The sequence below is a fragment of the Curtobacterium flaccumfaciens genome (assembly GCF_018598405.1).
In the GTDB taxonomy this organism is placed as follows: Bacteria; Actinomycetota; Actinomycetes; order Actinomycetales; family Microbacteriaceae; genus Curtobacterium; species Curtobacterium aurantiacum.
The window spans coordinates 57,672-115,342 of sequence record NZ_JAHEWS010000003.1 but is presented as its reverse complement, the minus strand read 5'-3'; the positions used below and the strand labels follow the sequence as shown (position 1 = coordinate 115,342).

Annotated in this window: 50 protein-coding genes and 1 tRNA gene (1 of these 51 only partly in view); 33 read left to right on the top strand and 18 right to left on the bottom strand. The window is 71.5% G+C overall.

Annotated features, from left to right (window positions below; translation table 11 throughout):
* The 4 genes in view from ileS to ndk are tightly spaced (at most 35 nt apart) and all read left to right on the top strand, a layout consistent with a single transcriptional unit that may run on beyond the window.
* Positions 1-483 carry the final stretch of an isoleucine--tRNA ligase gene (ileS, locus tag KK097_RS03090; protein ID WP_214543654.1) on the top strand. Its footprint begins 2,775 nt before the window's first position, so 483 of the gene's 3,258 nt are visible here — the last part of the coding sequence; the start codon falls outside the window, past its left edge; the stop codon is at positions 481-483.
* The gene (locus KK097_RS03085; protein ID WP_214543653.1) at positions 480-1,973 is read left to right on the top strand and encodes a bifunctional folylpolyglutamate synthase/dihydrofolate synthase; all 1,494 of its coding nucleotides are present in this window, start codon (positions 480-482) and stop codon (positions 1,971-1,973) included. The genes ileS and KK097_RS03085 overlap by 4 nt, the downstream gene beginning before the upstream one ends.
* Entirely contained in the window at positions 1,970-2,386 is a 417-nt protein-coding gene (locus tag KK097_RS03080) for a DUF4233 domain-containing protein (RefSeq protein WP_214530450.1), read from the top strand. The genes KK097_RS03085 and KK097_RS03080 overlap by 4 nt, the downstream gene beginning before the upstream one ends.
* A 35-nt stretch (positions 2,387-2,421) precedes the next feature.
* Positions 2,422-2,841 (top strand): nucleoside-diphosphate kinase, encoded by a 420-nt coding sequence (gene ndk, locus KK097_RS03075; RefSeq protein ID WP_017885984.1) that lies wholly within the window; start codon positions 2,422-2,424, stop codon positions 2,839-2,841.
* A 420-nt stretch (positions 2,842-3,261) separates the two neighbouring features.
* Here the strand turns inward: ndk and KK097_RS03070 are convergent, their stop codons facing one another.
* From KK097_RS03070 to KK097_RS03055, 4 genes are all read right to left on the bottom strand, one after another.
* Positions 3,262-3,567, bottom strand: coding sequence for a hypothetical protein (locus tag KK097_RS03070; protein ID WP_214543652.1), 306 nt, complete (start codon positions 3,565-3,567; stop codon positions 3,262-3,264).
* 117 nt (positions 3,568-3,684) lie between these two features.
* Positions 3,685-4,548 carry a DsbA family protein gene (locus tag KK097_RS17865; protein ID WP_214543651.1) on the bottom strand — a complete coding sequence of 288 codons (864 nt, stop codon included), beginning with the start codon at positions 4,546-4,548 and terminating at the stop codon, positions 3,685-3,687.
* 167 nt (positions 4,549-4,715) lie between these two features.
* The gene (locus tag KK097_RS03060) at positions 4,716-5,567 is read right to left on the bottom strand and encodes a DsbA family protein (protein ID WP_214543650.1); all 852 of its coding nucleotides are present in this window, start codon (positions 5,565-5,567) and stop codon (positions 4,716-4,718) included.
* A gap of 120 nt (positions 5,568-5,687) precedes the next feature.
* Positions 5,688-6,290: a vitamin K epoxide reductase family protein gene (locus tag KK097_RS03055; RefSeq protein ID WP_307858326.1), complete on the bottom strand. Its 603-nt coding sequence runs from the start codon at positions 6,288-6,290 to the stop codon at positions 5,688-5,690.
* Positions 6,291-6,637: 347 nt separating this feature from the next.
* Here KK097_RS03055 and KK097_RS03050 point away from each other — a divergent pair, with 347 nt between their 5' ends.
* Together KK097_RS03050 and KK097_RS03045 are read left to right on the top strand one after the other, a co-directional pair.
* Positions 6,638-9,643: an Rne/Rng family ribonuclease gene (locus KK097_RS03050; RefSeq protein WP_214543649.1), complete on the top strand. Its 3,006-nt coding sequence runs from the start codon at positions 6,638-6,640 to the stop codon at positions 9,641-9,643.
* Between the two features lie 2 nt (positions 9,644-9,645).
* Complete coding sequence (locus KK097_RS03045) at positions 9,646-10,458, top strand: hypothetical protein (RefSeq protein WP_214543648.1); 813 nt, start codon at positions 9,646-9,648, stop codon at positions 10,456-10,458.
* A 196-nt stretch (positions 10,459-10,654) separates the two neighbouring features.
* On the opposite strand, the gene KK097_RS03040 is transcribed toward KK097_RS03045, so the two are convergent.
* Positions 10,655-10,927 carry a DUF4031 domain-containing protein gene (locus KK097_RS03040; RefSeq protein ID WP_071405560.1) on the bottom strand — a complete coding sequence of 91 codons (273 nt, stop codon included), beginning with the start codon at positions 10,925-10,927 and terminating at the stop codon, positions 10,655-10,657.
* Between the two features lie 179 nt (positions 10,928-11,106).
* Here KK097_RS03040 and rplU point away from each other — a divergent pair, with 179 nt between their 5' ends.
* From rplU to KK097_RS02965, 15 genes are all read left to right on the top strand, one after another.
* Positions 11,107-11,415 (top strand): 50S ribosomal protein L21, encoded by a 309-nt coding sequence (rplU, locus tag KK097_RS03035; protein ID WP_027464715.1) that lies wholly within the window; start codon positions 11,107-11,109, stop codon positions 11,413-11,415.
* Between the two features lie 12 nt (positions 11,416-11,427).
* A complete protein-coding gene (gene rpmA / locus KK097_RS03030) occupies positions 11,428-11,679 on the top strand; it encodes a 50S ribosomal protein L27 (protein ID WP_017885976.1) in 252 nt (83 codons plus the stop codon).
* A gap of 104 nt (positions 11,680-11,783) precedes the next feature.
* Positions 11,784-13,361, top strand: a complete 1,578-nt coding sequence (gene obgE / locus KK097_RS03025) for a GTPase ObgE (protein WP_214543647.1) — start codon at positions 11,784-11,786, stop codon at positions 13,359-13,361.
* A gap of 7 nt (positions 13,362-13,368) precedes the next feature.
* Positions 13,369-14,187: a glutamate 5-kinase gene (gene proB / locus KK097_RS03020; RefSeq protein WP_250896388.1), complete on the top strand. Its 819-nt coding sequence runs from the start codon at positions 13,369-13,371 to the stop codon at positions 14,185-14,187.
* Positions 14,188-14,588: 401 nt separating this feature from the next.
* On the top strand, positions 14,589-15,854 hold the full coding sequence (locus KK097_RS03015; RefSeq protein ID WP_214543646.1) for a glutamate-5-semialdehyde dehydrogenase: 1,266 nt from the start codon (positions 14,589-14,591) through the stop codon (positions 15,852-15,854).
* Between the two features lie 41 nt (positions 15,855-15,895).
* On the top strand, positions 15,896-16,096 hold the full coding sequence (locus KK097_RS03010; RefSeq protein ID WP_214531371.1) for a hypothetical protein: 201 nt from the start codon (positions 15,896-15,898) through the stop codon (positions 16,094-16,096).
* 11 nt (positions 16,097-16,107) lie between these two features.
* Positions 16,108-16,707, top strand: a complete 600-nt coding sequence (gene nadD / locus KK097_RS03005; RefSeq protein ID WP_110859233.1) for a nicotinate-nucleotide adenylyltransferase — start codon at positions 16,108-16,110, stop codon at positions 16,705-16,707.
* Complete coding sequence (locus tag KK097_RS03000; RefSeq protein ID WP_214543645.1) at positions 16,704-18,212, top strand: hypothetical protein; 1,509 nt, start codon at positions 16,704-16,706, stop codon at positions 18,210-18,212. Before nadD ends, KK097_RS03000 begins: the two co-directional genes overlap by 4 nt.
* Before the next feature lie 132 nt (positions 18,213-18,344).
* The gene (gene rsfS, locus KK097_RS02995) at positions 18,345-18,719 is read left to right on the top strand and encodes a ribosome silencing factor (RefSeq protein ID WP_214531373.1); all 375 of its coding nucleotides are present in this window, start codon (positions 18,345-18,347) and stop codon (positions 18,717-18,719) included.
* Between the two features lie 108 nt (positions 18,720-18,827).
* A tRNA-Ala gene (locus KK097_RS02990) sits at positions 18,828-18,903 on the top strand.
* Between the two features lie 114 nt (positions 18,904-19,017).
* On the top strand, positions 19,018-19,941 hold the full coding sequence (locus KK097_RS02985) for an aldose 1-epimerase family protein (RefSeq protein WP_214543644.1): 924 nt from the start codon (positions 19,018-19,020) through the stop codon (positions 19,939-19,941).
* Entirely contained in the window at positions 19,920-21,443 is a 1,524-nt protein-coding gene (locus KK097_RS02980; protein WP_214543643.1) for an anthranilate synthase component I family protein, read from the top strand. The genes KK097_RS02985 and KK097_RS02980 overlap by 22 nt, the downstream gene beginning before the upstream one ends.
* A 46-nt stretch (positions 21,444-21,489) precedes the next feature.
* A complete protein-coding gene (gene imuA' / locus KK097_RS02975; protein ID WP_250893418.1) occupies positions 21,490-22,356 on the top strand; it encodes a DnaE2-dependent mutagenesis accessory factor ImuA' in 867 nt (288 codons plus the stop codon).
* Entirely contained in the window at positions 22,353-23,981 is a 1,629-nt protein-coding gene (locus KK097_RS02970) for a DNA polymerase Y family protein (protein ID WP_214543642.1), read from the top strand. Before imuA' ends, KK097_RS02970 begins: the two co-directional genes overlap by 4 nt.
* Positions 23,982-24,018: 37 nt before the next feature.
* On the top strand, positions 24,019-27,429 hold the full coding sequence (locus KK097_RS02965) for an error-prone DNA polymerase (protein WP_214543641.1): 3,411 nt from the start codon (positions 24,019-24,021) through the stop codon (positions 27,427-27,429).
* A 46-nt stretch (positions 27,430-27,475) separates the two neighbouring features.
* On the opposite strand, the gene KK097_RS02960 is transcribed toward KK097_RS02965, so the two are convergent.
* Both KK097_RS02960 and KK097_RS02955 read right to left on the bottom strand, forming a co-directional pair.
* Complete coding sequence (locus KK097_RS02960) at positions 27,476-28,987, bottom strand: sensor histidine kinase (RefSeq protein WP_214531378.1); 1,512 nt, start codon at positions 28,985-28,987, stop codon at positions 27,476-27,478.
* Complete coding sequence (locus tag KK097_RS02955) at positions 28,984-29,661, bottom strand: response regulator transcription factor (RefSeq protein WP_214531379.1); 678 nt, start codon at positions 29,659-29,661, stop codon at positions 28,984-28,986. Before KK097_RS02955 ends, KK097_RS02960 begins: the two co-directional genes overlap by 4 nt.
* 195 nt (positions 29,662-29,856) lie before the next feature.
* Here KK097_RS02955 and KK097_RS02950 point away from each other — a divergent pair, with 195 nt between their 5' ends.
* Entirely contained in the window at positions 29,857-30,165 is a 309-nt protein-coding gene (locus KK097_RS02950) for a hypothetical protein (protein ID WP_214531380.1), read from the top strand.
* Positions 30,166-30,174: 9 nt separating this feature from the next.
* Here KK097_RS02950 and KK097_RS02945 read toward each other — a convergent pair whose 3' ends face one another.
* Positions 30,175-31,305, bottom strand: coding sequence for an FUSC family protein (locus KK097_RS02945; RefSeq protein ID WP_307858325.1), 1,131 nt, complete (start codon positions 31,303-31,305; stop codon positions 30,175-30,177).
* Between the two features lie 80 nt (positions 31,306-31,385).
* On the opposite strand from KK097_RS02945, the gene KK097_RS02940 reads away from it, so the two are divergent.
* The gene (locus KK097_RS02940) at positions 31,386-32,630 is read left to right on the top strand and encodes an aminoglycoside phosphotransferase family protein (RefSeq protein WP_214543640.1); all 1,245 of its coding nucleotides are present in this window, start codon (positions 31,386-31,388) and stop codon (positions 32,628-32,630) included.
* 452 nt (positions 32,631-33,082) lie between these two features.
* Complete coding sequence (locus KK097_RS02935; RefSeq protein WP_176708427.1) at positions 33,083-35,209, top strand: DEAD/DEAH box helicase; 2,127 nt, start codon at positions 33,083-33,085, stop codon at positions 35,207-35,209.
* Positions 35,210-35,321: 112 nt separating this feature from the next.
* Here KK097_RS02935 and KK097_RS02930 read toward each other — a convergent pair whose 3' ends face one another.
* A complete protein-coding gene (locus KK097_RS02930; RefSeq protein ID WP_027464730.1) occupies positions 35,322-35,594 on the bottom strand; it encodes a mycoredoxin in 273 nt (90 codons plus the stop codon).
* Between the two features lie 58 nt (positions 35,595-35,652).
* Here KK097_RS02930 and KK097_RS02925 point away from each other — a divergent pair, with 58 nt between their 5' ends.
* The gene (locus KK097_RS02925) at positions 35,653-37,182 is read left to right on the top strand and encodes a CYTH domain-containing protein (protein ID WP_214543639.1); all 1,530 of its coding nucleotides are present in this window, start codon (positions 35,653-35,655) and stop codon (positions 37,180-37,182) included.
* 93 nt (positions 37,183-37,275) lie between these two features.
* On the opposite strand, the gene KK097_RS02920 is transcribed toward KK097_RS02925, so the two are convergent.
* Positions 37,276-39,447, bottom strand: a complete 2,172-nt coding sequence (locus tag KK097_RS02920; protein WP_214543638.1) for a S9 family peptidase — start codon at positions 39,445-39,447, stop codon at positions 37,276-37,278.
* Positions 39,448-39,476: 29 nt separating this feature from the next.
* A complete protein-coding gene (locus KK097_RS02915; protein ID WP_214543637.1) occupies positions 39,477-40,676 on the bottom strand; it encodes a Fic family protein in 1,200 nt (399 codons plus the stop codon).
* Between the two features lie 90 nt (positions 40,677-40,766).
* Between KK097_RS02915 and KK097_RS02910 the strand changes: the two genes are divergently transcribed.
* A complete protein-coding gene (locus tag KK097_RS02910) occupies positions 40,767-41,966 on the top strand; it encodes an amidohydrolase (RefSeq protein ID WP_214531386.1) in 1,200 nt (399 codons plus the stop codon).
* Positions 41,967-42,254: 288 nt separating this feature from the next.
* Here the strand turns inward: KK097_RS02910 and KK097_RS02905 are convergent, their stop codons facing one another.
* Entirely contained in the window at positions 42,255-43,145 is an 891-nt protein-coding gene (locus tag KK097_RS02905; RefSeq protein ID WP_214531387.1) for an aminodeoxychorismate lyase, read from the bottom strand.
* 19 nt (positions 43,146-43,164) lie between these two features.
* The gene (locus KK097_RS02900) at positions 43,165-43,515 is read right to left on the bottom strand and encodes a tryptophan synthase subunit alpha (protein WP_027464736.1); all 351 of its coding nucleotides are present in this window, start codon (positions 43,513-43,515) and stop codon (positions 43,165-43,167) included.
* Positions 43,516-43,579: 64 nt separating this feature from the next.
* On the opposite strand from KK097_RS02900, the gene KK097_RS02895 reads away from it, so the two are divergent.
* Positions 43,580-44,092, top strand: coding sequence for an 8-oxo-dGTP diphosphatase (locus tag KK097_RS02895; RefSeq protein ID WP_214543636.1), 513 nt, complete (start codon positions 43,580-43,582; stop codon positions 44,090-44,092).
* A 33-nt stretch (positions 44,093-44,125) separates the two neighbouring features.
* On the opposite strand, the gene KK097_RS02890 is transcribed toward KK097_RS02895, so the two are convergent.
* The 3 genes from KK097_RS02890 to KK097_RS02880 form a co-directional block, all read right to left on the bottom strand.
* On the bottom strand, positions 44,126-44,413 hold the full coding sequence (locus KK097_RS02890) for a hypothetical protein (RefSeq protein WP_214531389.1): 288 nt from the start codon (positions 44,411-44,413) through the stop codon (positions 44,126-44,128).
* Positions 44,414-44,429: 16 nt separating this feature from the next.
* A complete protein-coding gene (locus tag KK097_RS02885) occupies positions 44,430-45,731 on the bottom strand; it encodes an ABC transporter permease (RefSeq protein ID WP_214543635.1) in 1,302 nt (433 codons plus the stop codon).
* 229 nt (positions 45,732-45,960) lie between these two features.
* Complete coding sequence (locus KK097_RS02880; protein ID WP_214531391.1) at positions 45,961-47,649, bottom strand: cation:proton antiporter; 1,689 nt, start codon at positions 47,647-47,649, stop codon at positions 45,961-45,963.
* A gap of 115 nt (positions 47,650-47,764) precedes the next feature.
* On the opposite strand from KK097_RS02880, the gene KK097_RS02875 reads away from it, so the two are divergent.
* From KK097_RS02875 to KK097_RS02865, 3 genes are all read left to right on the top strand, one after another.
* Positions 47,765-49,021: an inorganic phosphate transporter gene (locus KK097_RS02875; protein WP_214531392.1), complete on the top strand. Its 1,257-nt coding sequence runs from the start codon at positions 47,765-47,767 to the stop codon at positions 49,019-49,021.
* 55 nt (positions 49,022-49,076) lie between these two features.
* The gene (locus KK097_RS02870) at positions 49,077-49,373 is read left to right on the top strand and encodes a hypothetical protein (RefSeq protein WP_214531393.1); all 297 of its coding nucleotides are present in this window, start codon (positions 49,077-49,079) and stop codon (positions 49,371-49,373) included.
* Positions 49,374-49,754: 381 nt separating this feature from the next.
* A complete protein-coding gene (locus KK097_RS02865; protein ID WP_307858791.1) occupies positions 49,755-51,212 on the top strand; it encodes an aspartate ammonia-lyase in 1,458 nt (485 codons plus the stop codon).
* Positions 51,213-51,292: 80 nt separating this feature from the next.
* On the opposite strand, the gene KK097_RS02860 is transcribed toward KK097_RS02865, so the two are convergent.
* Both KK097_RS02860 and KK097_RS02855 read right to left on the bottom strand, forming a co-directional pair.
* Positions 51,293-52,378 (bottom strand): YihY/virulence factor BrkB family protein, encoded by a 1,086-nt coding sequence (locus tag KK097_RS02860; RefSeq protein WP_111224104.1) that lies wholly within the window; start codon positions 52,376-52,378, stop codon positions 51,293-51,295.
* A gap of 187 nt (positions 52,379-52,565) precedes the next feature.
* Positions 52,566-53,885, bottom strand: coding sequence for an MFS transporter (locus tag KK097_RS02855; protein ID WP_214543633.1), 1,320 nt, complete (start codon positions 53,883-53,885; stop codon positions 52,566-52,568).
* A 69-nt stretch (positions 53,886-53,954) separates the two neighbouring features.
* Here KK097_RS02855 and KK097_RS02850 point away from each other — a divergent pair, with 69 nt between their 5' ends.
* From KK097_RS02850 to KK097_RS02840, 3 genes are all read left to right on the top strand, one after another.
* The gene (locus KK097_RS02850; RefSeq protein ID WP_017885942.1) at positions 53,955-54,326 is read left to right on the top strand and encodes an FKBP-type peptidyl-prolyl cis-trans isomerase; all 372 of its coding nucleotides are present in this window, start codon (positions 53,955-53,957) and stop codon (positions 54,324-54,326) included.
* Positions 54,326-55,162 carry an aldo/keto reductase gene (locus KK097_RS02845; RefSeq protein ID WP_214543632.1) on the top strand — a complete coding sequence of 279 codons (837 nt, stop codon included), beginning with the start codon at positions 54,326-54,328 and terminating at the stop codon, positions 55,160-55,162. The genes KK097_RS02850 and KK097_RS02845 overlap by 1 nt, the downstream gene beginning before the upstream one ends.
* 78 nt (positions 55,163-55,240) lie before the next feature.
* Positions 55,241-57,484 (top strand): HelD family protein, encoded by a 2,244-nt coding sequence (locus KK097_RS02840; RefSeq protein WP_214543631.1) that lies wholly within the window; start codon positions 55,241-55,243, stop codon positions 57,482-57,484.
* Positions 57,485-57,671: the final 187 nt, after the last annotated feature.

Here is a 57,671-nt window from a genome sequence, read left to right as displayed (position 1 = left end):
GCCCGCGTCGCTGGCCCCCGCATCGGCAAGCAGGTGCAGCAGGTGATCCCGGCCGCCAAGAAGGGCGACTGGACCGCGACCGACTCCGGCGTGACCGTCGGCGGCGTCGACCTGATCGAGGGCGAGTACTCGCTCGACCTCACCGTGGCCGACGCCTCGGTGGCCGTGGCGTTCCTCGACGAGGGCGGCTTCGTCGTGCTCGACACCGTGACGACGCCCGAGCTCGAGGCCGAGGGGCTCGCCCGTGACGTCGTCCGCGCCGTCCAGCAGGCCCGCCGCGACGCCGACCTCGACGTCAGCGACCGCATCGCCCTGACCCTCCGGGTGGACGACACGGCCGACGGCGCGGTCCGCGCGCACCAGGAGCTCATCGCCGGGGAGACCCTGGCGACGAGCGTCGAGATCGTGCCCCTCGGGGCGGACGACACCACCACCGACGTCGGTGACGGTGCGAAGGTATCCGTGGAGGTAGCACGCGCATGAGTGACGACGACCAGTACGACGACCACGAGGCGAACGAGGAGTTCGTCGGACACGACGACCTGGACGGTCGCGACGAGGACGGCATCCGGATCCCGGTCGGCCCCTCCGGAGACGGTCCTGCCGATGCCGTGCCCTACGGCGGCGACGACGACGAGGTCCGCCGCGTCGAGGCCGCCCTGTACGCCCGCATCGGCGAACAGGCCCCCGAGCGCCGGCTGACCGCCACCCGCCGCGCCGTCGAGCTGCTCGGCGACCCGCACCTGGCGTACCCGGTGATCCACGTGACGGGGACGAACGGCAAGACGTCGACCGCGCGGACCATCGAGAGCATCGTCCGGGCCCACGGTCTGCGCACCGGCCTGATGACGAGCCCGCACCTGGTGTCCATCCGGGAGCGCATCGTCGTCGACGGCCAGCCGATCGCGGCCGACCGGTTCGTCGAGAACTGGGACGACATCGCCCCGGTGCTCGAGATCACCGACCGCGAGCTCGCCGACAAGGGCGAACCCCCGCTGACGTTCTTCGAGGCGCTCACCGTGCTCGCGCTGGCGTGCTTCGCCGAGGCCCCCGTCGACGTCGCCGTGATCGAGGTCGGGATGGGCGGCGAGTGGGACTCCACCAACGTCGTGCAGAGCCAGGTGTCGGTGTTCACGCCGATCGCCATCGACCACGCGAAGCAGCTCGGAGCCACGGTCGCCGAGATCGCCCGCACCAAGTCCGGGATCGTGAAGCCGTCGTCCGCCGTGGTGTCGAGCCGGCAGGTCCCCGAGGCCCTCGCCGAACTCGAGCGCGCGGCCGAGCTCACCGAGTCCACCCTGGCCGTCGAAGGGACGGGATTCAGGGTCGTCGACGTCACCCCGGCCGTGGGCGGACAGCTCATCACCGTGCAGGGCATCGCCGGCCGCTACGACGACCTGTTCCTGCCGCTGTTCGGCCGGCACCAGGCCGACAACGCCGCCGTCGCCATCGCAGCGGTCGAGTCGTTCCTCGGCCGCGGGGCCCAGGCCCTCGACGAGGACGTCCTGTCCGAGGGCATCGCCGGCACGACCAGCCCCGGTCGCCTGCAGCCCATCGCGACCGACCCGACCGTCGTCGTCGACGCCGCGCACAACCCGCACGGTGCGAAGGCCCTCGCCGAGGCGCTGCCGGTGGCCTTCCCGTCGGAGCACGTCGTCGGCGTCGTCGGGATCCTCGGCGACAAGGACGCCCGCGGGTTCATCCGCGCGCTCAAGGACACCGTCGCCACCTTCGTCGTCACGCAGCCGCCGGGGGACCGCGCACTCGACGCGGACGAGTTCGCCCGGGTCGTCATCGACGAGGTCGGCGTCGACCGGGTCGTGGTCGAGCCGGCGCTGGCGTCCGCCCTGCAGCAGGCACGCGACCTGGCCGACGAGGCCGACGCCGAGGACGCCCTCGTGCTCGTCGCGGGCTCCATCGTGATGGTGGGCGCGGTCATGGACCTCGTGCACCGGGAAGGCGAGGCGAAGTGACGGACGCCCCCCGTGCCTCCCGGCCGGGACGCACACCGCGCACCCGGAAGCCGCGCCGCCCACGCGGGGCACAGGAGAGCCTGCTGTCGATCGCCCTGGTGCTCGAAGCGATCATGTTCTTCTTCCCGATGCTCGTCGTGTTCGGGAAGGGCACGCTGCCGCCCGCCGTGGCCTTCGGCGGCGGCATCGGCGCGATCATCGTCCTCGCAGCGGCCTCACGCCTGACGGGCAACCCGGCCGGTGTATGGTTCGGGTGGCTGCTGCAGGCGGCCATCCTCGCCACCGGGTTCATCGAACCGTTCATGTTCGCGGTCGCCGTGGTGTTCCTGGCGCTGTGGGTCTTCTGCTTCGTCAAGGGCGGTCAGCTCGACCGTCAGAACGCCGCGCGCCGAGCGGCCATGGGCGAGGACTGACCACCACATTCGACCCCGAACACAGGGAGTACTGCGTGTCCGACTTCGAAGAGACCCTCGTCCTCGTCAAGCCCGACGGCGTCGCCCGCCAGCTCACCGGTGAGATCCTCCGCCGGATCGAGGCCAAGGGCTACGAGCTCGTCGACCTGAAGATGCTCACCGCGCCGCGGGACCTGCTCGACGCGCACTACGAGGAGCACCAGGGCAAGCCGTTCTTCGAGCCGCTCGTCGAGTTCATGCAGTCCGGCCCGGTCGTCGCCGTGCGCGTCGCCGGCAACGGTGCGATCGCGGGCTTCCGCTCGCTCGCCGGCACCACCGACCCGACCTCCGCCGCGCCCGGCACCATCCGTGGTGACCTCGGCCGCGACTGGGGCCTCAAGGTGCAGCAGAACCTGGTCCACGGTTCGGACAGCCCCGAGTCGGCCGCGCGCGAGCTCGCGCTCTGGTTCGCCTGAGCGACGGGGACTAAAGAAGGCGCCTCGCTGGGAAGCGAGGCGCCTTCTTTGATTCTGTTCGCGCTTAGACGATCTTCCATTTGACGGTCAGCGCGGAACCGCCCCTAGAACAAGCAGCCGACATGAGGTACGTGCGACCGAATGACTCGTTCCAGTGATAAGACCGGACAGTGTTGTACGTGACGCAGAAGAGCGTGTACTGGATGGTGCCCTTCCCATTGCAAGTGTGGGTGAACTTCCCATCGTCGATCGGAGAGGTTGGGCCGCAGTTCAGTCCGGCGGCTTGTGCGCGTTCTGCTCCGACGGGCGTGAGGGTCTGCGCTCCGACGAGCAAAGCGGCAACGATTGCCACTCCAAGAACCGCTCGCAGGGACCTGCGTCGCGCGTGCGACTCATAGGACATCTCGTTCATCATCTCCCCTAACCGAGCCGGTAGCTAGCCGACAGAATCGGATTTCCATTGGGGCAGCGGACGTCGATGACCAGAGACTGCGCCGAGGTGAAGTAGCGCGTCAGCTGCTGGTTGAAGCCCGGGATCAGGCACTTCACCGTGTATGTGACCTGTGTCTTCGCATCACAGGTGTGGACCAAGCGGGCCGTCGAAATACCCGTGCGGCCAAACCCCACTGCTCCGCATTGGTTCTTCGCAGCTGCCGGACCAGCCATCGCGACACTTCCCACTATCACGGCCCCCAGAACCGTGACGGTTGCGAGCAATTTCTTCATGCTGTACCCCTATCTGCATTGATATCTTACCGGCAACCTACTTGTTCGCTACGGGCTACGTCAAGTCAGCAAAACGGCGGACCATCCGAGGATGATCCGCCGTCCTCCCAGCTGGGGCTACTTGGCCCCGCCGTTCTGCTCAACGAACGCGGCGAAGGCGTCGGCGTCGTTCCAGGCGCTCGTCCCATCGCCGTTGTACTGCTTACCGTTTACGATCACGGTCGGCGTTCCAGTCAGGTTGGGAAGATCGGAGTTCGCGAGTGGTTCAGTCAACGCCCGGTTTGTGGCGTCGCCCACCCAGCCCTGGAAACGCTGGCTCGTGATGCAATCCGCGACGTCCTCGTCGGCCACCCCGGCCTCCTTGACGATCGATGCGAGTTCCGCGTTCGTGAGACCCCGAGTGTTCTCCTCAGGCTGGTTGGCGTAGAACGCGGTGTTGACGTCGAGGAACTTGTCCGGGTCGTAGTTGGCCACGCATGCGGCAGCTGCTGCCGACCTGGTCGAGTACTTGGAGCCGAGAGATGCTCGATCGAGGAGGTTGAACGGATGCACCTCAAGCGTCGCGGTCCCGTCCTGAACCCACTGCTTGATCTGGCTCATGTTGCCGGTCTCGAACTGGTTGCAGATCGGGCAGAGGTAGTCTTCGTAGACGGTGATGTTGGCGACTTTCCTGTTTTGCTTTGTGGGGATCGGCTTCTCGCCATCAGCTAAGGCCTTGGTGCGCTCCGCAACGATCCGTCCGCTCTCTCCCTTCAGGAGGATGCCGTCGCTCGCCATGTTCTTCGGGCCGGGGCCGGCCGGCTGAATCGAGTTCGCGACGATCAGCACGACGGCAGTGATCAGGGCCAAGCTCCCAACCACGATCGCGCTGACCAACGCGATCCTGTTCCGGCGACGGCGCGCCTGCTCCTTCTCGCGAGTCTGTCGGGCTCGCTCGCGCGCGGCGTTTCGGCGCGCCTTCTTCGTCTCGTTGTCGCTCACGGGCATCGATCGTAATCGAGGCGGATGGCTTCGTCCCGGAGTTTGGGTGTGCAGCGGGTATTTGGGGTGTCGTCCCAGGTTGAGGCACCCGGTGCCGGAGTGGGTGGGCAGGCGAGAACAACGAAGTCGCCCTACTTGCTCCAGCCGCGCAAGAGCCACCGTGGACGCTACGCGGCACCGCCGTTCGTCCGCACGAACGACGCGAACGCTTCGGTGTCGGTCAGCGAGCCGCTGTACTGCTTCCCGTTCACGATCACCGTCGGAGTGCCGGTGACCTTGTCGAGCGACGAGTTTGGGATCGGGGCGTTCATCGCGCGGTTCGTGGCGTCTGCGACCCAGCCAGCGAAGTCCTGCCCGGTGATGCACGAGGTGACCTCGCTGTTCGTCGCGCCGGCGTTCTTCGCCAGTGACGCGAGTTTGTCGTTCGTCAATCCCTTGGTGCTTTCAGACGGCTGGTTCTCGTAGAGCGACGTGTTGTACGCCAGGAAGGCGTTCGGATCGTGGTTCGCGACGCAAGCGGCGGCCGCGGCGGAACGGGTAGAGTACTTCGACCCGAGGGACACCCGGTCGAGCAGGCTGAACGGGTGCAGTTCGAGCGTCGCGGAGCCGTCTTCAACCCACTGCTCGATCTGGTCCATCTGGGCTGTCTCGAACTGGTTGCAGTACGGGCACATGTAGTCCGAGTACACGGTGATGTTCGCAACCGACTCGTCGTGCTCCGTCGGCATCGGAGTCCCGCCGGCGGGCGTCGCCTTCGACGCGACGGGCACGATCTTGCCATCCTGACCGATAAGCAGGATGCCGTCACTCGCCATGTTCCGCGGTCCGGGGCCAGCCGGTTGCACCGAGTTCGCGATCACCAGGACCACCGCGGCGACGACCACCAGGCTGCCGACGATGATCCCGCTGACGCCCAGCCTTCTGTTGCGGCGGCGTCGCGCCTGTTCCTTGGTCCGGGCTTCGCGGGCGCGCTCTCGGGCGGCGTCACGACGGACACTTTTGCTCTGGTTCTCGCTCATCGACCCCGAGCGTAGGTGCTGCGCGGACGCCGCTCGCTCGTCCCACCTGGGAAGCACCAAGGAATTGGGTGACGCATCATCGACTAGTCAAGCGCTGAACCGAGAGTGTCCAGCGGCGGATCAGAAGACGGTCAGGATGGTGGGGAACTTGATGATGATCGTGACGATGATGAGCAGGTAGTTCGCCAGGGGGAACGCCCAGCAGAAGGGCAGGAGCGTCCGCCCGACACGCTGCGCCCGAGCGCCGAAGCGGCCCTGCGCCATGTTCCAGATCGTGAACACCCAGAACATGGGGATCGTCATCGACCAGACGAGCATGCACCACGGGCACAGGGCACCGATGACGCAAACGGTCTGCGTGAAGAGCCAGGTGACGAACACCCACGCCAGGAAGACGCCGGCGTTGAACGCGATCCAGAACCAGCGCGAGCCGTTTCGGAACCCGGCGAGCAGCAGCACCGCGACGGCGATCGGCGCGACGAACCCCATCACGCCGAGCAGGGGGTTCGGGAATCCGAACAGGTGCCCCTGGGCGCTCGCCATCACGTCGGAGCAGCTGATGAACGGGTTCACGTCACAGCTCAGGACGGCCTTCGGGTTCTCGTACTTCGTGAACTCGTCGAGGACGAGCCGGAACGAGCCGAACAGGCCGACGATCCCGGTGACGAGCAGGAAGACCGCCATCGCGATCGGACGACGGGGGGCAGGTGCAGACGCGGTCACGCGGTCATCATCGCATGCGGGTTCCGGTGCTTTCCGGGTGCGGCATGCGATAATGCCTGGAGGTCGTGCGGCCAACCGCACACCGAAGAGAGCTTTCCGAGTGACGCCCCACCGGGCCGAACCCGGACGATCCGGTGCGGTGAGAGCGCACTGTGGTCGGGCAGCGTCACTCCGATGCCGAGCCGGAACGGGCCGGGTGCCCGGACCGGAACGGGCGCGGACGCAACGAGAAGTTGACGCGGGCCGATCACGAGACAGCGAGCGCGGGGGCGTCGACGCCGCCCGCCACGACACAGAATTCCCGCCACCCGAAAGGGTGCGAGTGGGGCCGAGGAGTGCACCAGTCCATGGTGGAGCAGAACAACGACAACACGACCAACGACGAGAACGCGCCGAAGCGCCGGAGCCGCCTGTTCGGCGGTCGCCGCGCCCGGTCGTCCGGCCAGGAGGCCCGTGGGAGCGCCGAGCAGGCACCCCACGCCGACGAGACCCTCGCGCTGACGGGCGGCGCTGACGCCCGTCCCGCGGCCAGCGTCGCGTCGGCCGGTTCGCCGGACTCTCCCGATTCGCCGGACTCGCCCGACTCCCCGGCTTCGCCGGCGTCGCCCGTCGAGTCGACCGACACCGGGGCGGTCTCCGTCGCGGTCGAGGCCGTCGCCGACGGCGGGGCCGAGCCGCACGACGTGAGCACGCTGACCGGCGACCTTCCGGTCGTGTCGGGTGACCAGGCCGCCACCGCGACCGACGGGGCGGACGCGAACCGTGCCTCCCGTCCGGCCCAGGGCGAGCCGACGACCGAGGCGAGCGCACCCGCTGCTGCCGCCGAGGAGCCGTTCGTGCCGAAGGCGACCAGCACGCTCAGCCTGATCTTCCACGCGCCGGTGCTGCCGGAGCTGCCGCAGCGCGCGCCCCGGTACGAGCGTGACCGCGACCGCGACCGCGACCGCGACGAGGACGACCGCTACGACCGCGAGGACCGTTTCGATCGCGACCGCGACCGCGATCGCGACCGTGACGACCGCGACGACCAGGGCGGTTCGCGCCGCCGTTCGCGTCGCCGTGGGTCGAGCGCCGACCGCGAGGCCCGCGAGCCGCGCGAGCCGCGCGACCACCAGGAGCCGCGCCGCCGTGAGCCGGAGCTCATCACCGAGCCGCAGCGCATCAAGGGTTCGACCCGGCTCGAGGCGAAGAAGCAGCGCCGTCGTGACGGCCGTGACGCCGGACGCCGCCGCCAGGTCGTGAGCGAGGACGAGTTCCTCGCCCGCCGCGAGAGCGTCGACCGCCAGATGATCGTCCGCTCCAGCTCGTCGACGATCGAGATCGGCGTGCTCGAGGACGGCATCCTCGCCGAGCATTACATCACCAAGTCCGAGAACGTGTCGCTCATCGGCAACGTGTACCTCGGCAAGGTGCAGAACGTCCTGCCCTCGATGGAGGCCGCGTTCGTCGACATCGGTCGTGGCCGCAACGCCGTGCTCTACGCCGGTGAGGTCGACTGGAACTCCGTCGAGACCGGCAACCACGGTCGCCGCATCGAAGCAGCGCTCAAGCCGGGCGACAAGGTCCTCGTGCAGGTCACGAAGGACCCGGTCGGCCACAAGGGCGCCCGTCTGACCAGCCAGATCTCGCTGCCGGGCCGCTACCTGGTCTACGTGCCGAACGGCTCGATGAACGGGATCTCGCGCAAGCTGCCGGACACCGAGCGTGCCCGCCTGAAGAAGATCCTGAAGGAGGTCCTGCCGGAGCACGCGGGCGTCATCGTGCGCACCGCTGCCGAGGGCGCGACCGAGGAGCAGCTCACCCGCGACGTGCAGCGCCTGACCAGCCAGTGGGAGGCCATCCAGAAGAAGGTCGCCGGTGGTCACGCCCCGGTCATGCTGCACTCCGAGCCGGACCTGCTCATCAAGATCGTCCGTGACGTCTTCAACGAGGACTTCACGAAGCTGATCATCGACGGCGAGGCCGCCGGCGGCACCATCGACGAGTACCTGTCGGCCGTCGCCCCGGACCTCAAGGACCGCGTCGTTCGCTACGAGGGCCCGGACTCCTTCGAGGAGTTCCGCCTCAACGAGCAGATCGACAAGGCGCTCGACCGCAAGGTCTGGCTGCCCTCCGGTGGTTCGCTCGTCATCGACCGCACCGAGGCCATGACGGTCGTCGACGTCAACACCGGCAAGTTCGTCGGTTCCGGGGGCAACCTCGAAGAGACGGTCACGAAGAACAACCTCGAGGCTGCCGAGGAACTCGTCCGCCAGCTCCGCCTGCGCGACATCGGCGGCATCATCGTCGTCGACTTCATCGACATGGTGCTCGAGGAGAACCGCGACCTCGTGCTCCGCCGCCTGGTCGAGTGCCTGAGCCGCGACCGCACGAAGCACCAGGTCGCCGAGATCACCTCGCTCGGCCTCGTGCAGATGACCCGCAAGAAGATCGGGGTCGGCCTGCGCGAGTCCCTCGACGAGGTCAACGCCAAGGTCAACGACAACAACGCCGACCCGGGCCCGAGCAAGGGGCGTCGCAAGGGTCGTGGTGGGAACGGCAACGAGAACGGCCGGTCCGACAACGGCAACGGCAACGGCAACGGTGGCAAGGGGAACTCCGGTTCCTCGGGACAGTCGAACGGTGCCTCCGGCCAGGCACACCAGATCACCGACGACGTGAAGAACGCGCTGTCGCGGATCGCGGCCTCGACCCTCTCGCACGACGAGCAGCAGGCGGCAGACGCGGCCGCAGCGTCGACCGGGATGGGCGCGACGGACGCGACGGCACCGACGTCGGCCGATGCCGCGAACGGTACCTCCGGCGAGCAGCCGACCGGTTCGAAGCGTCGCCGCCGCGGTCGTGGCGGACGCGGTGGGGACCAGCAGGCCATTGCGGGTGCCGAGAACGCCGAGTCGACGGACGCTCCCGCTGCGGAGCAGTCCGATGCGCCCGACCAGTCGGTCGCACCGCAAGCCGCCGAGGCTGTGGTCGTCGCGCCGAAGGCCACCGCGCCGACGGCGAGCGAGCCGAAGGCCGTCGTCGAGCCGGTCGCCGCTGCACCGAAGGCCAAGGCCCCGGCTCGTCGTCGGGTGAGCTCGAGCGCGACGGTGACCCCGACCGAGAACTCCGTCGCGATCCTGGACATCCCGATCGCCGCGGCGCCCAAGCGCGAGCCACGCACGGTCGCCCCGGACGCCGAGTCGCTGCTCGACTCGGTGCTCCAGGCGCTGCCCGAGCCGAAGCAGCCCGGTCAGGGGCGTTCGCGCTCCCGCCGGGTCTCGTCCCCGAGCATCAGTGCTCCGGCGACGCCGACGGAGGAGTCGACCGATGACACCGACGGCTCCGACGGCGCCGTGATCCTGGGGAACTGACCATGACGAACCCGGGCGACCCGCAGCAGCAGCGCGGGTACTACGGTGCGGGCTGGTCCCAGCCCGCACCGCCCGGCCCGGGCAGTCAGCAGCCGGGAGGCCCGGTGCCGCCGCAGCAGGGCGGTGTGCCGCAGTACGGGCACCAGCCCGGTGCCGGAGCCCCGTACGCCCCGCCACGGCCACCCCGTGCCCCCGCCGATCCGCGCCGGGCGTTCGCGCCGGGCGCCTCGGTGACGAACACGGCCGGCGCGCTCATCGCCGTGGTGACCCTGGTGCTCGTCCAGTTCGTGTCCGGGCTGTTCGGACTGCTCGGGAACGCGCTCGTGGTCAGCCCGTTCCGGCACTACGGCGCCGGGACGAGCTTGCTCGGCAGCTTCACCACCGGGGTCTTCGTGGCGCCGTTCCCGTACTACGCCGGTGCCTTCCTGGCCCTGGCCTTCCTGACACCGATCGACCGCCGCAGCCCGCTGCCTCGGCTCCTGCTCCGCGCCGTGCTCGCCGGCGCCGCCGGCACCGTCGCCCTGGCGCTCGTCGGGGTCTTCACGGGCTCGTTCGGTGCGACCACCGCTGGCGGCTCGAAGCTCGTCATCGACGTCGTCACGACGCCGCTGCAGAACGGCGTGCCCTTCACGGTGATGCTCCTCGCGACCGCCACGGCGGCGTGGCTCTGGCTCGGCCGCCCACGCGGTGCTCGCAGTCCGGCGTCGACGTCGGGCATGCCCGGCACCGTGCGACCCGCCGACGCGGTTCCGCCGGCGACGATCCAGCCGCAGCAGCCCTCGGCGAACCCCTGGGGCGGTCCAGCTCCCCGCTGAGCCCGTTCGCGGCCCCTCGCACGGTGCGAGGCCCCGTCGACCCGTGCGAGGTTCCGTACTCGGTGCGCCAGTCTCCGCGTCGCACGGAGTACGGAACCTCCCACCGTTCGCGCGGCCCTGCGAGCCGGCGGCGCGCCGTGCGAGGTGCCGCGCGGGGCGGACCGGCACCGGGCCTCCCGGCCGTCCTGGCGTGCCGTCAGAGCCCGCGCTTGTCCCGCTGCGCCACGCGCAGCCCGCTGCGGATCAGGCGCAGCACGAGCTCCCGACCGGTCACGGCGGACGCGCCAGCGGCCACCAGTTCGTCGTACCGCGAGAGCGGGACGTCGTAGTGGTCGTGATCGAACGCACGGCGCGGCACACCGGCCCGCGCAGCGAACGCGTGGAGTTCCGCGTAGGATTCATCACTGACGAGGTGCGACCACAGTGTGTCGTGGGCGGGCCACGTCGGTGGGTCGATCAACACGGTCACCGTGCAATCGTACGGGTGTCGCCGTTTGACCGGACCCAGGGTGATCGAGTATTCTCGGTCCCTGGTGTCAGCGGGCCGTTCTGCCTGCGTCGCCGATCGGGCCCGGCCTTCCGGGAGCCGCTCGTGCAGAAGTGGGCACCCGAGACTTCCCTCAAGCAGAGTTACGTAAGGATTTCCACGTGGTTTACGCAGTAGTGCGCGCCGGCGGCCGTCAGGAGAAGGTCGAGGTCGGCACCATCCTGACCATCGACCGTGCCAAGGCGGACGACAAGGGCAACATCGACCTCGCCCCCGTGCTCCTCGTGGACGGTGACAAGATCACGTCGGCGGCTTCCGAGCTCGCGAACGTGACCGTCACCGCCGAGGTGCTCGACGACCTCCGTGGTCCCAAGGTCATCATCCAGAAGTTCAAGAACAAGACCGGGTACAAGAAGCGCCAGGGTTTCCGCGCTGAGCTGACCCGCGTCAAGATCACCAAGATCGCGTAAGGGAGTCAACTCATGGCACACAAGAAGGGCGCGAGTTCCACTCGCAACGGTCGTGACTCGAACGCACAGCGCCTCGGCGTGAAGCGCTTCGGTGGCGAGGTCGTCAACGCCGGCGAGATCATCGTGCGCCAGCGCGGCACGCATTTCCACCCGGGCGCCAACGTCGGCCGCGGTGGCGACGACACGCTGTTCGCCCTCTCGTCCGGTTCGGTCGAGTTCGGCACCAAGGGTGGCCGCAAGGTCATCAACATCGTCAACGCGTAGTCGTCCGAACGACTGCAGCGGGAGGGGCGGGCCGAGTGCCCGCCCCTCCTTCGCTTTTCCCGCCGACGATCCCGTCGGCACAACGAAACACCTGGAGTGGACCCATGGCGACCTTCGTCGACCGCGTGACCCTGCACCTCAGCGCGGGGCACGGCGGCAACGGCTGCGTGTCGGTCCGCCGTGAGAAGTTCAAGCCCCTCGCCGGGCCCGACGGCGGCAACGGCGGTGACGGCGGCGACATCGTGCTCGTGGCCGACCCGCAGGTGACCACGCTGCTCGGCTACCACCGTTCACCGCACCGCTCGTCGAAGAACGGGCAGCCCGGCATGGGCGACCACCGCAGCGGCGTCAGCGGCGAGGTCCTCGAGCTCCCGATGCCCGTCGGCACCGTCGTCTACGACGAGTCCGGCGAGGTCATCGCCGACCTCACCGAGCCCGGCATGCGCGTCGTCGTGGCCCCCGGCGGACAGGGCGGCCTCGGCAACGCGGCGCTCTCCACCACGAAGCGCAAGGCCCCCGGCTTCGCGCTGCTCGGCACCGAGGGGTGGGCCGGCGACATCAGCCTCGAGCTGAAGACCATCGCCGACGTCGCCCTCGTCGGGTTCCCGAGCGCCGGCAAGTCCTCGCTCATCGCGGCCATCTCCGCCGCCAAGCCGAAGATCGCCGACTACCCGTTCACGACCCTCACCCCGAACCTCGGTGTCGTCGAGTCCGGCGACACCCGGTTCACCGTCGCCGACGTCCCCGGTCTGATCGAGGGTGCGTCCGAGGGCAAGGGCCTCGGACTCGAGTTCCTGCGCCACGTCGAGCGATGCGAGGCGCTGCTCCACGTCATCGACTGCGCCACGCTCGACCCGGGCCGCGACCCGATCAGCGACCTCGACGTCATCCTCGGCGAGCTCGAGCGTTACCCGGTCCCCGAGGGCCAGGTGCCGCTGCTCGAGCGCCCGCAGCTCATCGCCCTGAACAAGGTGGACGTGCCGGAGGCGCAGGAGCTCGCCGACTTCGTCACCGCCGAGCTCGAGGGCCGCGGGTACCGCGTCTTCCCGATCTCGACCGCGTCCCGCAAGGGGCTCCGCGAGCTGACGTTCGCGCTGGCCGACATCGTCGAGCAGGCCCGCGCCGCCCGTGCTGCCGAGCCCGTGCCGGAGCGCATCGTGCTCCGCCCCCGCTCGGTCAACGAGAAGCCGTTCACCGTGCGCGCCGAGGGCGGCGAGGAGCACCGCTTCTACCGTGTCCGCGGCGCCAAGCCGGAGCGCTGGGTGCAGCAGACCGACTTCACCAACGAAGAGGCGATCGGCTACCTGGCCGACCGGCTCGCGAAGCTCGGCGTCGAGGACGGCCTGTTCAAGGCCGGTGCCGTCGCCGGATCGACCGTCGTCATCGGTGGCGACGGCGGGATGGTGTTCGACTGGGAGCCGACACTCACGTCCACGGCGGAGCTCATCACGAGCGCCCGCGGTACCGACGCCCGCATCGGTGCGACCTCGCGTCCGACCCGCAACGAGCGGCGCGAGGAGTACTTCGAGCGGATGGACGCCAAGGCGGCCGCCCGTGCCGAGCTCGAGCAGGAGCGTGTCTCCGGGCTCTGGGTGGACGACGACGTGGTGACCAGCGACCAGCTCGGCACCGGCGACCAGTCCGACAGCGACCAGGTCGAGACCAGCGACCAGAAGGACTGACCGCGGCATGACCGACACGACCGCCCACAGCGACCTCGGACCCGTCACCCGGCGCGAGGACATCCCGCGTGCGCGGCGGATCGTGGTCAAGGTCGGCTCGTCCTCGGTCAGCGGTGCCGCCGCCGGCCAGATCGGCCCGCTGGTCGACGCCCTGGCCGCGGCCTACGGTCGAGCCACCGAGGTCGTGCTCGTGTCGTCCGGTGCGATCGCGACCGGGTTCCCGTTCCTCGGGCTCGAGGGTCGGCCGGACGACCTCGCCACGCAGCAGGCGGCCGCGGCCACGGGTCAGAACGTCCTGATGTTCCGGTACCAGAAGGAACTCGACCGGCACGGTGTCGTCGCGGCGCAGATCCTGCTGACCGCCGGTGACCTGCAGAATCCGACGCACCGGGTGAACGCCCAGCGGGCCATCGACCGGTTGCTCGCGCTGCGGGTGCTGCCGATCGTGAACGAGAACGACACCGTCGCCACGCACGAGATCCGCTTCGGCGACAACGACCGGCTCGCGGCCCTGGTGGCCCGGCTGCTCGGTGCCGATGTCCTCGTGCTGCTCTCCGACGTGGAGGCGCTCTACACGGCGCCCCCGGAGCAGCCCGGCGCGACCCGCATCGACGAGGTGCCGTTCGGCGACGAGCTCGCCGGGGTCACCTTTGGCTCGATCGGCACCGCCGGCGTCGGCACCGGGGGAGCGGGGACCAAGGTCGCCGCCGCGCGGCTCGCAGCCGAGGCCGGCACCGCTGTGCTCGTCACCGACACGGCACTGGTCGACCGCGCGCTGGCCGGCGAACACCTCGGTACCTGGTTCCACGCCGCACCGCGGCCCTGACGCAGTCCGCACAGCGCCCGGAACGGTCACGACGCGCCATCGGCACGGCGCCGAATGGTCGGGAACCGTCGGCGCAGGCGTCGCGGAGCGACGGTCTGTGACCGCTCGCACGGCGCAGGACGACGTGTCGTGACCGGTCGGCGGAGTGGACGCGACCGCCTGGAGGCCCGGTGCAGGTCCGGGGACCGGTGGCGGGCCTCCAGGCGGTCACGACTCCCTGTCGGGACGCCGGCGTGTGGTCGAGAACCCTCGGTACGGTCGCCGCGTCGCGCAGATCTGCGACCGCTCAGCAGACGGGTGACGACGTGTCGTGACCGGTCGGCGCGGCGGACCGGGCCTGGAGGCACGGCGAGCGTCCGGCACGCCCGTCACGAACCGAGGGGCGGACCTAGAATCGGTCCATGTCGTCGATCGCGCCCGCCCCGACCCTGACCGACACGCTCGTGGCAGCACGGGCCGCCTCGTCGGCGCTCGCGACCGCGACCACCGCCGTCAAGGACGCCGCGCTCGTGGCGATCGCCTCGGCCGTGCGCGCCGCGACCGCCGAGATCGTCGCCGCGAACCACGAGGACCTGGTCGCCGGTGAGGACGGCGGGCTGTCGTCCGGGCTGCTCGACCGGTTGCGGCTCGACCCGGTCCGGATCGAGGCCCTGGCCGCCGCGGTCGAGCACGTCGTCGGGCTCACCGACCCGGTGGGTGAGCACGTCCGCGGGTCGCAGCTGCCGAACGGGCTCCAGCTCACCCAGGTCCGCGTGCCGTTCGGCGTCGTCGGCGCCATCTACGAGGCGCGCCCCAACGTCACCGTCGACATCGCCTCGCTCGCGCTCAAGTCGGGGAACGCCGTGGTGCTCCGCGGCGGGTCCGCAGCGCAGCACACCAACGCCGTCCTCGTGGCACGCATCCAGGACGCCGTCGAGTCGGTCGGGCTGCCGCGCGACCTGGTGCAGACCATCGACACGTTCGGCCGGGCCGGTGCCACCGAGCTCATGCGCGCCCGTGGCCTGGTCGACGTGCTGATCCCGCGGGGGAGCGCCTCGCTGATCCAGACCGTGGTGACCGAGTCGCAGGTGCCCGTCATCGAGACCGGTGCGGGGGTCGTGCACGTGTTCCTCGACGCGTCCGCGCCCGAGCAGCGGGCCGTGGACATCGTCCTGAACAGCAAGGTGCAGCGGCCGAGTGTGTGCAACGCCCTCGAGACCCTCCTGGTGCACGAGGCAGCGGCCGAACGGCTCCTGCCGGTGCTGGCCGACCGGCTGCGGGCGTCCGGCGTCACGCTGCGTGGTGACGAGACCACGCGGGCGATCGTGCCCGGTGTGCTCCGTGCCACGGACGACGACTGGGCGACCGAGTCGATGGACCTCGACCTGTCGATCCGCGTCGTGCCCGACGTCGACGCGGCGATGGCCCACATCGCCCGGTGGTCCACGCACCACACCGAGTCGATCGTCACGAACGACGTCGACACGGCCGAGCGGTTCCTGGCGACCGTCGACTCGGCGGTCGTGATGGTGAACGCGTCGACACGGTTCACCGACGGCGGCGAGTTCGGTTTCGGCGCCGAGGTCGGCATCTCGACGCAGAAGCTGCACGCACGCGGTCCGATGGGGCTGCCGGAACTCACGAGCACGAAGTGGATCGTGCGCGGCTCCGGGCAGATCCGCGGCTAGACTGAACGGCGTCTTTCCCCGACCGAACGGAGCACCGAACGATGACCCTCCTCGCAGAAGCTGCTGAGCACGCCTCCGGGGCGCCCGCGTTCGTGTACCCGATGGTCGGCGCCCTCTTCTTCATCTTCCTCGGCTTCGTGACCTGGAGCTTCCGCGACGTGGCCTACCGTCACTCGCAGAAGTTCGAGGCCACCCGCCACCACGAGACGGGTGTCGACGAGTTCGGTCACACCAAGATCTGACCGACCACTCGATGCTCGAGACCACCGGACGGCCACGCATCGGCGTGATGGGTGGCACGTTCGACCCCATCCACCACGGGCACCTGGTCGCGGCGTCCGAGGTGGCGCGGGCGTTCGACCTCGACGAAGTCGTCTTCGTCCCCACCGGACAGCCGTACATGAAGTCCGACGTCACCGATGCCGAGCACCGGTACCTGATGACCGTGATCGCGACCGCGTCGAACCCGATGTTCACGGTCAGCCGCGTGGACATCGACCGTCCAGGACCGACCTACACCGTCGACACCCTGCGTGACCTGCACGAACAGCGACCGGATGCCCAGCTGGTCTTCATCTCGGGCGCAGACGCCGTTCAGCAGATCGTCGACTGGAAAGACCATGATGGTCTCTGGGACCTGGCGCACTTCGTCGCCGTGACGCGTCCGGGACACGCCTTGAGCATCACCGGATTGCCCGAGCGGGACGTAAGCTTGCTCGAAGTCCCTGCACTGGCCATATCCTCGACGGATTGCCGTGACCGGGTTCGACGGGGGTTCCCCGTCTGGTACTTGGTTCCCGACGGCGTCGTCCAGTACATCTCCAAGCACCACCTGTATCGGAGCGTTGCATGAGTTCGTCCGACGCGCAGCCGCCCCTGTCGCGGCGCCAAGCGCGCGAGCGGGAGCGTGCCGCCGCGGCCGGTTCGCAGCCCGCGACGCCGCCCCCGACCGTCGCAGCACCCGCCGCCGAGACCCCGGAGTCGCACCGTCGCCCCGGGTCGCACGTCGCCCCGGCACCCGGTGGCCCGGCGCAGTCGTCCGCCCCGGTGTCGGCACAGTCCGCACCCGGGTCCGCGCAGTCCGTCCCGGTGTCGGCACCGGCAGCCGGTGTGCCGCCGTTCCCGCCGGCCTCCGCGACCGAGATCGTCCCCGGCAGCGGTGGGCTCACGCGTCGGCAGATCCGGCAGCTCCGTGCGGCCGAGAACCAGGCGGTCCAGCCGGTCCCGCTGCAGAACCCGACCCCGCAGTCGTCGGACCGCACCGTCGAGGACGTCCTCGGCTCGGTCGACACCATCGACCCCTCGGTCGCACCGCGCAGCGCTCCCGACTCGGGCACCGGGTCCGACGACGAGCAGACCGCGCCGGCGACGGCCCTCGACCGGGCAGCGGTGGCCCAGGCCACCGAGGCCGACGGATCGCCGGACGCCCTCGAGCCCCTCGACGAGGCCGCCGCGCACGCCGAGGAACCCCGCCGTCACCGTTCGACCTGGTCGCCGCCCGCCGAGGCTGCGGACGCCGAGCCCACGACCGAGCCCGAGCCGGAGTCCGCGTCGGAGTCCGAGTCCGACGCCGCGGTGTCCAAGGGCGCGACGGACCGGACGACCGAGGACGCTCCGGCCACGGCCGCTCGACCCGCCGACACCGCCTCCGCTCCGGAGCCGCGGCAGCCAGCGGTCAGCCCGGCCCCGGCCCCGATCCCGACGAGCGCCGCCGCCGCGACCCCCGCCGTGTTCCCGCTCTCGCTCGACGCCGACGCCGACCCCGAGGACGACGACACCAACGAGGTGCCGCTGCCCGGATCCGCTCCCGCGACCGAGGCCCCGAAGGTCCCGGCCGCGTTCCAGCGTCCGACGGAGCCGAAGCCCGTGACCACGGCCTTCGCGCCGCCCGCCGGCCACTGGTCGCAGCAGGCGCACGACTCGAACGACTCCGAGGTGCACGACGCCGAGACCGGTACCCGCCGCGTCGCCGTGACCAACACGAACGCGATCATCCTGCCGAACTCGGCCCTGGCCGACCCCACCGGTGCCCTGAACGCGACGGGCGAGGTGATCCTCACGGGGTCGATCGACCTGCCGGCGTCGCTGTCGTCGACCGGGTCGCACCGGCCGATCGACGGCGCCGAGGTCGACCGCCTGCTCGAACAGCAGGACGAGCAGCCCGAGACCGACGCCAGCCCGGTCCGCGCGAGCCGTGCGGTGTCGAGCCACACGTCGACCCGCCAGGTCGTGCTCGCCGCGGCCAAGCCGAAGGAGTCGCGCACGCCGCTCATCCTCGGCATCACCGTGGGTGCCGTCGGGCTGGCGGCGGCGGGCGTGATCATCACCGCCCTCCTCACGACCCACATGGGCGGCTGACCACTGCCGTCCCCGACGTCCGTCCTGCACCACCCCGCCGACTCCGGCCTGGCCGCTGTCGGCGGGGTGGCTTATGATCGTGACCCATCAAGCGAACCGGCTGCCCGTCGGTTCGACGACCGGAAGGAATCCGTGACCGCCTCCACTCGCGCACTGGAACTCGTGCAGGCCGCAGCACTCGCGGCCGACGCCAAGCAGGCCGAGGACCTCGTCGCTCTCGACGTGACCGGGCCGTTGCAGCTCACGGACGTGTTCCTGCTCGCAACCGGTCGGAACGAGCGCAACGTGCAGTCCATCGCCGATGCCGTCGAGGAACGTCTCCTCGAACTCGGCGCCAAGACGCTCCGTCGCGAAGGTCGTGCCGAGGGTCGCTGGGTCCTCATCGACTTCGGTGACGTCATCGTGCACGTGTTCCACGACGAAGACCGTCAGTACTACTCGCTCGAACGTCTGTGGGCCGACTGCCCGACGATCTCCCTCGAGCTCCCGGTGGACCACACCGCCTGATCGGCGACGCGCCCGGGTGACGGCTCCGATTTCGTCACCCGGCGTTCGCGTGGTGTACGCTTCTATGGTGCCTCCGGGGAACCGGTCGGCGCAGAAGCAACACAATCTGGGTCTGTGGCGCAGCTGGTAGCGCACCTGCATGGCATGCAGGGGGTCAGGGGTTCGAGTCCCCTCAGATCCACCAGTACGAACACGAACAGTACGAACACGAACCGCCCCGTCGCTCCCGAGCGTCGGGGCTGTTTCGTTTCCGGGGTCGCGCGTCCGACGGCTCCCGGCCGCCCGATACGCTGAGCGCATGAGCAACGACGCGCCGCTGTCCGGGTCCCCGCTGACGATCGCCTCCGCCGGGTACACGGCCGACATCGCCACCGTCGGCGCGACGCTGCGGACGCTCCGTCACGATGGTCGCGACCTGGTCGTGCCGTTCGACGCCGACGAGGTGCGCCCGGTCTTCCGCGGTGCCGTCCTGGCTCCGTGGCCGAACCGGATCGTCGACGGTGAGTACTCCTTCGGCGGCGTCGACCATGAGCTCGCCCTCACCGAGCCGGCACGGCACCATGCCCTGCACGGACTCGTCGCGTGGACGAACTTCCGGGTGCAGGAGCAGGCGGACGACCGCGTGGTGCTCGCCACCACCGTGCAGGCGCAGCAGGGCTACCCGTACCGCGTCGAGGTCGCAGTGGAGTACCGGCTCGACGCCGAGGGGCTGCACACGACGATCACCGGGACGAACACGGGCGCCGAGGACGCTCCGTGGGGGACCGGCCCGCACCCGTACCTCGTCGCGGGCACCGGAACCGTCGACGACTGGACCCTGTCCCTGCCGGCAGCCCAGGTGCTCGAGGTGACGCCGGACCGGCTCATCCCGACCGACCTGGTCCCCGTGCACGACGAGTTCGACCTGCGGACGCCCACACTCATCGGTGACCGGTTCATCGACCACGCCTTCACGGGCTTCGACCGCGACGCCGCCGGCCTCGCGACCATCGCGGTCACGGCGGCGGACGGCCACGGGGTCCGTGCGACCTTCGGTCCGGAGTGCGGCTGGGCCCAGGTGCACACCGCGGACCACGTCGTGTCCGAGTACCACCGAGCCGGTCTCGCCGTCGAGCCGATGACGTGCGCGCCCGACGCCTTCAACGACGGCGAGGACCGCGGTCTCGTGGTGCTCACCCCCGGTGCCTCGCACGCCGCCGCATGGACGATCGCCGCGATCTGACCGGCCTCGACCCCGACCCCGACGTCCGCGTCGAGGTCCGCCGACTCGACCCGGTCCCGGACCTCGCGACCCTGGCGGCGCGTGTCCAGGGTGACCTGGTCTGGCTCGACTCCGGTCTGCCGGACGGTGCTCCCGCCACGGCTCGGCCCCGGGCGCGCTGGTCCGTGCTGGCGTGGGCGGACGGGCCGTTCGCCGCCCGGTTCCGGCACCAGGACCGTCGAGCGCACCTGACGGTCGCCGCGCCTGCAGAGGGGTGGCTCGGTCGGACCCGTTCCGAGGAGCGTCCGGCTTTCGCGGTGCTGGCCGACCTGCTCGCCCGCACACCCCGCCTGCCCGAGCCGCTCCCCGGGTGCGGCTTCGCGCTGGGCTGGGTCGGGTTCCTCGGCTACGAGCTCGGCCGCGAGTCCGGCGGTCCGGACCGCACCGCCGACGGACACGCCGACGCCGACCTGCGGTTCGTCGACCGTGCCGTCGTCGTCGACCACACCGGTTCCGGGTGGGCGCTCGCGCTCGTCTCCGACGCCGAACCGACGGCCAGTGCGCACAACCATGCGTGGCTCGAGCAGGTGACCGCCCCGTCGACTCCGGCCGACGTCGGGGACGCGGCCACGGGCCTCCCGGCCGGGGTGTCCGCGGCGACCGGACGTGTGTCGCGGGCCGCCTATGAGCGGGCGGTCGACGCGTGCCGCGCCGAGATCCGCGAGGGCAACGCGTTCCAGGTGTGCCTCACCACCGCCTTCGCGGTCGGACGGGAGGCCCGGGGCGGCTCCGTCTCGGACCCACACCTGGGCGAGTACCTGCGGATGCGGGCGTCCGATCCGGTGCCGTTCGGCGCGTACCTGCGGCTCGGCCCGCTGCGCGTGGCGAGCCGGTCGCCGGAGCGGTTCCTGCGGATCGACGCGGTCGGGAGCGTGCTCGCGGAGCCGATCAAGGGCACGCGGCGACGGCTCGCCGATGCTGATGCGGACGCTGCCGTGCGGGACGAACTCGCGGCGAGCCCGAAGGAACGGGCCGAGAACGTGATGATCGTCGACCTGCTGCGGAACGACCTGCTGCGGACGGCCGTGCCCGGGTCGGTGCACGTCGAGCGGCTGTGCGCCGTCGAGACCTACGCGAGCGTGCACCAGCTGGTCTCGACGATCGGGGCGGTGCTGCCGGCGGGGACGTCGCGGGCCGACGTGGTGCACGCGGCGTTCCCGCCCGGATCGATGACCGGGGCACCGAAGAGCAGCGCGACGGCGATCGCGGACCGGCTCGAGGGGGCGCCGCGCGGGGTGTACTCGGGTGCCATCGGGTACTTCTCGGCGAGCGGGGCGGTCGACCTGTCGGTGGCGATCCGTACCCTCGTGACCGTGCTCGACGACTCGGGCGTCGTGCGTTCCCGGACGCTGGGCGCCGGGGGAGCGGTGACGTGGTCGTCGGTTGCGGCGGACGAGGCGGACGAGGTCGAGACGAAGACCCGATCGGTGCTCGGTGGGGTCGGGGCGGTCGCCAGTTGGTGAGCTGACGCACTGAGTCGAACACTTGTTCGACACGGACTGTCCACAGATGTCGGACGCGATTGACATCATCGAACACATGTTCGAATATGAGGGCATGCAGACGGCGGCGGCACTCCGGTCGCCCACCCCGGACCGGGGCGGGCGGAGCGGCGCTGCACACGGCAGCGGCGCGGGCAGTGGCAGTGCGCGCCGTGGGACGGACCACCTGGGCGATGCCCGGGCCGCGCTCGACCGCATCACGTCCCTGCGGTCCCGGGTGGCCGACATGGAGTCCACCCGGGTCGACACCGCCGGGCTCCCCACGGCCCCGGCGCTCGAACCCCTGCTGCCCGGTGGCGCGATCCGGGTCGGTGGTACCTACGCCGTCCCCGAGTCGGTGCTGCTCGCGATCACCATGCTGCAGGCGGCCTCGGCGGCCGGAGCATGGTGCGCGGTCGTCGGCGTGCCGTCCTTCGGGGTCGAAGCGGCAGCCGCCGCGGGGATCGACCTCGAGCGGCTCGTCCTCGTCCCCGAACCGGGCGACCAGTGGCTCGCCGTGACGGCGGCGATGGCCGACGTCGCGCAGATCGTCCTCACCCGACCGCTCGGCCGGGTCGTGCCGGGCGACGTGGCACGGCTGTCGGCTCGGCTGCGACAGCGCGGTGGCGCACTCGTCGCGCTCGGCTCCTGGCCCGGGGCGGACGTCACGCTGCGGGTCACGTCCTCGACGTGGAGCGGCATCGGACAGGGCCACGGTCACCTGACGGAACGCCGGGCGACCGTGACCGCGACCGGGCGTGCCGGCGCGGTGCGTCCGGCGACCGCCGAGCTGCTCCTGCCCGCGGCCGACGGTGCGGTCCGGGCCGCCACACCGGTACCGACGGTGGGCTCCGGGGACACCCGCGTGCTGCGGCCCGTGGCGGTGGCGTCGTGATCGCCTCCGGGCGCCTCCGGTCCGACGCGATCACGCGGGGAGCGGCACTGCCCGAACCACCCCCGACCCGGACGATCGTGCTCTGGTGCCCGGACTGGCCGGTCATCGCGGCGGCTCGGGCCGGTGGCACCCCGCCGGAGCAGCCCCTCGCCCTGACCGCGAAGGGGCTCGTGTTCGCGAGCTCCGCGTCCGCGCGTGAGCAGGGTGTCGTGCGGGGGCTCCGCGTGCGTGAGGCGCAGGCGCGGTGCCCCGAGCTCCTCGTGCAGCCCTACGACGACGCCCTCGACCACCGCGCCTTCGAGCCCGTCATCCGAGCGGTCGAGGCGGCGGTCCCCGGGGTCGAGGTGCTGCGGCCGGGCACCCTCGCGCTCCGCGCCCGTGGGCCGGCCCGGTACTACGGCGGTGAGCGCGCGGCGGCGGCGACCCTTGCCGGCATCGCGGCCGACCACGGCGCCCCCGCGGTGCGGGCCGGGGTGGCCGACACCCCGTTCGCGGCGGACCAGGCAGCCCGGGCCCGTCCGGTGCGACCCGGTGAACGGGTGCGGCTCGTGCCCGTCGGGGGATCGGCGGACTTCCTCGCGCACCTGCCGCTCGGTGTGCTCGGCGACCCCGACCTCACGACGGTGCTCGACCGGCTCGGCATCACCACGCTCGGCGACTTCGCGGCACTCGGCGACGAACAGGTGCGGGACCGCTTCGGCGTGGCCGGGGCGTTCCTGCACCGGTTGGCCGGGGGCCGCGACCCACGCGAGATCGCGGCGCGGGAGATCCCGCCGGAACTCCGGGTCGAGGCGTCGTTCGAACCCCCGCTGGACCGTGCCGACCAGATCGCGTTCGCGTTCCGGCGTTCCGCCGACGACTTCGCCGAGCGACTCCGGGCCGCGGGGCTCGTGGCGACGACCATCCGTGTGGGGATCGTCGACGAGCGCGACATCCTGCTCGAACGGACCTGGGCGCACCCGCGCTGGTTCGACGCCGCCGACGTGGTCGACCGGGTGCGGTGGCAGCTCGCCGGCGGGGTGGACCCGACCGGGCTCGAGGCGCCGGTCACCTCGGTGGTGCTCGAGCCGGTCGCCGTCGACGACATGGCGAACCACGAGCGCGGGCTGTGGGGCTCCGGCCCGGATGAGCGCGTGCACCACGGCCTCGCCCGGATCCAGGGCATGGTCGGGCACGACGGTGTGGTGAGTCCGCGCATCGGCGGTGGCCGCACCCTGTCCGAGCGCGTCGTGCTCGTGCCGTGGGGCGACGCACCAGCGGGCGGCGAGCGTGCCCTGGCGACCGTCCGCGACCGCCCGTGGCCCGGCAAGCTGCCCGGCCCGCCACCCGCCACCGTGCTCGAGCGGCCCCGACCGGTCGACGTCGTCACCGCCGGCGGTGCGAGTGTCGACGTCGACGAGCGTGGCGTGCTGTCCGGCGCACCCGAGCGGTTCCGTGCCGAGGGCGACCGGGGCGGCACGTTCGCGGTCGTGACGGCCTGGGCGGGCCCGTGGCCGCTCGTCGTGCGGTGGTGGGAGTCCGGCGGACGACGCCTGCACCGGCTGCAGCTCGTCGACGCCGAGGGACGTGCCTGGTACCTGGTGCTGGCGGACCACCGCTGGTGGGCGGAGGCGATCGCGACGTGACCACCACCAGCAGCAGCACGAGCAGGAGCGTGACCTGATGGGCTACAGCAACCCACCCATCCCGTGGTCGCAGTTCGAGCGTGCCCTGTCCGACAAGCGGAGCCCGGGTACGGCGCACGACGGCGACGGCGGGGACAGCCCGGCGTGGTCGCGGAAGCGCGAGCCGTACGTCCCGTCGCCGCTCGACACCGACGGCGGCCCGGTCGTGCCGTACGCCGAACTGCACGCGCACTCGGCCTTCAGCTTCCTCGACGGCGCCAGCCAGCCCGAGCACCTGTTCGAAGAAGCTGCTCGGCTCCGGCTGCACGCCCTCGCGCTCACCGACCACGACGGCTTCTACGGGGCCGCCCGGATGGCCGAGGTCGCCGAGTCGTACCCGCAGGTCGGCACCGTCTTCGGCACCGAGCTGTCCCTGGGGCTGACCGAACCCCAGAACGGCGTGCCCGACCCCGAGGGCTCGCACCTGCTCCTGCTCGCCGACGGCCAGGACGGCTACCACCGGCTCGCGGGTGCGGTGACGAGTGCGCACCTGGCTGCCGGGTCCGAGAAGGGCAGCCCGCAGTACGACCTCGACGACCTCGCCGCGCGGGCGGACGGGCAGTGGCGCGTCCTCACCGGCTGCCGGAAGGGCTCCGTGCGGCAGGCCCTCGAACAGGGTGGCGAGTCCGCCGCGGAGACCGCGCTCCGGGTGCTGCTCGACCGGTTCGGCAGCCGCAACGTCGTCGTGGAGCTGCTGGACCACGGCGACCCCCTGGACAGCGCACGCAACGACGCCCTGGCCGACATCGCCGCGAAGCACGCGCTGCCCCTCGTCGCCACCGGCAACGTGCACTACGCCACCCCGGACCGGTTCCCGGTGGCCACGGCACTCGCGGCGGTCCGTGCCCGCCGCAGCCTCGACGAGATCGACGGCTGGCTGCCCGCGGCCGACACCGCCCACCTGCGCTCCGGCGCCGAGATGGCCAGACGGTTCGGTCGCTACCCGGGGGCGATCGAGCAGACGGTGGAGCTCGCCGACGAGCTCGGGTTCCGGCTGAAGACGGTCAAGCCCGGGCTGCCCGACCTCGACGTCCCGGACGGGCACACCGCCATGTCGTGGCTCCGCGAACTCACCTGGACCGGTGCCCGGCGGTTCTACCCCGGCAGCGCCGACGGGGTCGACCCCCGCAAGCGGGAGCGCATCGAGCGTGAACTGTCCGTGATCGAGGAGAAGAACTTCCCCGGGTACTTCCTGATCGTGCGCGACATGGTGCAGTACGCCCGCGGTCGGGGCATCCTCTGCCAGGGGCGGGGCTCGGCGGCGAACTCGGCGGTCTGCTACCTGCTCGAGATCACCGCGGTGGACTCGATCCGGTACGGGCTGCCGTTCGAGCGGTTCCTGTCGGCGATGCGCGACGAGGAGCCCGACATCGACGTCGACTTCGACTCGGACCGCCGCGAAGAGGTGATCCAGTACGTGTACGCCAAGTACGGTCGGCACAACGCCGCCCAGGTTGCGAACGTCATCACCTACCGGCCCAAGGGCGCGGTCCGTGACATGGCGAAGGCGCTCGGTCACAGCCCGGGGCAGCAGGACGCCTGGTCGAAGCAGGTCGAGCGGTGGGGGTCGGTGACCGAGAGCCAGGACCACGACATCCCGCCGGCGGTCGTCGGACTCGCGAGCGACGTCCTCGGGTTCCCGCGGCACCTCGGCATCCACTCCGGCGGCATGGTGCTGACCGACCGCCCGGTGGGCGAGGTCGTGCCGATCGAGCACGCCCGGATGGACGGCCGCACCGTGCTGCAGTGGGACAAGGACGACTGCGCCTACATGGGGCTCGTGAAGTTCGACATGCTCGGGCTCGGCATGCTCGCCGCGCTGCAGTACTCGTTCGACCTGGCTGCAGAGCACTGCGGGGAGCGCTGGGAGATGCACTCCATCCCGAAGGAAGAGCAGGGCGTCTACGACCAGCTCTGCCGCGCGGACACGATCGGGGTGTTCCAGGTGGAGTCCCGTGCGCAGATGGGCACGCTGCCCCGACTGCTCCCGCGGCGGTTCTACGACCTGGTGATCGAGGTCGCGCTCGTGCGGCCCGGGCCGATCCAGGGCGGCGCGGTGCACCCGTACATCCGGAGGCGCACGGGCGAGGAACCGATCACGTACATGCACCCGGCGCTCGAACCCGTGCTCGAACGCACCCTCGGGGTCCCGCTGTTCCAGGAGCAGCTCATGCAGATGGCGATCGCGGTGGGCAACTGCTCCGGGGACGACGCCGACCTGCTGCGGCGGGCGATGGGGTCGAAGCGCGGGCACGAGAAGATCGACCGGCTGCGGGACAAGCTCTACACGGGGATGGCGGACAACGGCATCCACGGTGCCGATGCCGACGCGATCTACGCGAAGATCCAGGCCTTCGCGAACTTCGGCTTCGCGGAGAGCCACTCGATCAGCTTCGCCCTCATCGTCTACGCGAGCGCGTGGATGCGGCTGCACTACCCGGGAGCGTTCCTGGCGGCGCTGCTCCGGGCGCAGCCGATGGGGTTCTACTCACCGCAGACCCTGGTCGCCGACGCCCGGCGGCACGGTGTCCGGGTGCTGCGGCCGGACATCCTGCGGTCCGGGGTCGACGCGACGCTCGAGCCCCTGCCGGACGGGGATGCCACGGCCGGTGACGACGCGTGCCTGGCCTCCGAGCAGCCACCGGTGCTGCCCTTCGACAAGGCGCTCCCCGACGACACCGCGAGGCACCGTCGCGACGGTGCCTTCGCCGTGCGGCTCGGGCTGGCCGAGGTCGCGTCGCTCAGCCGGAAGAGCGCCGAGAAGATCGTCGCCGAGCGGGACGCCAACGGCCCCTTCTCCGACATGTCCGACCTGGCCCGCCGGGTCGGCTTGACCACGCCGCAGCTCGAGGCCCTCGCCGCCGCCGACGCGTTCGCCCCGTTCGACATCGACCGGCGCGGTGCGATGTGGTCGGCTGCCCAGGCCGCGGCGGAGCGCCCCGACCAGCTGCCGGACACGCAGGTGTTCGTGCAGCCGCCGTTGTTCGGTCAGATGACGAGCGGGGACGTGCTCATCGCCGACATGTGGTCGACGGGCATGACGACCGACGACCACCCCGTCCGGCACGTGCGGGACCGGCTCGCCGCACGCCGGGTGCTCAGCGTGCAGGACACCGCGACCGCCGAGACCGGCCGACGGGTCGAGATCGGCGGGATCGTGACGCACCGGCAGCGTCCGGCGACGGCCTCGGGCATCACGTTCCTGAACGTCGAGGACGAGACCGGGCTGGTCAACGTCATCTGCAGCGTCGGGGTGTGGGGGCGCTACCGCCGGGTGGCGCGGGAATCCCCGGCGGTGATCGTCCGCGGCATCCTCGAGCGGTCGCCCGACGGGGTGGTCAACCTGGTGGCTGACCGCATCGAGCACCTGTCGCTGTCCGTCCGCACCCGCTCGCGGGACTTCCAGTGATCGGTCGTGCGCAGGTGAGCGGTCGTGCTCGAGCGAGCGGTTGTGCTCAGCGCACCTCGGGCAGGCGGACCGTGACTTCGAGCCCACCCGAGGGCACGTTGCGGAGCGACGCCGTGCCTCCCGCCCGTTCCGCCACCGCGCGCACGATCGCGAGTCCCAGGCCGGAGCCGCCGGGCAGGGCGCCGGCACCTGTCGACGGGTCCGGGTTGGGGCGGGACTTCCTGGCCTCGTCCGGACGGGTGAAGCGGTCGAAGGCCACCGGGATGAAGGACTCGGGCACGCCCGGTCCGTCGTCGGTGATCTGCAGCACGCCCTCGCCACCGGTGCTCCGCCACGACACGAAGATGCCGCCGCCGCGGGGGAGCGCGGCCACGGCGTTGCCCGCGATGTTCGTGACGAGCTGCGCCATGCCGCCGGTGTCGATCCGGTAGTGCGGCTCGACGGTGCCGCCGCCGATGCCCGGGCCCGAGCCGCCGACGGCGACGGGTGGTTCGAGGTCGAAGTCGACGGTGACGTCCTTCGCCGACGCGATGAGCCGGACGCGGTCGACCGCGGCCATCACCTCGTCACCGAGGTCCGACCAGGCGGTTTCGGGTCGCTGGTCGCCGTCCTGTTCGCGGCGCTCGGACTCTTCGATCCTGGACAGCGCGAGCAGGTCGTTCGCCAGCCGCGACAAGCGCGCGACGCTGTGCTTCGCACGCTCGATGTGGGCGGCGAGGGCGGCCGCGTCGTCGACGTCGAGCGCGGCGAGGTCGAGCTGGGTGGTCAGGATCGCGAGGGGCGTGCGGAGCTCGTGGCTGGCGTCCGACACCATCTGGCGTTCACGCTCCGTCGCCTGTCGGGTCCGGGCGAGGAAGGCGTTCAACGTGGTGGCCAGGGACGCCAGCTCGTCCTGGGCGGGGCCCACGGGGAGTTCGGCTCGTTCCGGGGCGACGGAGAGCCGTTCGGCCTCGCGGCGCATCCGGTTCACGGGGCGCAGCGCGGTGGTGGCGAGCACCCAGGACGCGACACCGAAGGCGAGCAGGATCGCCAGGCCCGTCAGCGACAGCGTCGTCGTGAGGTCGTCGACGACGATCGCCTCGGCCTGCGAGTTCCGGGCGGCGACGACGGTCCAGCGGCCGGCCTGGTTGACGGGGTGCTCCACCACGACCCGGTACTCCGAGCCGGAGACGCGGATGATCGACGTCCCGGCGGCGGTCGACGTCAGGCTGCCGAGGGCCTGCTCGACGCGGTCCGGCATCGTGGACAGCACGATCTCACCGGACGGGGACACGACGGCGACGAGCTGCGCGTTGCCCGGCGGCGACAGGTCCGGGTCGCTGTCGACCTCGAGCGTGGCGACGTAGGGGTCCGCGTCGGCGTCGAGCAACGTCCGTGTCGCGCTCGCGACGACGCTCACCACCTGGAACCGCATCACCAGGACGAGCAGCAGGATGACGATCGCGGCGATCGCCGTCGATCCGATCGTGATCCGGGCGCGCAGCGACAGCAGGCGCAGCGGTCGGATCGGACCGCGGCGTCGGCGGTCCGATCGGGGGGCGTCGCCGGCCCCGTTCACGCCCCGAGCAGATCCAGGCGGTACCCGCGGCCGCGGACCGTGGCGATGGCGACCGTGGCGCCGTGCGCGGTGAGCTTCTTGCGGAGGTACGAGATGTACTGCTCGACCACGTTCGGGTCGACGTGCTGCGAGCCGTCCCAGACCTCTTCGAGGATCTTCGGGCGGTCGACGACGCTGCCTGCCGATCGAGCGAGCAGTCGGAGCAGCGCGAACTCGGTCGGGCTCACGGCGACGCGCTGGCCCTTGATCGAGATGCGGCGGGCCTCGGAGTCGATCGAGACGTCCCCGACCTCGATCGTGCGGGGAGCCCCGGCGGACTCACGGCGGCCGAGGGCACGGAGCCGCGCGGTGAGCTCGGCGAAGGCGAAGGGCTTGGTGAGGTAGTCGTCCGCGCCGGCGTCGAGCCCGAACACGCGGTCGTCGACGGCGTCTCGCGCGGTCACGAGCAGGATGCGCACCGGGTCCTCGCGCTCGCGGATCCGTCGGGCGAGCTCGAACCCGGACATGCCGGGCATCATCACGTCCACGACGGCCAGGTCGAACGCCTGCTCGCCGAGGGCGATGAGCGCCTCGACACCGTTCTCGACCGCCGTGACGCGGTACCCCTCGGCAGCGAGCCCGCGCTCCATCAGTGCACGCATCTCGTCGTCGTCCTCGACCACCAACAGCCGCATAGTGGACCTCCTCGGACCCATCGTGGCATCGAACCGGCTCCGAGGGCCGTTCTCCGGGGCAGACTCGCTGAATCTCGTCACAGGACAGAGCAGAACGGTCTGTCCCACGTTCTAGGGACGTGAGCGTCGCTTGCTTCGTTGCTAGGCTCCGGCAGCGGACAGCGCGACCCGATGCGCCGTCCGCACTGGGGGACCATGAACGACTCGATCGACCACCCGTCCATCGTGCGCCTGCGCGCCGAACTCGACGCCGCCTGGAAGGGCATCGGCGCGCTCGCGCAACTGGAGGACGCCCCGCGCGACCGCGTGGTCGCGGAGCTGCTCACGGCGGTGCCGGACGTGGCGAGCCGCACAGCACGGGAGGTCGGCATCGAGGCCGTCGTCGCCGAGATCAGGCGGTACGCCGATGCCGGGATCCCGGGAGCGAGCGGTACCGTGCCGACCTCGGTGATCTGGTCCGACGTCGTGCGGACGGCGTCGGAAGCGGCCTGCGCCACCCGCTGAACGGACCGCCTAGTCGTCCTCGCCGAGCAGCTCCTCGCGCACGCGCCGGATGTCCTCGAGCAACGCTCCGATGAGCACCCAGTGCCGCGAGTTCGGCCGCACCACCTCGAGCGGCGCGGTCAACGCCGGCTCCGACGCCTCGGCCCATGGGTCGCCGACCACCCCGGCCGAGCGCCCGTCGACGCCGCCGGACCTGCCCGTCCCGCCGGACCTGCCCGTCCCGCCCGCGCCGGCGACCGGGTCGAGCCGCGTCGACTCCACCCGCGCACTGAGCGCCCGGACGTCGGCACCGATCCGCGCCACCTCGGTCGCGATCCCGTGCACCACCGGGTCGGCTCGCAGGTCCGGCGCGGTGTTGTCGCGGATCGCCCGGGTCATGCCGGTCACCCGGGTGACGAGGACCCGGAGGTGGTCCGTGACCGCCACGTCGCGGTCGAGGATCATCCGGTGTCGCCCGCCGCGCGGGTTCATCGTCAGGGACTCACGCGCCGAACCGAGAGCGGCCTCGGCCTTCGCGTGCTGCTGTCGGAGCGCCCGGGCCGCCACGAGCGCCTCGTTCCACCGGTCGCGGTCCCACCCCTCGGTCAGGCCGATCGCGATCCGTTCGAACGCCACGGCGGTGTCGCGAGCGAGGCGGGCGACGGCGAGGTGCGCCGGCTCCAGCAGCACGGGCGGCACGATGAGCGCGTTCACGACCAGGGCGACGACCGCACCGATCACGGTCTCGAGGATGCGGTCCGCGGAGTAGTTCGGCGTGACCACCCCGGCGGTGAGGACGAGCATCCCGCTGATCCCCACCTGGGTCGCCGAGGTCGGCGTCAGCCGCAGCGCCCACGCGATGAGGATCGCGAGCACGATGACGAGCAGGACGACGAACACGCCGTCGCCGAGCAGCAGGTGGAACCCTGTGGCCAGCACGACGCCGATCACGACGCCCGCGCTCCGCTCGAGCCCCTTCACGAACGACTGGTTGATGCTCGGCTGCACCACGAGCAGGGCCGCGATCGCCGCGAAGGTCGGGAACGGTCCCTGGATGACCAGACGGCAGAGGAGCACGGCGGCGACCACCGCGACGGCGGTCTTCACGACCTGCAGGAACGGCGTGCGACTGGAGCTGCGGAGACGCGCGACCGGGTTCACACCGACCACGGTAGCCACCGGCCCCGCGCCGAGCCGTGCACGAACGCGACGAAACCCTCGCGACACGGTTGACTGATGTCGTGTGGCCCAACCATGAGCGCGTCATCCCGCAGGCCTTCGCCGGCTCCGGGGCCTCCGTGGTGGCCGCGCGGGCGCACTCCGTCGAACCGTCGGGCAACGGCTACCTGTACGGCTACGAGGTCGACACGGTGGACCGCAACGGCCAGCGCGCCACCGTCCTGACCTACGTCGACACCGGCGGGACCCACGACCAGAACAGCGCCATCGTCACCGACCCCGCGACGGGTGAACCGGTGTCGGTGTGGGCGTACCCGAACGACCCCGGCCTGCCGGTGCTGCCGCAGGTCACCTACCGCGACGCCGTCGCCGAGCTGCTGACCACGCTCGGGATGCCCGTCACGGACCCGGAACTCACCGTGGCCGCGTACCGGCCGGGCAAGCGCGCGGTGGTGCGCGTGGACGCCCCCGAGCGCACCCTCTTCCTGAAGATCGTCCGCCCGCACCGGGTCGCGCCGATCGTGCAGTCGCACGAGCAGTTCGTCGCGGCCGGTCTGCCGGTGCCGCGTGTGCTGTCGAGCCGTGGCGACGGCCTGCTCGTGCTCGAGCGCATCCGCGGGGTGCCCGCAGGCAGCCGCATCCTCGACATCGCCGACGACCCGCGCTTCGTGGCGTCACTCGCGGCCCTCAGCGGCCGGGTCGCCACCGTCCCGATGACCCAGCAGGCCCGCGCCGACGCGATGGACCACGCCGACTGGCACCGCCGGACGCTCATCTCCGCCCTGCCCCGGGACGCCGAGGAGATCGACCGCCTGTACGACGCCATCGGCCGCCGCTCCATCGGCTGGTCGAGTTCGACCAAGCAGGTCGTGCACGGCGACCTGCACCTGGAGCAGGTCTTCGTCGACGAGGACGAGCCGTGGCGCATCTCGGGCCTGCTCGACATCGACACCGCCGGTTGGGGGTTCCCCGTCCGTGACGTCGGGGCCGTCGTCGCCCACCTCGTGGTGACCGGGCTGTGGCACCGGTCCCGCGGAGACGCGGAGCGCGGCGCCGCGGCCGAGCGGCTCGCCGACGCGATCGCCCGCGACTGGGTCGCGCGCAACCCGCGCGAGGCCGACCGCATCGGACCGGCCATCGGGGCCCAGCTGCTCGCCCACGCCGGCGGCCAGGCGACCACCGGGTCCGCCAACGGGATCCAGACCGCCCAGCAGCTCCTCGCCGCGACGCAGGCCGCCCTGGCGGACGCGGCCCCGAGCCTCCCGACCGGCGGTTCGACCCGCCCGAGGTCCGCACCGCAGGTCTGAGACGCGACCGAAGAGCGGACTGGAGGCCCGGGTCGGGCCCGCCACGGGCCTCCCGTCCGTCGTCGCGACGCGCGCGGGCAGCGCGCCGGTCGCCTCCGTCGGTGGTCCGGGAGTAAACTGACCGCGCACGCACCGCGTTCCCGCGTGCCGCGTCGATTCCGGACGCAGCCGTCGATCACTTGATCGACGCGGGAACCGGGCCGTGAGCGCCCCGAGGGGGCATCACGTGCGTGTGACGACGCCGGATCCCGGCGCGGACCGTCCGAACCTGCTCCCGGCAGGCGCTCGTGTGGAACGGATCGCGGGAGTCCACCGGACGTCCCGATGCGGGGACCGGCGATGCGGTGGGCCACGGTGGCCCGCAGCTGAACCGGAGCCGCGCCAGGCCCCGGTGCAGGACTTCCCGCCCCACGGGCGGATCGCCCCGACGTGTGGGCGGAACAGGAGGAGCGTTGGCTCGATCAGGCACCCGGCGTGCTGCCGGCGGGACGCGGACCGCGTCACGTCGCACCAGGCCGCTGGACAACGACGGCGTCATCCCCGTCCTCGCCCGCGCTGTGCGCGAGGTCGAGGCCGCGGCGCAGCGCGGACCGCTCAAGGCATCGAACCGGACGAAGTTCCAGGCGGTCGCCCTGCTCATGCGCGAAGAGCGCGCGCGGGTGAAGGCCGACACGGAGCTCACCGACGCGCAGCGCGCCGAGCAGCTCAAGCGGCTCGACGGCGTGGCCACGATCCTGGCGAAGACGGCGGCGCGGGACACCAGCGTCATCCAGCTCCTCGCCGAAGAGGTGCAGGTGTCCGAGGCGACGCGTGCGGTCAAGCGGGACATGATGATCGCCGGTGGCATGGAACTGCAGCCGGAGGACCTCGTCATCGCGTCCGAGCCGGCCGCGGTGGTCGAGACCCCGGTGCGGGCCGTCGTGCCGCAGGCGGTCGTGCAGCGCCAGCTCGCGAATCCGTTCATGCCGCCGGACTTCGCCCTCGCCGACCAGCCCGTCGCGCACCCGCGTCGGCTGGCGAACTGGGAGCTGTTCGGGCCGCTGTTCAAGTCGTTCGAGTACGGCGCTGGCGGGGGAGCGGCGACGATGCCGCTGCCGGAACCCACGACGCTGCACTCACGCTCCGGCACCACGCTCATGAAGCACCAGGCGGAACTCGTCGCCGCCGCCGCGCAGGGGCACCGTACCTTCCTGCTCGCCGACGAGCCCGGCCTCGGCAAGACCGCGCAGTCGCTGCTCGCCGCCGACGCCGCGAACGCGTTCCCGCTGCTCGTCGTCGTGCCGAACGTCGTGAAGACGAACTGGGCGCGCGAGGCCGAGCGCTGGGTGCCGAACCACCGCGCCACGGTGATCCACGGGGACGGCAACGACCTCGACGGGTTCGCCGACATCGTCATCGTGAACTACGAGATCCTCGACCGGCACGCCGGGTGGCTCGGCAACTTCGGGTTCAAGGGGATGGTCGTCGACGAGGCGCACTTCATCAAGAACAAGGACTCGCAGCGCGCCCGGTTCGTGCTGCAGATCGCCGAGCGCATCCGGCAGCGCACCGCCGCGCCGCTGCTCATGGCGCTGACCGGTACCCCGCTGATCAACTCGGTCGAGGACTTCCGCACCATCTGGGAGTACCTCGGCTGGATCGACGACAAGAAGCCGCGGGCGAAGCTCATGAACGAGCTCGAGGAGATCGGCCTGACGCCGGCCGACCCCGGGTTCTTCGTCGAGGCCCGTCGTGCCGTCATCGACCAGGGCATCGTCCGACGCCGCAAGGTCGACGTCGCTGCGGACATCCCGGCCCGCCGGATCGCCGACATCCCCGTCGAGCTCGACGGTGACGAGGGTCGCTCCATCCGCGACGCCGAGCGCGAGCTCACCGCGAAGCTCGTCCGCCGCTACCACCAGGCGCTCGACGCCCGCACCGGGCAGGACCCGGTCGTCGGCATCGACCACAAGCTGGTCCGCCAGGTCGCCCGCTGGGAGCTCGAGGACCAGGACGCCTCGTCGACCGGCGAGAACGTGTTCTCGATGGTCCGCCGCATCGGCCGGGCCAAGGCCCAGCTCGCGGCCGACTACGCGGCACAGCTCGCCTCGAACGTCGGCAAGGTCGTGTTCTTCGCGAAGCACCTCGACGTGATGGACCAGGCGGAAGAGGTGTTCGCCCGTCGCGGGCTGCGCACCGCCACGATCCGCGGCGACCAGACCCCGACGCAGCGCACGGCCGAGATCGACTCGTTCGTGAACGACCCCGACGTCGCCGTCATCGTCTGCTCGCTGACCGCGGCCGGTGTCGGCCTGAACCTGCAGGTGTCGTCGAACGTCGTGCTCGCCGAGCTGTCGTGGACGAGCGCCGAGCAGACCCAGGCGATCGACCGTGTGCACCGCATCGGGCAGGAAGAGCCCGTCACCGCGTGGCGCATCATCGCCGCGCAGACGATCGACACCAAGATCGCCGAGCTCATCGACTCGAAGGCGTCCCTGGCCGCCCGCGCGCTCGACGGTTCGGACGAAGAGGTCGTCGACTCCGGCGACATCCAGCTCGATGCGATGGCCGCGCTGCTGACCGAGGCGCTCGGCGGCTAGCGCCGGCGGGTCCGGCGTCGTCCCGGACAGCAAAACACCGGTGTTCGTGCTCTGAACCGCGTCATGCGCGTGTTCGGAGGGTGGACACCGGTGTTTTGCGAAGGGCCGCCGCTCAGATGCGGGACTGCACCTCGGCCAGGGACGGGTTGGTGGCCGTCGTGCCGTCGGGGAACACCAGCGTCGGCACGGTCTGGTTGCCGCCATTGACCTCGGCGACGAGCTCGGCGGTGCCCGGGGTCTGCTCGATGTCGACCTCGGTGAAGGGCACCCCGGCCTTCGACATCTGGTTCTTCAGCCGGGCGCAGTAGCCGCACCACGTGGTGGTGAACATCGTGACGCCGCCGGCTTCTGGCGTGAACTGCTCGCGGGTGATCGTGTCGCTCATCCCTGCAGGCTAACCCCGGGTGCGGGGAAACCCCGCAGTGCCTGGTAGACAAGAGCGTGTGAGTCACACGCACCTCGAGATCGAGCGCACCTACGACCTGCCCGAGGGCGGTGCCCTCCCCGACCTCGTCGGCGCGGGCGGCATCCTCCGCACCGAGCACCAGGAGCCGTTCGAACTGGACGCCACCTACTGGGACACCGAGCGGTACGACCTGGTGGCCGCGCGGGTGACCGTCCGCCGCCGCACGGGCGGCCCGGACGCCGGCTGGCACATCAAGCGCTCGGAGTCGGACACGGTCCGCCACGAGCAGCAGTTCCCCCTGACCGACGACGCCGACACCGTGCCCGACGAGGTCCTCGCCGCGCTCTTCACGGAGCGTCGTGGCCGCGGGCTGCGTCCCGTCGTCCGGATCACCACCACCCGCACCGTCACCCGACTGCTCGACGAGGACGGCGATCAGATCGCCGAGCTCGCCGACGACCAGGTCACCGCCCAGCGCCTCGACGACGAGGCCCCGGAGACCCCGCGCACCTGGCGCGAGGTCGAGGTCGAGACGGTCGACGGCGTCGACCCGCAGATCGCCCACGAGCTGTTCGCGGCCCTCGACGGGCGCTTCGCGGCCGTCGGCGCCGGCCCCGCCGCCGTCGCGTCCAAGCTGGCACGCGGGCTGGCAGGAGCACCGGCACCGCGCCTCCAGACCGAGGAGAAGCCGGCCAAGGGCACGACCGCACGCATCCTGGCGAAGCGCGTCCGCAAGCTGCGCGCCGCACTGCTCGGCCAGGAGGCCCGGCTCCGGTCCGGCGACACCGCCGACCTCCGGCAGACGGCCGAGACCACACTCGAGATCGCCGCGATCCTGGGCGGGTACCGCCCGGCGTTCCCCGACGGCGACGCCGTCGACCGCGCCGCGGAGGCGGCGGACGGCCTGGCTGCCGTCACCGCGCGTGCCGCGCTGGCCGAGTACCTGATCGACCGGCTGCCGCGGGCGTCCTCGCCGGCGCAGGACGACCTGGTCGACGCGATGACCCGTGAGCGCATCCTCGCGTCGACCCGTGAGCGGCGCGACCAGGCGGTGCGCGACGTCGTCGCGTTCCTGCACGGGGAGCCGTTCCTCGAGCTGCTCGACGCCCTCGACGACGCGGCCGAGCGGCCGGTACCGACGGCCTGGTCCCTCCGGTCACCGAAGCAGGTCGCGCAGGACGTCGTTGCCGACGTGAAGCCGCGTGTGCGCGAGCTCGTCCGGGCCGCCGTCGCCGACGACACCTCGGACACCGCCGCCGAGCGCGAGGCCGCCGACCGTGCCACCACCGAAGCGGCGTGGCAGGAGACGATGCGCGCCCGGATGGCGATGGACGTGCTCGGTGACGACGCGTTCCCGCACGCGCTGTGGAAGCGGATCGGCACCGCGGCCGACGTGCTGACCGAGCGGGTACGGTCCCTGCACGCCCTCGACATCCTGCGGGCGAACGCGGCGATCGCGGAGCGCGGGGGCGAGGGGACGTTCGGGTACGGGGTGCTCGCGGGGGACCGGGTGCGCCTGGCCGAGGAGTCCTACGACGAGGCGGTGCACGCGCTCAACCGCGTGTGAGCGGTGTGCTCGCTGCGTTCGCTTGGTGAGCAGAAGAGGTCGGGTCCCGCGTTCGGACCCGACCTCTTCTGCTCACGAAGTGTGCGGCGGCGCTCAGCCCGCGGCGATCGGGTTGGCAGTCGCGGCGGCGGGGGTCTCGTCGGCGAGTCCGAGCACGTCGAGCAGCCAGGCGAGTTCGAACGCCCGCTCCTTCCACGATGCGTACCGACCGCTGACGCCACCGTGGCCGGCGGACATCTCGGTCTTCAGCAGCACGGGCGCGCCGACCTCGCGGAGCTTCGCCGTCCACTTCGCGGGCTCGACGTACAGCACACGGGTGTCGTTGATCGAGGTCACGGCGAGGATCTGCGGGTACTGCACGTCGTCGCGGACGTTCTCGTACGGGGTGTACTCGCTCATGTACCGGTAGACCTCGGCGTCGTGCAGCGGGTCGCCCCACTCGTCCCACTCGATGACGGTGAGGGGGAGGTCCGGGTCGAGGATGCTCGTCAGCGCGTCGACGAACGGCACGGCGGCCAGGATGCCGGCGAAGCGGTCGGGCGCGATGTTCGCGACGGCCCCCATGAGGAGTCCGCCCGCACTGCCACCCTCGGCCACGAGCCGGTCGGCGCTCGTCCGGCCGGACTCGATCAGGTGGTCGGCGACCGCGACGAAGTCGGTGAAGGTGTTCTTCTTCGTGAGGGTCTTGCCGTTCTCGTACCAGTGCCGGCCGAGCTCGCCGCCGCCACGCACGTGGGCGACGGCGAAGACGACACCGCGGTCGAGCATCGACAGGCGCATCACGCTGAAGCCCGGGTCGATGGAGTGCTCGTACGAGCCGTAGCCGTACAGGTGCAGCGGCGCCGGGGTGCCCTCGTCGATCGCGTCACGGCGCCAGACCAGCGAGATCGGCACACGGGTGCCGTCCTCGGCCGTGGCCCAGTCGCGCTCCTGCACGTAGTCGGCCGGGTCGTAGCCGCCGAGCACCGGCTGGCGCTTCAGGACGGTGACCTCGCCGGTCGCGAGGTCGAGGTCGCTGACCTCGGAGGGGGTCACGAACGACGTGTAGCCGATGCGGAGCGTGGGCTGCTCCCACTCCGGGTTGCCACCGAGCCCGGCGGAGAACAGGGCTTCTTCGAAGGGGACCTCGTGCGCGTCGCCGTAGCCGTCGCCCTCGATCGGGATGATGGCGATGCGGGGCAGGGCCTCGGAGCGGTACTCCAGGGCGAGGTGTCCGGCGAAGGCGTCGACCGACTCGATGCGGCGCTCGGTGTGGTGCGCCACAACGACGCGGCGGTCACGCTCGGACGTCGGGTCGTCGGCGGGGACGTCGACGAGCTCGAAGTTCTCGGCGCCGTCGTTGTGCAGCACCAGGAACCGGTCGCTGCCGCCGACGATGGCGTGCTCGATCTCGTACTCGACGCCCTCGCGCCGGGGCCAGACGACCTGGAACTCCCCGGTCGGGTCGGCAGCGTCGAGGACGTGTGCCTCGGACGTGATCTTCGAGCCGAGCTCGATGACGATGTACTGCGACGACCGGGTCACGCCGACGCCGACCCAGTAGCGGTCGTCGGGCTCCTCGAACACCAGGACGTCCGCAGACGCCCCGGTGCCGACCGCGTGCCGCCAGATCTTGTCCGGCCGCCAGGACTCGTCGACCGTGGGGTAGAAGACGTAGCGTCCGGCGGGATCGAAGGTGGCGCCGGCGCCGGTGTTCGGGATGGCGTCGCCGAGGTCGGTGCCCGTGGTCAGGTCGCGGACGTGCAGGGTGTAGCGCTCGTCGCCCTCGACGTCGATGCCGTAGACCAGGCGGGTGCCGTCGTCGCTGATGTCGTAGGTGCCGAGCGAGAAGAACTCGTGGCCGTCGGCCAGGGCGTTGCCGTCGAGGACCACCTGCTCGCCGGGGAGGGTCGACTCGCCCTCGACGACGGCGGGCGGCGTCCAGCCGTCGGGGCCGGCGACGGGCACGCGGCAGTGGACGCCGTACTGGCTGCCCTCGGCGGTGCGGGTGAAGTACCACCAGTCGCCCATGCGGACCGGCACCGAGAGGTCGGTCTCCTGCACGCGGCTCTTCACCTCGGAGAAGATGCGGTCCCGCAGCGGCGCGAGGTGCTCGGTCGCGGCGTCGGTGTGCGTGTTCTCGGCTTCGAGGTACGCCAGGGTGTCGGGGGATTCCTTGTCCCGCAGCCACTCGTAGTCGTCGACGAAGTCGATGCCATGGTGGGTCCGTGTCACGGGCCGCTTGGCGGCGCTGGGCGGGGTGGATGCGGTGTGCTCGTTGCTCACCGTCCCACCCTATTCGTCCGTGCCCCCGGTCAGGCCGCCGTGCGCTCGCGGCCGCCCACAGCGGCGTGTACCCGCTGCTCGAACGCCTCGAGCTCGGCGGCCACGGCGGGTGCGACCCAGGCGCGGTCACGGCGACGACCGGTGACCGGACGGAGCACCCCTGCCAGCACGAGGTCGTGCGTGACACGCTCGACCTCGTCGGCGGTGAGCAGGGTGTCCAGGTGGGCCTCGGTCAGGACGGGATCGTCGGCAAGGGCCCGGCCGACCACACCGTGCGGGCCCGAGGCGCAGGGGCCGGCGACCCGGTCGGCGTCGTGCTCGGCGAGCAGCAGGGCACTGAGCGTCGCTTCGTCGCAGACCGTCCCGATCGCGAGGGCCAGGTCGACCACGAACCCGGTCACCCGGCCGTCGCGGTACTGCTCCAGGTGCCCGAAGTACCGCCGCCGGTCCGCCGCGAGCGCGGTGGCCACCGGTGCCGTGACCGTGGTCGTCACCCCGCGTCGTCGCAGCACCGCCCCGATCAGTGCCCGCCCAATCCGACCGTTGCCGTCCGTGAACGGGTGGATCGACTCGAACTGCGCGTGCGCGATTGCCGCCTGTGCGATCGGGTGCAGGTCGACCCGTTGCACGAACGCGAACAGGTCGGCCATCAGCGGTGCCACGAGCTCGGGCGGTGGTGGCACGTACACGGCGTCGCGGGGTGTGGCGCCGCCGTCGATCCAGTTCTGCACGTCGCGGTACCGGCCGGCGTACCGTCCGTCCACCGGGTCCTCGCGCATCAGCAGGCGGTGTGCCTCGAGCAGGGACGCCTCGGTGACGGTGCCGGAATCGGCGCCGGACACCAGGTGCTCGACGGCACCGCTCGCCCGGGCGACCGCCGTGGCACCCGGGTTCGCCCGGATGCCGACGAGGGCCCGCGCCAGGTCGTCGATCGACGCGGACTCGTCCTCGATCCGTGACGACGCCACGGCTTCGGTCCGGCCGAGCACGGACCCGAGTGGAGCGAGCCGGGAGCCGTGGTGGACGTCGAGGGCACGCAGGGCCGTGGCGCTCCGGTCGAGCAGTGCGACGGTGCCGTCGTCCGGTGTCCACCGAGCCTTCGCGATGGACGGGGGAAGCGACACCCGCACCGTGGTCACCAGCCGGTCGTCGCGGCACCCGCGGACGGCGCTCCGCCACGGCCGTTCGGTGCGCTCGTGCGTGGGCCAGGTGTCGCTCGGGTCTGCCATCCGACGACGCTAGGGCCGCTCGGACGCTCGACGCCAGGAATCCGTATTTCGCCGCTCGCCCGCCCGCTCGCCCCGCGTACCGTTGGTGCCATGCGCAACTCCTTCGCGATCACCGGTGCCCACGTCGTCCCCGTCTCCGCTCCCGCATTCGACGGCGGCGCGGTCGTCGTCGAGGACGGCCGGATCACCGCGGTCGGTCCGGACGTCACCCCGCCCGCGGGGATGCCCGTGATCGACGCCACCGGCTCGTGGCTCGTCCCCGGGTTCGTCGAGGCGCACGGCCACGTCGGCATCCACGAGGAGGCGAACGGCGAGGCCGGGAACGACACGAACGAGATGACCGCACCGAACATGGCCGGCGTGCGGGCGATCGACGCGATCGACATCGAGGACGAGGGTTTCCGCGACGCGCTCGCCGGCGGGATCACGAGCATCGTCGTCAAGCCCGGCTCCGGCAACCCGATCGGCGGCCAGAGCGTCGCCATCAAGACCTGGGGCGGCCGGACGATCGACGAGCAGCTCATCTCGGACGCCGTGAGCGTGAAGAGCGCCCTCGGCGAGAACCCGAAGCGTGTCTACGGCGGCAAGGGCCAGACGCCCTCGACCCGGCTCGGTGTCGCGAAGATCATCCGTGACGCCTTCGTCGAGGCGCAGAACTACCGTGCCGCCCGTGACGCCGCCGCGGCGAAGGACGAGCCCTTCGCGCGTGACCTGACGAAGGAGACCCTCGTGCGGGTGCTGGACGGCGAGCTCGTCTGGGACCAGCACACCCACCGCCACGACGACATCGCCACCGCGATCCGGCTGTCCGAGGAGTTCGGCTACCGGCTCGTCGTGAACCACGGCACCGAGGCGCACAAGATCGCCGACGTGCTGGCCGCGAAGGACATCCCGGTCATCTACGGCCCGCTCTTCACCAGCCGCTCCAAGGTCGAGCTGCGTGACCGGGGCATCCCGAACCTCGCGACGATCGCGGCCGCCGGGGTCCGGGTCGCCATCACGACGGACGCGCCGGTCGTGCCGATCAACATGCTCGTCGACCAGGCGACGGCCGCCGTGAAGGAAGGGCTGCCCGCCCAGACCGCACTCGAGGCGCTGACGGTCAACCCCGCCGACTTCCTCGGCTTCGGCGACCGCGTCGGTCGCCTGGCTGAGGGCTACGACGCCGACCTCGTGCTCTGGGACGGCGACCCGCTCGACGCCACCAGCCGCGCGACGCGCGTCTGGATCGACGGCGAGCCCGTCTTCACGTGGGCCGACGGAGCCGGCGTCACCACCCCGCGCTGGTAGCGGCCACGACACACCGGCGTTGTGGCCGGACGCCGCCAAGTGGCCGTGACGCCGCAGGATTCGGCGGCGTCCGCACGACACGACGGCGTGTTGCGTGACGCGGTGGGCTCAGCCACAGGCCGACGGGAGGCCCGTGGCGAGGCCGCCACGGGCCTCCCGTCCGTCAGGCGCCCGGTCGCGAGACGCCGTCGTCTCGGCACCACGCCGCCACGTCCGCGAGACGCCGCCCGATGCCGCGGCGTCTCGCGGACACGACGGCGTCTTCCGGGTCGAGCGGTCAGACCGTGCTCAGACCTCGCGAGCGAGCAGGAAGTCGTTGATCCGCGTCGTGAGCTCGGCGTCGATCGGTCGCGCGTCGCCGTTCACCGAACGGATCGGCGCAGCCTGCCGCACGCTCGACACGAGCCAGAGCGCGTCCGCCGCCGCCAGGTCGGCGAGGGTGACGAGCTCGTACGCGGTCTCGATGCCGGCTTCTTCGGCGAAGCGGAACACGTCGGCCTGCGTCGTGCCGGCCAGGATCCCGATGTCGGTGCGGGGCGTGACGAGCCGGTCGCCCACCTTCATGACGAGGTTCGCGCGCGTGCCCTCGAGCACGTAGCCGTCGCTCGAGACGAACAGGGCGTCGTCGGCACCACGGCGTGCGGCTTCGCGCAGGGCGGCCATGTTGACGCCGTACGACAGCGTCTTCGCGCCCTGCAGCAGCCACGGCGAGGTGCGCTCGACGTCGTGCCGGTACCCGCGGTCCAGGACGACGACGGAGATGCCCTCGGTGCGGGCAGCGGTGGAGTCGCCGGACGGTGCAGCGTAGACCCAGCCCGTCGGTCGGTCGGTGCCCTCGACGCCGCGGGTCAGGACGGTCTTGGCGAAGGCTTCGCGCACCGGGTCGAGGCGGGCGCAGACGGCCTCGATGGCCTGGCGCCAGGCCTCGGGGTCGGGCGCGGGCAGGTCGAGCATCGCGGCGGAGCGGCCGAAGCGGGCGATGTGTGCCTCGAGGGCCTGGGGACGACCGTCGACGACCGTGATCGTCTCGAACACGCCGTCGCCGCGCGTGACGCCGAGGTCCTGCACCTGCAGGTGCTCCTCGAGCGGCTTCGCCCAGGTGAAGGCGTCCGCTGCGGGGTCGTGCGGCGCAGCATCGCGGGAGGGCTGGTTCAGGACGGCGAGCACGGTTTCGGTCATGCTCCCATCCAACCCCAGCTCAGCCCGCTTCGGGCAGCGCGCCGAGCAGCTTCCACACCGCGGGCGTCAGCTCGGGGTGCTGCAGCGCGATCCGCCGGAGCCGGTGGTACTCCTCGCCCAGCCTGGTGCCCTGCCCGGACGCCGGGTGGCTCGACCACTGCGCGTGCCGCTTGCCGATCGCCTCGTCGAGGTCGACCGCGTCCGCGCGCAGGATCAGCACGACCTGCTCGTCGACGGTGGGGAGCGTCGGCATGAACTCCCACGGGTCCTCGCCCTGACGGCTCCGGTGCTCGACGAGCATCGAGATCTCCTCGGCGGCCTCGGCGCGCAGCACTTCGAGGCTGCGCCCGGTCCTGCGGGGCTCAGCCATGGTGCCCCCGCAGCACGCCTGCCATGGGAAAAGCGTACGGCACTCCATCGGTCACACTGGACGCGTGACCCTTCGCGACGAGAGCAAGTCCCAGCATCCCCGGGTGGTGGTCGTGTACCTGCTGCGCGACGGCGAGGCCGGCCCCGAGGTGCTGCTGGGGGAGAAGCGCCGCGGCCTCGGCACGGGCCGGCTGGTCGGCCCCGGCGGCAAGCGCGAGCCCGGTGAGTCGGCGGTCGAGACCGCCGTGCGCGAGGTGCGGGAAGAGGTCGGCCTGCGGCTCGACGCGGTCGACCTGGAGGCCCGTGGCACGTTGGACTACCGGTTCCCGTACCGACCGTCCTGGTCCCAGGTCTCGGACGTCTTCGTCTGCCGCCGCTGGCAGGGGGACCCGTCGGGGTCCGACGAGCTCGAGCCGCGGTGGATCCCGGTCGACGCCGTCCCCTACGACGCGATGTGGGACGACGCCCGCTACTGGCTGCCGGGAGTGCTCGCGGGCGGCAGCGTCCGCGCGCGGTTCACCTTCGCCGAGGACGACGCGACGGTCGCCGGGTTCACCGGGACCGGGGTCGGGACGTAGCGCGACTGCTGCGCCCCGCGCGACTGCTCGGGCTCAGCGCGTCTGCTGGGTGCGGGTGCTGCCGGTGCGCGCTTCCTCGGCGGCGGCGATGACGTCGGCGTCGCCGCTCCGGCCGCCCAGGGGACGCACGAAGAAGTCGATGACGCCGACCACGATCGCGCCGATCATCGAGAACATCGCCCAGCCGACGAACAGACCGGCGGTGTTCCGGCCGTCGGCGGGAGCGAGCAGGACGCTCGCGGCGTAGAAGCCGACCGTCAGCACGAGGAACACGACGACGACGGTGACGAGGACGCGGTGCCAGGTGATGCGCGGGTTCATCCCCCCAGGATACGCGTCAGCGGTCGGCGTGCTTGCCGTGCGGAGCGGGGGTCGACCGCGGCTCGGTCCGGTTCGCGGGACGCTGCACGGCGATGCGGCCGGTCGGCGTCGCGCCGGGTTCCAGGCCGTCCCGCCCGCCCGTGAAGACGTCCCCGCCGGTGCGCTCGTCCTCCCAGTCGTCGTCACGCAGCACGCTCAGGGTGCCGGTCTCGGTGGAGGTGAGGCCGTGGCGCTCCAGCTCGGCATCGCGCTGCTTGCCGAGGAACTCGCGGTTGGCGGTGTTGGCGTCCTGGAACATCGTGGTGCGGCCGGTGACGATCGCGCGGATCCGTCGGCGCTCCCACCACTGCTTGCCGAAGTACATGAGCACGAGCCCGGCCGCCGCGTAGCAGGCCATCGTGATCAGCCCGCGTGCCGGGCCTGGTCCGACGCCGTAGACCTGGTGCTTGATCATGTCGACCATGCTCGAACCGACGACGACGTTGTTGAGCCAGGCGAAGGGCTCCGGCATGAACCACTTCGGGTAGGCACCGCCGGACGACGGCATGGACAGGAAGACGAAGCAGATCATCGCGGGAGCGGCGATGAAGCGGCCGACGAAGTAGCTCAGCCCGTTGACCGCGAGGCCGATCGCCACGATCCAGCCCCAGGCGATGAGGACGAGCTGGACCCAGTGCCCGTGGACGGCGCCGAGCACCGGGCCGGCGAGCGTGTTCGTGATGAGCGAGATGACGAGGCCGCCGACGACGATGACCGCCATCCGGGTGCGGTGCCGGAGCGGACCGCCCATGATGCCGATGAACATCGCGACCATGTAGCCGCCGATGCACCACGCGAGCATCACGTACATCGCGACGGTGCCGTACTCGTCCCAGGCGGGCAGCGGGGCGAGCTCGGTGACCTTCGGCGTCGTGACGCCCATGCCGGTGAGCACCGCGCCGAGGGTGGCGGGCACCAGACTCGCGACCTGGAACTGGTGGGCGCTCGCCGTGAAGAACTCGTTCGCCGACGGGTCGTACGCGACCGCCATCGACCCACCGACCACGTCGCGCTTGGCCTGTGCGAGCGAGTCGTACGAGTGGAACACGAACTCACCGGGCAACGCCTGCTGCACCGCCTGCACGAAGGTCGGGTCGCTGCCGATCAGGGCGATCGGGACGTCGTGCGGGTGCGGCGCGTGGAAGGCGAAGACGTAGCACAGGCAGAAGCCGACGATGAAGAACAGCGGCATCCACAGCTGCAGGCCGATGAGCTGCAGCGACGGGTGCAGGGACGAGTACCACCGGCGGTACGCGCTGTGCTGCTGGGGTGCGGGCACGGGAGCCTGTCGACGGGGAGCCGACCGGGTGTGCCCGGCGACCTTCGCACCGCGGCGGGGCTTGGTCCCACGAGCGGAGGGTCGGGTGCCGCGCGGTCTCGGGGGCGTCGGTCGGGATCCGCCCGGGCGCTCCGGCACGTCGTCGTTCCTGGGGACGTCGTTCCGCGGCGTGCTCACTCGGCGCTCGGCTCCTGCTCTCGATCGGAGCGCCAGGATACGCCCGGGGCGCTCAGGACCGACTGCGCGAGGCCTGCGCCGAGTCCATCGCGAGTTCCTCGGCGTCGAGGGTGACGAGCACGCGGCGCATGACCTCCTCGTCGAGGTTCCCCTTCTCCCGTTCCTCGAGCACGATCTCGCGACGGCGGTCGAGGAGCTCGCGCCGGATGTCCTGGATCTGCGCGCCACGGAGGCGCATCGGGCCGTTGCGGTCCTCGTCCTCCTCTTCCTCGGCATCGCGGCGGAACGTCTCGGCCTGGCGCTCGAGCCGAGCCTTCAGCCGGTTCACCACGGAGTCCACGGCCTCGGGCCCGTACTGCTTCGACCAGACGGCCCGCCGCTTGTCGAGCAGTTCGATCGCGGCCTCGATCGTGCGCTGGTTGAGGCGCATCTCACTGCGGACGTCCTCGTCGTCCTCGGCCGGGTCCTGCACCTTGAGAGCCCGGATGACGAAGGGCAGTGTCAGGCCCTGCAGCAGCAGCGTGCCGACGGTCACGAAGAACGCGATGATGAAGATCGTGTCCTGCGCCGGGATCTGGACCGGGCTCGCGACGACGGACACCGCGGCGGCCAGGGTGACCACGCCGCGCATGCCCGTCCACGAGATGACGGTGAGCTCCCGCCAGTTGAGCTTCGGCTCCGCGGACCCGCGCATCCAGCGCAGCGAGGGGTGCCCGCGGGACAGCTTGATCCGCAGCGGCCGGAGCCACTTCCCGTTGATGCGGTTGCGGGCGTAGGACTCGAACACGAACAGCGGCCGCACCAGGATCACGACGACGAGCACGACGGCCGCCGCGGTGAGCGTCTGCCCGAGGCTGCGCTCGCTCTCGACCAGGTCCTGCACGACGGTGTTGAGCTGCAGGCCGATGAGCGCGAAGACGAAGCCCTCGAGGATGACGTCGATGCTCGTCCAGAGTGGGCGCTCCTGCAGCCGGGTGGCGTACCCCTCCTTCGGCGAGTTGTAGCCGATGTACAGCCCGGCCGTGACGACCGCGATGACCCCGGAGCCGGACAGGTCCTCGGCGAGGATGTACGCGACGAACGGCAGCAGGATGCTCATGATCGTCTCGACCACGGGGTCGTTGATGCGCATCCGGATCCAGTGCACGAGGACGCCGAGCACGATGCCGACGACGAGCCCCACCCCGATCGCGAGCCCGAAGATGCCGAGGTCCTGCCAGATCGTCAGCGAGGTGCCCGCGATGATGAGCGTGAACACGCGCACCAGGGTCAGCGACGCCGCGTCGTTGATCAGGCTCTCGCCGGACAGCACCGTCATGACGCGCCGGGGGAGTCCGAGCTTCCGGCCGATCGCGGCGGCGGACACGGCGTCCGGCGGGGCGACGATCGCACCGAGGAGGATCGCCGCCGGCAGGGTCATGTCCGGGATGAGCAGGTAGGCCACCAGGCCGACCACGAGTGCCGTCACGATCACCAGGAAGATGCCGAGCCGTCGGATCTGCTTGATCGAGCCGCGGAAGCTCTGCCACGACACGTCGAGGGCGGCCGAGTAGAGCAGCGGCGGCAGGATCACCGTGAGGATGACCTCGGAGTCGATCTCCATCGGCGGCAAGCCGGGCAGGAACGAGGCCGCCAGGGCGACCGCCGTGACGAGGAGCGGAGCCGGGAGCCCCTTGGCCCGAGCGAACCCGGTCACCGCGAGCGATCCGATCAACAGGATGAGGAGCTCTGCGGTGTCCATGCACGCATTCTTCCATCGGCATGGTTCCGAAGCTGAACGAGTGTGAAGCTCCGGTGAACAGCTGGTGGACGATCGGGTTTGCTCGATGGGGCGACGCCTGGGACACTTGCCCGCGGTGGACATCACACTCATAGTCGTCCTGGTCATCGCGTTGGCCCTCTTCTTCGACTTCACAAACGGTTTTCACGACACCGCCAACGCGATGGCGACCCCGATCGCGACCGGCGCCATGAAGCCCAAGGTGGCGGTCACCGTCGCCGCGGTGCTCAACCTGGTCGGTGCGTTCCTCAGCACCGCCGTGGCGACGTCGATCTCGCACGGGCTGATCAACGAGGGCCCCGGTGGCGTCGCGATCAGTCCCGAGATGATCTTCGCGGGCCTGATCGGGGCGGTCGTCTGGAACATGATCACGTGGCTCCGCGGCCTGCCGTCGTCGTCGTCGCACGCGCTGTTCGGCGGGCTGATCGGTGCCGCGATCGTCGGTGCCGGGTTCCAGTCCGTCAACTACGTCGCACTGCTGACCGTCGTGATCATCCCGGCGTTCGCCTCGCCCGTGATCGCCGCGCTCGTGTCGTTCCTGTCGACGCGCATCGCGTACCGGATCACCAAGCGTCCGGTGTTCCCGAACGAGCGCGGTGGGTTCCGCATCGGGCAGGTCTTCACCAGCTCGATGGTGTCCCTCGCGCACGGCACGAACGATGCGCAGAAGACGATGGGTGTCATCACGCTGACCCTCATCGCCTCGGGCGCGCAGTCGTCGAACCAGGGCGTGCAGTTCTGGGTCGTCGTCGCCTGCGCCCTCGCGATCGCCCTCGGCACCTACACCGGCGGCTGGCGCATCATCCGCACCCTCGGCTCGGGCATCACCGAGATCCGCGCGACGCAGGGCTTCGCGGCCGAGGCGTCGACCGCCGCGACGATCCTCGCCTCGAGCCACCTCGGCTTCGCCCTGTCCACCACGCAGGTGTCCTCCGGCTCCATCATCGGTGCCGGTCTCGGGCGCCGCGGCTCGAAGATCCAGTGGTCGACCGCCGGCAAGATCGTCATCGCCTGGTTCATCACCCTGCCCGCCGCGGCCGCGGTCGGCGCGGTCGCCTCGGGGATCGCCCGCCTCGGCGTCGGCGGCCTGGTGATCGACGCCGTGGTCGGTGCCGCGGTCATCCTCGGCCTGTACCTCTGGTCGCTCCGCAAGCCGCACGAGCAGGCCGCCGCCATCGAGGTCGACGTCGCCGCGAACGCGGTCCTGACCCGCAAGGAGCTGCGCGACATGCAGCGCAAGAAGCGCGCCGACGCGGTTGCCCAGCGTCGCGCCGAACTGAGCCGCGAGCGCACGCTCCGTCGCATGGCGGCCCGCAAGGGAGGCCGTCGCTGATGGGCATCGCCATTGACGGACGCAGTTTCGCATTCCTCGAAGGGGGAGACCGCTGATGGGCATCGACTGGTTCGCGTTCCTCACCGTGGCGATCGTCGCCGTGGTCTCGTCGTGCTTCGTCGTCGCCGTGTACTCGGTCGGTCTCCGGCTCTGGAGTGCCGCCGACACCCGCGCCGGGAAGTTCACCGTGAAGGACGACGGCACGATCGGCCCGGCGACCGCCGGCTTCCCGAACCCGGCCGGCGCCTCGACGGCCACGCGCGCACTCCGTGCCGCCGCCGTCGCGTGCTTCGCGGTCTGCGGTGCCGTCGTGCTCTACGGCATCTACCTGATCGTCCCGCAGTTCCACTGACGAGCGCGCTCACCGCGTGAGCAGAAGACGCCGGGTCGCCCCTCGCGACCCGGCGTCTTCTGCTCACTCGTCGTGCGTTCCCCGCGACCGTGGGTCGGACGGGAGGCCCGTGGCGGCCTGGCACCGGGCCTCCAGTCCGTCGCGGGTGAGCGGGCGAAATGCCGCCGTGCGTTGCCAGGGCGACCCCGGCATTCCGCCCGCTCGCGCTGGCGGCGCGCTTGGTGAGCAGAAGTTGTCGAGTCGCCGTCCGTGACCCGACATCTTCTGCTCACGAAGTGACGGGAGGCGCGTGGCGCCCACCGCCCCCACCCCGGCGCGGTTCCGGACCGGCCGGACGGACCGGACTAGCCTCGACGTGTGACCGGCAACGAGGAGGCACCTGTGACGACGACGCGGACCGAGAGCGACTCGCTGGGATCACGGGAGGTCCCGATCGACGCGTACTGGGGCATCAACACCCTGCGGGCGCTGGAGAACTTCCCGATCACCTCCGTGCCGATCGCCGTGTACCCGGACCTCATCGAGGCACTCGTCACCGTGAAGCAGGCGGCGGCTCGGGCGAACCGGGCGATCGGTGTCCTCGACGACGAGCGTGCCGACGCGATCGACCGGGCGGCGCAGGAGGTCCGCGACGGAGCGCTCCACGAGCAGTTCGTCGTCGACGTGGTGCAGGGCGGCGCGGGGACGAGCACGAACATGAACACGAACGAGGTCCTCGCGAACCGGGCCCTCGAACTCCTGGGGCGGGAGCGGGGCGACTACGCGTACCTGCACCCGATCGACCACGTGAACCGCAGCCAGTCGACCAACGACACGTACCCGACGAGCATCAAGATCGCGATGATCTTCGGGGTCCGTCGGCTCATCGTGCAGCTCGAGGAGCTCTCCGCGGCGTTCGCCGAGCGGGGCCGGGCCTTCGCCGACGTGCTCAAGGTCGGCCGGACCCAGCTGCAGGACGCGGTGCCGATGACCCTCGGGCAGGAGTTCACCGGGTTCTCGCACACCATCCAGGAGGACGCGGACCTGCTCCGCAAGGTGATGCCGCTGCTCGCCGAGATGAACCTCGGTGCGACGGCGATCGGCACGGGCATCACCGCGGACCCGCTCTACCGCGACGAGGTCCGCCGCCAGCTGCAGGAGGCGAGCGGCATCGACGTCGTCACCGCTCCCGACCTCATCGAGGCGACGAGCGACGCGGGGTCGTTCATGACCCTGTCCGGCACCGTGAAGCGGAGCGCCGCGAAGCTCTCGAAGATCTGCAACGACCTGCGGCTGCTGTCGTCCGGACCGCAGGCGGGCCTCGGTGAGATCACCCTGCCGGCACGCCAGGCCGGCTCGTCGATCATGCCGGGCAAGGTCAACCCGGTGATCCCCGAGGTCGTGAACCAGATCGCCTACGCGGTCGCCGGCGCGGACACCACGGTGACGATGGCGGCGGAGAGCGGGCAGCTCCAGCTCAACGCCTTCGAGCCGATCATCGCCCACTCGATCCTCCAGTCGCTGCAGTGGATGTCCCGCGGCTGCGCGACCCTGCGCGAGCACTGCGTCGTCGGCATCGAGGCGAACGAGGCGAAGCTCGCGGCCCAGGTCGACACCAACGTCGGCGTCGTCACCGCACTCACGCCGTACATCGGGTACGCGGCGGCGGCGTCGATCGCGCACACGGCGCTGACCACCTCGACGCCGATCTCGACGCTCGTCGTGGCCGCCGGCCTGATGGAGGAGGACCAGGTCATGCGGGTGCTCAGCCCGGCACGGCTGTCGGGCATCGAGCTGGCGACGGGGGCCATCCCGATCGTCACCGAGGAGATGCTGGACGCCGAGGCGCGCAAGCACTGACCCGAGCACGGCGGCCCGAGCACGGCGGCGCGAGCAGGCCCGCGCCCGCGGTCGCGCGCGCCGACGCATGCGAGCACGCGTCAGGGCAGCGGCCGCTCGCCCACCCGCACCTGCTGCGCCATCGCCCGCAGGTGCTCCTCGCCCGGGGTCGGCTCGGCGTCCTCTTCCTCGGCCACCCGAGCGGCCTCGGCCCGGACGTGCTGCGCGGCCGCGATGTCCTGGTCCCGCCAACGCGCGAGCGTGAAGTTGCGGGTGACGTCCCGCAGCGGCAGCCGGATCGACTCGTCCGCCTCGATGCCGGCCAGCAGCTGCCGCATCCGGATCACCTCGGAGTCGAGCTCGCCGCCGACCACGAGCACGAAGTTCGAGATGTACAGGTACACGAGCAGCAGGATCGCGCCGCCGAGCCACCCGTACGCGCGGTTCCCGCCGCCGAGGGTCTCCACGTAGAGCGCGAACCCCATGGTGGCGATGGCCCAGGTCACGATCGCGAACGCGGCACCGGCGGACACCCACCGCAGCTGCGGGGTCTTCACGTTCGGCGTCGCGTAGTAGAGCACCGCCACCATCACCACGAGGTCGGCCGCGAGCACCGGCCACTTCACCACGTTCCACACGTCGTCGATCCACGGCGCCCACCCGAGCTGCCGGATCACGGCCTCGGAGATCGTCGGCGTGCCGAGCAGGATGACGATCGCGACGGCACCGCCGACCATGACGAGCAGCGTGACGAGGAGCATCATGCTGCGGAACTTCCAGATCCGCCGGCCCTCCTCGACCTCGTACGCGGTGTTCATCGCCCGCCCGAACGCGGTCGCGTAGCCGGAGAGTGACCAGAGCGTCAGCACGACGCCGATCGTGAAGCCGAGCCACGGGTTGTCCAGGGTGAGCAGCTGCCGGAGCGGTGTCTCGAGGTGCGACGCGGTCTCCGGCCGGACGATGAACCCGAGCACCTCGACGATGTCGGTGACGCTGTCGCCCTTCCGGTCGACGATCGACAGCGCGGACACGACGGCGAGCGCGGTCGGGAACACCGTCAGCAGCGCGAAGAACGTCAGCGACGCGGCCGCGTCGACGACGCGGTGCCGGATGACCGAGTGGTAGGTGCGCCGGACGACGGCGCGGACTCCCGTCCGCTGGAGGTCGCGCGATGCGCTGTCCGGCATGCGTCGTACGGTACCCGACACGTGCGGTCCTGGAGGCCCGTGGCGGGCCCGCCCCGCGCCTCCCGACTGCCTGTTGGTCGCGCTGGTGCGCCTGCAAGACACCGGTGTTCACGCTCCGCACCGCGGAACGCGGGTGTTCGACGTGCGAACACCGGTGTTTTGCGGCCCGCCCGGACCGCCGCGGCCGTCAGTTGGCGTGCGGGTGCAGGGCGTCGTAGCGGCGGAACGAGGGGACCATCCGCAGGAGCAGCGCGACGAGGCCGATGATCAGCACGCCGCCGATGACCGGCGGGTACGCGATGCCGGCCGCGACGACCAGGCCGGCGTACAGGTCGCCGAGGCGCGGGCCGCCCGTGACGACGACGATGAAGATGCCCTGCAGTCGCCCGCGCATGCCGTCCGGCGACGCCGCCTGCAGGATCGTGTTCCGGAACACCGAGCTGACGTTGTCTGCACCGCCGGCCATCGCCAGGAACAGCGCCGCGAGCCCGAGCGCCGGCAGGATCTCGACGCCGAACGCCTCGCCCGAGCGGCCGCCGAGCACGTGCGCCAGTGCGATGACCACACCGAACCCCGCGATCGCCCCGCCGTACGCCGTGATGGCCCAGCCGACGGCCTCACCCTGGCGTCGGACGTGCCCGAGCGGCCCGGAGAACACACTCGACAGCAGCGCGCCGATCGCGTAGGCAGCGGTGAGCGTGCCGACGGTGATCGACCCGCCGCCGATGACGAGCGCCCCGATCGCGGGGAACAGCACGCGCGGCTGCCCGAACGTCATCGCGACGATGTCGAGCACGAACGTCATGGTGATGTTGCGTGACCGCCGCAGGAACTTCGCACCCTCGATGAGCGAGCCGAGCCCCGGTCGGAGTGCGCCGTGTTCGGCGGCCATCCGCGGCAGGGAGAACACCCCGAGGAACGCGAACGTGAACAGCACGACGTCGATCGTGTACGTCGGCGCGAACCCGACCGTGGCGATCAGGACGCCCGCGATCGCCGGACCGACGGTGACCTGGAACCCCGACGCGATCCCGCCCAGGGCGCTCGCCGCGGGGAGCAGGTCGGTGCCGACGAGCCGGGGCACGATGGCGGAGCGGGAGGCGTTGCTGACGGTCGCGGCCACGGCGTTCACGGTCGCCAGGACGTAGAGCAGCAGGACGCTGTGCAGGTCGAGCCAGGCGTGCGTGGCGATCAGGGCGACCGCGACCCAGGCGATGATCGACGACACGAGGGCGACGAGGCGCCGGTCGAAGGCGTCCGCGAGCATCCCGCCGTACAGCCCCGCGACGATCATCGGCACGAGCGCGATGACGCCCACCAGTGCCACGGCGAAGGTCGAGCGGGTGATCTCGTAGACCTCGAGCCCGACGGCGACGGTGGTCATCTGGGTACCGATGCCCGCGATCGCGGTGCCCGCCCAGAGCCGGGCGAAGGCGGGGGAGCGGCGGAGCGGGGTGAGGTCGGCGAGCAGGCGGCGGCGCGGCGGTGCGGGAGTCGTTGGTGTCACGGTGGAACCATTCTGCGGGCTGGACGCTCGTTGCGTCTGCCCGGTGCGCCCTCTGGTTGACTGATCGGCATGACTGACCTCAACAGCAAGCCCGAGTTCGACGCCCCCGAGGGCCCCGCCCCCACCGAACTCGTCGTCACCGACATCGTCGAGGGTTCCGGCGAGGAAGCGTCCGCCGGGTCGACCGTCAAGGTCCACTACGCCGGCGTCGAGTACGAGACCGGCGAGGAGTTCGACAGCTCCTGGAACCGCGGCGAGCCCATCGACTTCCCGCTCGCGGCGCTCGTGCGCGGCTGGCAGGAGGGCATCCCCGGCATGAAGGTCGGCGGCCGCCGCAAGCTCGTCGTCCCGCCGGAGCTCGCCTACGGCCCCGCCGGCGGTGGCCACTTCCTGTCCGGCAAGACCCTCATCTTCGTGATCGACCTGCTCGGGGTCCGCTGATGCAGGTCGGCGCCCCGACGATCGAGCTGAACGACGGCCACCGGTTCCCGGAGCTCGGCCTCGGCACCTACGGCCTGAACGGCGACGAGGGCGCGGCCGCGGTCGGCACCGCGATCGCGAGCGGCTACCGGCTGCTCGACACGGCGCTGAACTACGGCAACGAGGACGCCGTCGGCCGGGCCGTGCGCGAGTCCGAGGTGCCGCGCGAGGACCTCGTCGTCACGTCGAAGCTGCCCGGCCGACACCACGGCTACGACGAGGCACACCGCTCGATCGACGAGACCCTCGGCAACCTGGGGCTCGACCACGTCGACCTGTACCTCATCCACTGGCCGAACCCGTCGGTGGGCAGGTTCGTCGACACCTGGAAGGCGTTCGTCGACCTCCGTGACAGCGGCAAGGTCCGCTCGATCGGCGTCTCGAACTTCACACCCGAGCACCTCCGCCGCATCGTGGACGCCACCGGGGTCGCCCCGGCCGTCAACCAGGTGGAGTTGCACCCGTACTTCCCCCAGGCGGAACTGCGGAAGGTGCACCAGGAGCTCGGCATCGTGACCGAGAGCTGGAGCCCGCTCGCGAAGCGGTCGGAACTGCTCACCGAGCAGCCGATCGTCGCCGCCGCCGCCGCGCACGGTGTGGCCCCAGGCCAGGTCGTGCTGCGCTGGCACGTCCAGCTTGGTGCCGTGCCGGTGCCGAAGTCGGGCGACGCCGCCCGCCAGAAGGAGAACCTCGACGTCTTCGGCTTCGAGCTGACCGACGACGAGGTGCAGGCGATCTCCGCGCTCGAGCGCGGCCGCCTGTGGGACGGCGACCCGGACACGCACGAAGAGATGTGACCCCATCGCGACCCTCCGGGGAGAGCGGGGTGTCCGGTGGGCAGTACACTGGTTCCCCCTCTTCCCGAAGGGTTGTGTGTGTCCGAACCGACCGAGATCGACCGTGAACGCGGCTACGTCGACGGCCTCTTCCGCCGTCTCGACGAGCTGACCGCCGAGGCAGAGCAGCGCCTCGCCGAGACCCGCCGTCAGGCCGTCGGCGGGAACCACCAGAGCCGCAGCGAGCGCGATGCGTACGCGCGGCTCTACGAGGACACCGTCGCGACGCTCGAGCGGGTGGGGGACCGGCTGGTCTTCGGCCGGCTCGAGGTCGCCGAACCCGAGAGCCCCGACGACACCTTCCGCTACATCGGCCGCGTGGGGCTGCGCGACGCCGAGCACCGGCCGCTGCTGCTCGACTGGCGCGTCCCCGGTGCCAGCGCCTTCTACCAGGCCACCGCGGCGCACCCGATGGGCATGCGCTCCCGCCGGCACCTGTCCCTGCAGGGGCGCCGGGTGGTCGGCGTCGAGGACGAGGTCTTCGACGCCTCGCTGTACGACGACGAGCGCACCCACCTGCAGGGCGAGGGGGCGCTGCTCGCCGCGGTGACCGCCGAGCGCACCGGCCGGATGACCGACATCGTCGCGACGATCCAGGGCGAGCAGGACCGCATCATCCGATCCCCGCTCGAGGGTGTGCTCATCGTGCAGGGTGGTCCCGGCACCGGCAAGACCGCCGTGGCGCTGCACCGCGCCGCCTACCTGCTCTACTCGTACCGTGAGCGGCTGCGGGGCTCCGGCGTGCTGATGGTCGGCCCGTCGCCCGCGTTCCTGACCTACATCGAGCAGGTGCTCCCGTCGCTCGGCGAGACCGGTGTCGTGATGGCCTCGCTCGGTTCGCTCTACCCGGGCGTGCACGCGACGACGCACGACACCCGCGACGTCGCCGCCGTGAAGGGCGCAGCGCAGATGGCGTCGCTCCTTCGGCGGGCGGTGCGCTCGCGCCAGGTCGTGCCGACCGAGTCGGTCACGCTCGACGTCGAGGGCGAGCGGCTCGTCGTCCCGCCGCAGCTCGTCGCCGACGCCATGAAGCGTGCGCAGGACCGCGGCAAGCCGCACAACGCCGCCCGTGTCACGTTCAACAAGACCGCCCTCGACGCGATGACCCGCCTGCTCGCCGAGCAGCTGCGGGAGCGCGGCACCACGGTGGACGAGGCCGACGAGAAGGTCCTGCGCGAGGACATCCGGAGTTCGTACGACGCCCGCGTGCTGCTCAACACCGCGTGGCTGCCGCTGCCGCCGGAGAAGTTCCTCGAGGACCTCTACGCCCGGCCGAACTGGCTCGCCTCGCTGACCCCCGACTGGACGCCGGAGCGCCGCGCCCTGCTGCAGCGCGCCCGCGGCACCGCCTGGACGGTCGAGGACGTCCCCCTGCTCGACGAGGCCGCCGAACTGCTCGGTCCGTTCGACCCCACCGGCGGCGCCGCCAAGCGTGCGGCGAAGGCCAGCCGGAACCGCGACATCGAGAACGCCCGCCAGGCGATCGAGAACATGGGCGTCGAGGGCATCGTCAGCGCCGAGCAGGTCGCCGGCTCGTTCGCCGAGGGCGGCGACCCCCGCTCCACGGCCGAGCGGGCCGCCGAGGACCGCGAGTGGACCTACGGACACATCGTGGTCGACGAGGCGCAGGAGCTCTCACCGATGCAGTGGCGCGTGCTCGCCCGCCGCAACCCGCTGCGCTCGTTCACGATCGTCGGCGACATGGCCCAGGGCTCCTCGCCCGGTGCCGCACGCACCTGGGACGACGTCATCGGGGCGCTCGCCCGTCGCCGCCGAGGCCGTGCACCGCAGGTGCCGCTCGACCACCGCATCGAGCAGCTCACCGTCAACTACCGCACCCCGCGGTCCATCGTCGAGGCGGCAGGGGCCTTCGCGGACAGCGCCGGCCTCACGGTCACCCGCAACGAGGCGGTGCGCGACGGCGACCCCGTCGAGCGCGTCCGCGTCGCGCGGGCCGACCTGCTCGACACCGTCGTGGCGGTCGCCGACACCGAGCGTGCCCGGATCGGGTCCGGCACCATCGGCGTCATCGTCCCCGAGTCCCAGGTCGACACGATCCGCCGGCGGCTCGCCCGCACCGAGGCGGACGTCCGGGGGCTCGCCTCGCCGAACGCCGGCTCGCTCACGGTGCTGACGGGTGCGGACGCCAAGGGCCTGGAGTTCGACGGCGTGCTGCTCGTCGACCCGGACGGCGTGGGCGCCGACGCCGCCCGTGCCGCCGCCGCGGTCTACGTCGCGATGACGCGTCCGACCCGTCGTCTGACGGTCATCGACGTCGACTGACGATGGCGCGCGCGTCCGGCGCGCACTCCGTGAGCAGGAACGGTCCGGGTCCGTCGGTCCCACGCGACCGCTCCTGCTCACGACCGTTGGGGGCGGTGGCGTCTCCGCGGGGCGGACGGGAGGCCCGGTGCGGGCCCGCCACGGGCCTCCCGACTCAGGTCGGGTCACCCTCGGAGCGCACGCGCGC

Bases quoted from the DNA above. Each gene is read 5' to 3' on its own strand.
- KK097_RS02860 (WP_111224104.1), bottom strand. From the start codon at position 52,378: ATGCCGGACAGCGCATCGCGCGACCTCCAGCGGACGGGAGTCCGCGCC.
- KK097_RS03060 (WP_214543650.1), bottom strand. From the start codon at position 5,567: ATGAGCGAGAACCAGAGCAAAAGTGTCCGTCGTGACGCCGCCCGAGAG.
- KK097_RS02950 (WP_214531380.1), top strand. From the start codon at position 29,857: ATGAACGACTCGATCGACCACCCGTCCATCGTGCGCCTGCGCGCCGAA.
- KK097_RS02900 (WP_027464736.1), bottom strand. From the start codon at position 43,515: ATGGCTGAGCCCCGCAGGACCGGGCGCAGCCTCGAAGTGCTGCGCGCC.
- KK097_RS02850 (WP_017885942.1), top strand. From the start codon at position 53,955: ATGACTGACCTCAACAGCAAGCCCGAGTTCGACGCCCCCGAGGGCCCC.
- KK097_RS02980 (WP_214543643.1), top strand. From the start codon at position 19,920: ATGGACGATCGCCGCGATCTGACCGGCCTCGACCCCGACCCCGACGTC.
- KK097_RS03070 (WP_214543652.1), bottom strand. From the start codon at position 3,567: ATGAAGAAATTGCTCGCAACCGTCACGGTTCTGGGGGCCGTGATAGTG.
- nadD (WP_110859233.1), top strand. From the start codon at position 16,108: ATGCTCGAGACCACCGGACGGCCACGCATCGGCGTGATGGGTGGCACG.
- KK097_RS02915 (WP_214543637.1), bottom strand. From the start codon at position 40,676: ATGGCAGACCCGAGCGACACCTGGCCCACGCACGAGCGCACCGAACGG.
- KK097_RS02890 (WP_214531389.1), bottom strand. From the start codon at position 44,413: ATGAACCCGCGCATCACCTGGCACCGCGTCCTCGTCACCGTCGTCGTC.
- KK097_RS02955 (WP_214531379.1), bottom strand. From the start codon at position 29,661: ATGCGGCTGTTGGTGGTCGAGGACGACGACGAGATGCGTGCACTGATG.
- KK097_RS03000 (WP_214543645.1), top strand. From the start codon at position 16,704: ATGAGTTCGTCCGACGCGCAGCCGCCCCTGTCGCGGCGCCAAGCGCGC.
- proB (WP_250896388.1), top strand. From the start codon at position 13,369: ATGACCGACACGACCGCCCACAGCGACCTCGGACCCGTCACCCGGCGC.
- KK097_RS03015 (WP_214543646.1), top strand. From the start codon at position 14,589: ATGTCGTCGATCGCGCCCGCCCCGACCCTGACCGACACGCTCGTGGCA.
- KK097_RS03045 (WP_214543648.1), top strand. From the start codon at position 9,646: ATGACGAACCCGGGCGACCCGCAGCAGCAGCGCGGGTACTACGGTGCG.
- KK097_RS02930 (WP_027464730.1), bottom strand. From the start codon at position 35,594: ATGAGCGACACGATCACCCGCGAGCAGTTCACGCCAGAAGCCGGCGGC.
- KK097_RS02905 (WP_214531387.1), bottom strand. From the start codon at position 43,145: ATGACCGAAACCGTGCTCGCCGTCCTGAACCAGCCCTCCCGCGATGCT.
- KK097_RS02870 (WP_214531393.1), top strand. From the start codon at position 49,077: ATGGGCATCGACTGGTTCGCGTTCCTCACCGTGGCGATCGTCGCCGTG.
- KK097_RS03085 (WP_214543653.1), top strand. From the start codon at position 480: ATGAGTGACGACGACCAGTACGACGACCACGAGGCGAACGAGGAGTTC.
- KK097_RS02910 (WP_214531386.1), top strand. From the start codon at position 40,767: ATGCGCAACTCCTTCGCGATCACCGGTGCCCACGTCGTCCCCGTCTCC.
- obgE (WP_214543647.1), top strand. From the start codon at position 11,784: ATGGCGACCTTCGTCGACCGCGTGACCCTGCACCTCAGCGCGGGGCAC.
- KK097_RS02965 (WP_214543641.1), top strand. From the start codon at position 24,019: ATGGGCTACAGCAACCCACCCATCCCGTGGTCGCAGTTCGAGCGTGCC.
- imuA' (WP_250893418.1), top strand. From the start codon at position 21,490: ATGTCGGACGCGATTGACATCATCGAACACATGTTCGAATATGAGGGC.
- KK097_RS02845 (WP_214543632.1), top strand. From the start codon at position 54,326: ATGCAGGTCGGCGCCCCGACGATCGAGCTGAACGACGGCCACCGGTTC.
- KK097_RS02880 (WP_214531391.1), bottom strand. From the start codon at position 47,649: ATGGACACCGCAGAGCTCCTCATCCTGTTGATCGGATCGCTCGCGGTG.
- KK097_RS03050 (WP_214543649.1), top strand. From the start codon at position 6,638: ATGGTGGAGCAGAACAACGACAACACGACCAACGACGAGAACGCGCCG.
- KK097_RS02985 (WP_214543644.1), top strand. From the start codon at position 19,018: ATGAGCAACGACGCGCCGCTGTCCGGGTCCCCGCTGACGATCGCCTCC.
- KK097_RS03010 (WP_214531371.1), top strand. From the start codon at position 15,896: ATGACCCTCCTCGCAGAAGCTGCTGAGCACGCCTCCGGGGCGCCCGCG.
- rpmA (WP_017885976.1), top strand. From the start codon at position 11,428: ATGGCACACAAGAAGGGCGCGAGTTCCACTCGCAACGGTCGTGACTCG.